This window comes from Variovorax sp. LARHSF232 (assembly GCF_052871435.1).
Genome location: NZ_JBIXJS010000012.1, coordinates 55951 through 110732, shown reverse-complemented (window position 1 = coordinate 110732; position 54782 = coordinate 55951). Strand labels below are relative to the sequence as shown.

The 54782-nt window shown below is 65.4% G+C and carries 58 protein-coding genes (2 of these 58 only partly in view); 27 read left to right on the top strand and 31 right to left on the bottom strand.

The genetic code is table 11. From position 1 onward, the window contains the following. Positions 1-297: the beginning of a methylmalonyl-CoA mutase gene (gene scpA, locus ACIPRI_RS23785; protein ID WP_446623968.1), read on the bottom strand. The gene continues 1860 nt to the left of window position 1, outside the view; the window shows 297 of its 2157 coding nt (coding positions 1-297); its start codon is at positions 295-297; the stop codon falls past the left edge of the window. 116 nt (positions 298-413) lie between these two features. On the opposite strand from scpA, the gene ACIPRI_RS23780 reads away from it, so the two are divergent. Further along, positions 414-1061, top strand: a complete 648-nt coding sequence (locus ACIPRI_RS23780) for a GntR family transcriptional regulator (RefSeq protein WP_446623967.1) — start codon at positions 414-416, stop codon at positions 1059-1061. Here the strand turns inward: ACIPRI_RS23780 and dusA are convergent, their stop codons facing one another. Genes dusA through ACIPRI_RS23765 form a run of 3 tightly spaced genes read right to left on the bottom strand, consistent with a single transcriptional unit; the run spans position 1062 to position 2971 of the window. Beyond that, a complete protein-coding gene (gene dusA, locus ACIPRI_RS23775; RefSeq protein ID WP_446623966.1) occupies positions 1062-2075 on the bottom strand; it encodes a tRNA dihydrouridine(20/20a) synthase DusA in 1014 nt (337 codons plus the stop codon). A 44-nt stretch (positions 2076-2119) separates the two neighbouring features. Then, a complete protein-coding gene (locus ACIPRI_RS23770; protein WP_446623965.1) occupies positions 2120-2701 on the bottom strand; it encodes a hypothetical protein in 582 nt (193 codons plus the stop codon). Positions 2702-2731: 30 nt separating this feature from the next. Next, positions 2732-2971 (bottom strand): hypothetical protein, encoded by a 240-nt coding sequence (locus ACIPRI_RS23765; protein ID WP_446623964.1) that lies wholly within the window; start codon positions 2969-2971, stop codon positions 2732-2734. A gap of 167 nt (positions 2972-3138) precedes the next feature. Here ACIPRI_RS23765 and ACIPRI_RS23760 point away from each other — a divergent pair, with 167 nt between their 5' ends. After that, positions 3139-3546 (top strand): hypothetical protein, encoded by a 408-nt coding sequence (locus tag ACIPRI_RS23760; protein WP_446623963.1) that lies wholly within the window; start codon positions 3139-3141, stop codon positions 3544-3546. 10 nt (positions 3547-3556) lie between these two features. Here the strand turns inward: ACIPRI_RS23760 and ybaL are convergent, their stop codons facing one another. From ybaL to phbB, 3 genes are all read right to left on the bottom strand, one after another. Further along, entirely contained in the window at positions 3557-5266 is a 1710-nt protein-coding gene (gene ybaL / locus ACIPRI_RS23755; RefSeq protein ID WP_446623962.1) for a YbaL family putative K(+) efflux transporter, read from the bottom strand. A gap of 31 nt (positions 5267-5297) precedes the next feature. Beyond that, entirely contained in the window at positions 5298-6659 is a 1362-nt protein-coding gene (locus ACIPRI_RS23750) for a dicarboxylate/amino acid:cation symporter (protein ID WP_446623961.1), read from the bottom strand. A 124-nt stretch (positions 6660-6783) separates the two neighbouring features. Further along, a complete protein-coding gene (phbB, locus tag ACIPRI_RS23745) occupies positions 6784-7521 on the bottom strand; it encodes an acetoacetyl-CoA reductase (RefSeq protein WP_446623960.1) in 738 nt (245 codons plus the stop codon). Between the two features lie 174 nt (positions 7522-7695). Between phbB and ACIPRI_RS23740 the strand changes: the two genes are divergently transcribed. Then, the gene (locus tag ACIPRI_RS23740; RefSeq protein WP_446623959.1) at positions 7696-8562 is read left to right on the top strand and encodes an endonuclease/exonuclease/phosphatase family protein; all 867 of its coding nucleotides are present in this window, start codon (positions 7696-7698) and stop codon (positions 8560-8562) included. A 35-nt stretch (positions 8563-8597) separates the two neighbouring features. Here the strand turns inward: ACIPRI_RS23740 and ACIPRI_RS23735 are convergent, their stop codons facing one another. Genes ACIPRI_RS23735 through phaC form a run of 3 tightly spaced genes read right to left on the bottom strand, consistent with a single transcriptional unit; the run spans position 8598 to position 11763 of the window. Continuing rightward, complete coding sequence (locus tag ACIPRI_RS23735) at positions 8598-8804, bottom strand: dodecin (RefSeq protein WP_446623958.1); 207 nt, start codon at positions 8802-8804, stop codon at positions 8598-8600. A 25-nt stretch (positions 8805-8829) separates the two neighbouring features. Further along, a complete protein-coding gene (locus tag ACIPRI_RS23730) occupies positions 8830-10008 on the bottom strand; it encodes an acetyl-CoA C-acetyltransferase (RefSeq protein ID WP_446623957.1) in 1179 nt (392 codons plus the stop codon). 45 nt (positions 10009-10053) lie between these two features. Beyond that, positions 10054-11763, bottom strand: a complete 1710-nt coding sequence (phaC, locus tag ACIPRI_RS23725; RefSeq protein WP_446623956.1) for a class I poly(R)-hydroxyalkanoic acid synthase — start codon at positions 11761-11763, stop codon at positions 10054-10056. A 110-nt stretch (positions 11764-11873) separates the two neighbouring features. Between phaC and ACIPRI_RS23720 the strand changes: the two genes are divergently transcribed. Continuing rightward, positions 11874-12173 carry a hypothetical protein gene (locus tag ACIPRI_RS23720; RefSeq protein WP_446623955.1) on the top strand — a complete coding sequence of 100 codons (300 nt, stop codon included), beginning with the start codon at positions 11874-11876 and terminating at the stop codon, positions 12171-12173. Here ACIPRI_RS23720 and pgeF read toward each other — a convergent pair. Then, positions 12102-12878, bottom strand: a complete 777-nt coding sequence (gene pgeF, locus ACIPRI_RS23715; protein WP_446623954.1) for a peptidoglycan editing factor PgeF — start codon at positions 12876-12878, stop codon at positions 12102-12104. The genes ACIPRI_RS23720 and pgeF overlap by 72 nt on opposite strands. Further along, complete coding sequence (maiA, locus tag ACIPRI_RS23710; protein ID WP_446623953.1) at positions 12875-13516, bottom strand: maleylacetoacetate isomerase; 642 nt, start codon at positions 13514-13516, stop codon at positions 12875-12877. The genes pgeF and maiA overlap by 4 nt, the downstream gene beginning before the upstream one ends. Positions 13517-13628: 112 nt before the next feature. On the opposite strand from maiA, the gene ACIPRI_RS23705 reads away from it, so the two are divergent. From ACIPRI_RS23705 to ACIPRI_RS23665, 9 genes are all read left to right on the top strand, one after another. Further along, positions 13629-14330, top strand: a complete 702-nt coding sequence (locus tag ACIPRI_RS23705; RefSeq protein ID WP_446623952.1) for a fumarylacetoacetate hydrolase family protein — start codon at positions 13629-13631, stop codon at positions 14328-14330. Beyond that, positions 14327-14875 carry an NUDIX hydrolase gene (locus tag ACIPRI_RS23700; protein WP_446623951.1) on the top strand — a complete coding sequence of 183 codons (549 nt, stop codon included), beginning with the start codon at positions 14327-14329 and terminating at the stop codon, positions 14873-14875. The genes ACIPRI_RS23705 and ACIPRI_RS23700 overlap by 4 nt, the downstream gene beginning before the upstream one ends. Positions 14876-14972: 97 nt before the next feature. Beyond that, positions 14973-15509: a murein hydrolase activator EnvC family protein gene (locus tag ACIPRI_RS23695; protein ID WP_446623950.1), complete on the top strand. Its 537-nt coding sequence runs from the start codon at positions 14973-14975 to the stop codon at positions 15507-15509. 52 nt (positions 15510-15561) lie between these two features. Beyond that, a complete protein-coding gene (locus ACIPRI_RS23690) occupies positions 15562-16317 on the top strand; it encodes a class I SAM-dependent methyltransferase (RefSeq protein ID WP_446623949.1) in 756 nt (251 codons plus the stop codon). A gap of 393 nt (positions 16318-16710) precedes the next feature. Further along, positions 16711-17364 (top strand): GIY-YIG nuclease family protein, encoded by a 654-nt coding sequence (locus tag ACIPRI_RS23685; protein WP_446623948.1) that lies wholly within the window; start codon positions 16711-16713, stop codon positions 17362-17364. Positions 17365-17369: 5 nt separating this feature from the next. Then, entirely contained in the window at positions 17370-17594 is a 225-nt protein-coding gene (locus ACIPRI_RS23680; RefSeq protein ID WP_446623947.1) for a hypothetical protein, read from the top strand. 2 nt (positions 17595-17596) lie between these two features. Next, entirely contained in the window at positions 17597-18187 is a 591-nt protein-coding gene (locus ACIPRI_RS23675) for a hypothetical protein (protein WP_446623946.1), read from the top strand. A 91-nt stretch (positions 18188-18278) separates the two neighbouring features. After that, on the top strand, positions 18279-18743 hold the full coding sequence (locus ACIPRI_RS23670) for a hypothetical protein (RefSeq protein WP_446623945.1): 465 nt from the start codon (positions 18279-18281) through the stop codon (positions 18741-18743). Continuing rightward, positions 18743-19501, top strand: a complete 759-nt coding sequence (locus ACIPRI_RS23665) for a 4-fold beta flower protein (RefSeq protein ID WP_446623944.1) — start codon at positions 18743-18745, stop codon at positions 19499-19501. Before ACIPRI_RS23670 ends, ACIPRI_RS23665 begins: the two co-directional genes overlap by 1 nt. Positions 19502-19702: 201 nt before the next feature. Here the strand turns inward: ACIPRI_RS23665 and ACIPRI_RS23660 are convergent, their stop codons facing one another. From ACIPRI_RS23660 to ACIPRI_RS23645, 4 genes are all read right to left on the bottom strand, one after another. Continuing rightward, positions 19703-20104, bottom strand: coding sequence for a hypothetical protein (locus ACIPRI_RS23660; RefSeq protein WP_446623943.1), 402 nt, complete (start codon positions 20102-20104; stop codon positions 19703-19705). Positions 20105-20113: 9 nt separating this feature from the next. Further along, positions 20114-20569: a M48 family metalloprotease gene (locus ACIPRI_RS23655; RefSeq protein WP_446623942.1), complete on the bottom strand. Its 456-nt coding sequence runs from the start codon at positions 20567-20569 to the stop codon at positions 20114-20116. A 244-nt stretch (positions 20570-20813) separates the two neighbouring features. Beyond that, positions 20814-21530: a lysozyme gene (locus ACIPRI_RS23650; RefSeq protein ID WP_446623941.1), complete on the bottom strand. Its 717-nt coding sequence runs from the start codon at positions 21528-21530 to the stop codon at positions 20814-20816. An 826-nt stretch (positions 21531-22356) separates the two neighbouring features. After that, positions 22357-23271, bottom strand: coding sequence for a LysR family transcriptional regulator (locus ACIPRI_RS23645; RefSeq protein ID WP_446623940.1), 915 nt, complete (start codon positions 23269-23271; stop codon positions 22357-22359). 106 nt (positions 23272-23377) lie between these two features. On the opposite strand from ACIPRI_RS23645, the gene ACIPRI_RS23640 reads away from it, so the two are divergent. Continuing rightward, positions 23378-24361, top strand: coding sequence for a Bug family tripartite tricarboxylate transporter substrate binding protein (locus ACIPRI_RS23640; protein ID WP_446623939.1), 984 nt, complete (start codon positions 23378-23380; stop codon positions 24359-24361). A gap of 15 nt (positions 24362-24376) precedes the next feature. After that, positions 24377-26257: an alkyl/aryl-sulfatase gene (locus tag ACIPRI_RS23635; RefSeq protein ID WP_446623938.1), complete on the top strand. Its 1881-nt coding sequence runs from the start codon at positions 24377-24379 to the stop codon at positions 26255-26257. Positions 26258-26273: 16 nt separating this feature from the next. On the opposite strand, the gene ACIPRI_RS23630 is transcribed toward ACIPRI_RS23635, so the two are convergent. Further along, on the bottom strand, positions 26274-27194 hold the full coding sequence (locus ACIPRI_RS23630; RefSeq protein ID WP_446623937.1) for a LytTR family DNA-binding domain-containing protein: 921 nt from the start codon (positions 27192-27194) through the stop codon (positions 26274-26276). Between the two features lie 167 nt (positions 27195-27361). Here ACIPRI_RS23630 and ACIPRI_RS23625 point away from each other — a divergent pair, with 167 nt between their 5' ends. After that, positions 27362-28573 (top strand): acyltransferase family protein, encoded by a 1212-nt coding sequence (locus tag ACIPRI_RS23625; RefSeq protein WP_446623936.1) that lies wholly within the window; start codon positions 27362-27364, stop codon positions 28571-28573. A gap of 4 nt (positions 28574-28577) precedes the next feature. Here ACIPRI_RS23625 and ACIPRI_RS23620 read toward each other — a convergent pair whose 3' ends face one another. From ACIPRI_RS23620 to ACIPRI_RS23585, 8 genes are all read right to left on the bottom strand, one after another. After that, the gene (locus tag ACIPRI_RS23620; protein ID WP_446623995.1) at positions 28578-29279 is read right to left on the bottom strand and encodes an ABC transporter ATP-binding protein; all 702 of its coding nucleotides are present in this window, start codon (positions 29277-29279) and stop codon (positions 28578-28580) included. An 89-nt stretch (positions 29280-29368) separates the two neighbouring features. Then, on the bottom strand, positions 29369-30118 hold the full coding sequence (locus tag ACIPRI_RS23615) for an ABC transporter ATP-binding protein (protein WP_446623935.1): 750 nt from the start codon (positions 30116-30118) through the stop codon (positions 29369-29371). An 85-nt stretch (positions 30119-30203) separates the two neighbouring features. Continuing rightward, on the bottom strand, positions 30204-31145 hold the full coding sequence (locus ACIPRI_RS23610; RefSeq protein WP_446623994.1) for a branched-chain amino acid ABC transporter permease: 942 nt from the start codon (positions 31143-31145) through the stop codon (positions 30204-30206). Between the two features lie 5 nt (positions 31146-31150). Continuing rightward, on the bottom strand, positions 31151-32023 hold the full coding sequence (locus ACIPRI_RS23605; protein WP_446623934.1) for a branched-chain amino acid ABC transporter permease: 873 nt from the start codon (positions 32021-32023) through the stop codon (positions 31151-31153). 163 nt (positions 32024-32186) lie between these two features. Beyond that, positions 32187-33353 carry an ABC transporter substrate-binding protein gene (locus ACIPRI_RS23600; protein ID WP_446623933.1) on the bottom strand — a complete coding sequence of 389 codons (1167 nt, stop codon included), beginning with the start codon at positions 33351-33353 and terminating at the stop codon, positions 32187-32189. A gap of 103 nt (positions 33354-33456) precedes the next feature. After that, complete coding sequence (locus tag ACIPRI_RS23595; RefSeq protein WP_446623932.1) at positions 33457-34284, bottom strand: alpha/beta fold hydrolase; 828 nt, start codon at positions 34282-34284, stop codon at positions 33457-33459. Beyond that, on the bottom strand, positions 34281-35837 hold the full coding sequence (locus ACIPRI_RS23590) for a benzoate-CoA ligase family protein (protein WP_446623931.1): 1557 nt from the start codon (positions 35835-35837) through the stop codon (positions 34281-34283). The genes ACIPRI_RS23595 and ACIPRI_RS23590 overlap by 4 nt, the downstream gene beginning before the upstream one ends. Then, positions 35834-36313, bottom strand: coding sequence for a 4-hydroxylaminobenzoate lyase (locus ACIPRI_RS23585; protein ID WP_446623930.1), 480 nt, complete (start codon positions 36311-36313; stop codon positions 35834-35836). Before ACIPRI_RS23585 ends, ACIPRI_RS23590 begins: the two co-directional genes overlap by 4 nt. A 183-nt stretch (positions 36314-36496) precedes the next feature. On the opposite strand from ACIPRI_RS23585, the gene ACIPRI_RS23580 reads away from it, so the two are divergent. The 6 genes from ACIPRI_RS23580 to ACIPRI_RS23555 all read left to right on the top strand — a co-directional run bounded on the left by ACIPRI_RS23580 (position 36497) and on the right by ACIPRI_RS23555 (position 44691). Then, complete coding sequence (locus ACIPRI_RS23580; protein ID WP_446623929.1) at positions 36497-37438, top strand: helix-turn-helix transcriptional regulator; 942 nt, start codon at positions 36497-36499, stop codon at positions 37436-37438. 107 nt (positions 37439-37545) lie between these two features. Next, positions 37546-39228 carry a 2,3-epoxybenzoyl-CoA dihydrolase gene (gene boxC / locus ACIPRI_RS23575; RefSeq protein WP_446623928.1) on the top strand — a complete coding sequence of 561 codons (1683 nt, stop codon included), beginning with the start codon at positions 37546-37548 and terminating at the stop codon, positions 39226-39228. A 20-nt stretch (positions 39229-39248) separates the two neighbouring features. Further along, positions 39249-40676 carry a benzoyl-CoA 2,3-epoxidase subunit BoxB gene (gene boxB, locus ACIPRI_RS23570; protein ID WP_446623927.1) on the top strand — a complete coding sequence of 476 codons (1428 nt, stop codon included), beginning with the start codon at positions 39249-39251 and terminating at the stop codon, positions 40674-40676. A 38-nt stretch (positions 40677-40714) separates the two neighbouring features. Then, positions 40715-42016, top strand: a complete 1302-nt coding sequence (boxA, locus tag ACIPRI_RS23565) for a benzoyl-CoA 2,3-epoxidase subunit BoxA (RefSeq protein ID WP_446623926.1) — start codon at positions 40715-40717, stop codon at positions 42014-42016. A gap of 28 nt (positions 42017-42044) precedes the next feature. Then, positions 42045-42485 carry a MaoC family dehydratase gene (locus ACIPRI_RS23560; RefSeq protein ID WP_446623925.1) on the top strand — a complete coding sequence of 147 codons (441 nt, stop codon included), beginning with the start codon at positions 42045-42047 and terminating at the stop codon, positions 42483-42485. A gap of 91 nt (positions 42486-42576) precedes the next feature. Further along, entirely contained in the window at positions 42577-44691 is a 2115-nt protein-coding gene (locus ACIPRI_RS23555) for a copper-transporting P-type ATPase (protein ID WP_446623924.1), read from the top strand. A 7-nt stretch (positions 44692-44698) separates the two neighbouring features. Here ACIPRI_RS23555 and psrA read toward each other — a convergent pair whose 3' ends face one another. The 4 genes from psrA to phnD are packed head-to-tail and all read right to left on the bottom strand — an operon-like array spanning position 44699 to position 48337. Further along, positions 44699-45784, bottom strand: coding sequence for an iron-containing alcohol dehydrogenase PsrA (gene psrA / locus ACIPRI_RS23550; protein ID WP_446623923.1), 1086 nt, complete (start codon positions 45782-45784; stop codon positions 44699-44701). A 44-nt stretch (positions 45785-45828) separates the two neighbouring features. Next, a complete protein-coding gene (gene phnE, locus ACIPRI_RS23545) occupies positions 45829-46644 on the bottom strand; it encodes a phosphonate ABC transporter, permease protein PhnE (protein WP_446623922.1) in 816 nt (271 codons plus the stop codon). Between the two features lie 2 nt (positions 46645-46646). Further along, complete coding sequence (gene phnC, locus ACIPRI_RS23540) at positions 46647-47459, bottom strand: phosphonate ABC transporter ATP-binding protein (RefSeq protein WP_446623921.1); 813 nt, start codon at positions 47457-47459, stop codon at positions 46647-46649. Then, the gene (gene phnD / locus ACIPRI_RS23535) at positions 47456-48337 is read right to left on the bottom strand and encodes a phosphonate ABC transporter substrate-binding protein (protein WP_446623920.1); all 882 of its coding nucleotides are present in this window, start codon (positions 48335-48337) and stop codon (positions 47456-47458) included. The genes phnC and phnD overlap by 4 nt, the downstream gene beginning before the upstream one ends. 179 nt (positions 48338-48516) lie before the next feature. On the opposite strand from phnD, the gene ACIPRI_RS23530 reads away from it, so the two are divergent. From ACIPRI_RS23530 to ACIPRI_RS23520, 3 genes are all read left to right on the top strand, one after another. Continuing rightward, on the top strand, positions 48517-49380 hold the full coding sequence (locus tag ACIPRI_RS23530; RefSeq protein WP_446623919.1) for a LysR substrate-binding domain-containing protein: 864 nt from the start codon (positions 48517-48519) through the stop codon (positions 49378-49380). 74 nt (positions 49381-49454) lie between these two features. Then, positions 49455-50360 (top strand): hypothetical protein, encoded by a 906-nt coding sequence (locus tag ACIPRI_RS23525; RefSeq protein ID WP_446623918.1) that lies wholly within the window; start codon positions 49455-49457, stop codon positions 50358-50360. A gap of 379 nt (positions 50361-50739) precedes the next feature. After that, entirely contained in the window at positions 50740-51750 is a 1011-nt protein-coding gene (locus ACIPRI_RS23520; protein WP_446623917.1) for an ABC transporter substrate-binding protein, read from the top strand. A gap of 284 nt (positions 51751-52034) precedes the next feature. Here the strand turns inward: ACIPRI_RS23520 and ACIPRI_RS23515 are convergent, their stop codons facing one another. Next, on the bottom strand, positions 52035-52514 hold the full coding sequence (locus tag ACIPRI_RS23515) for an SgcJ/EcaC family oxidoreductase (protein ID WP_446623916.1): 480 nt from the start codon (positions 52512-52514) through the stop codon (positions 52035-52037). 233 nt (positions 52515-52747) lie between these two features. Continuing rightward, complete coding sequence (locus tag ACIPRI_RS23510) at positions 52748-53629, bottom strand: LysR family transcriptional regulator (RefSeq protein WP_446623915.1); 882 nt, start codon at positions 53627-53629, stop codon at positions 52748-52750. Between the two features lie 122 nt (positions 53630-53751). Here ACIPRI_RS23510 and ACIPRI_RS23505 point away from each other — a divergent pair, with 122 nt between their 5' ends. Together ACIPRI_RS23505 and ACIPRI_RS23500 are read left to right on the top strand one after the other, a co-directional pair. After that, on the top strand, positions 53752-54138 hold the full coding sequence (locus tag ACIPRI_RS23505) for a cupin domain-containing protein (protein WP_446623914.1): 387 nt from the start codon (positions 53752-53754) through the stop codon (positions 54136-54138). A 257-nt stretch (positions 54139-54395) separates the two neighbouring features. Then, positions 54396-54782, top strand: the 5' portion of a protein-coding gene (locus tag ACIPRI_RS23500; RefSeq protein ID WP_446623993.1) for an MBL fold metallo-hydrolase. The gene runs 345 nt beyond the window's last position; 387 of the gene's 732 nt are visible here — the first part of the coding sequence; the start codon lies at positions 54396-54398; its stop codon lies beyond the right edge, outside the window.

Here is a 54782-nt window from a genome sequence, read left to right as displayed (position 1 = left end):
GCGGTAGAAGGCGTTGGATTCTTCGGCCGTGGAAAAGCCCGCGTACTGGCGGATGGTCCAGGGGCGCACCGCGTACATGGTGGCCTGCGGGCCGCGCAGGTAAGGCTCGAAGCCCGGCAAGGTGTCGGTGTATTTCAGGCCTTGCAGGTCGGCCGCGGTGTAGAGCGGCTTCACGGCGATGCCGTCGGGCGTGATCCAGTTGAGCGCCTCCACGTTGCCGCCGGGAGCGGATTTGGCGGCAGCCTTGGCCCAGGCTTGCAGGTCGGCGGGTTGGAATTTGGGATCGGTTGTGCTCATGAAGGGCTCTGGCTCGATAAGGGGATTTCCCGAAAAGGCTCAGGAATCGACATCGACGAGTTTAACATTCATAATTATTAATTCAAAGAGCTCGCCTTGAGGTACATTCCGCTCCCATGTCCGCCCTCACCCTGACTCCCCGCGCCCTCTATGAAGAAGTGGCCGAGCTGCTGCGCCAGCGCATCTTCAAGCGCGAGCTCGAGCCTGGCAGCTGGATCGACGAACTCAAGCTGGCGGAGGAATACGGCATCAGCCGCACGCCGCTGCGCGAGGCGCTGAAGGTGCTCGCGGCCGAGGGCCTGGTGACGATGAAGGTGCGCCGTGGCGCCTATGTGACCGAGGTGTCCGAGAAGGACCTGGCCGACGTCTATCACCTGTTGAGCCTGCTCGAGAGCGACGCCGCCGCCGTGGTGGCCGAGCGCGCCACGGATGCTCAATTGGGCGAGCTGGAAGCCTTGCACGCCGAGCTGGAAGCCGCGGCCAAGCCCGGACTGGCCAACCGCGATCAGTTCTTTGCCATCAACGAGCGCTTCCACATGCGCCTGCTGGCCCTGGCCGACAACCGCTGGCGCGACCAGATGGTGGCCGACCTGCGCAAGGTGATGAAGCTCAATCGCCATAACTCGTTGCTGAAGTCGGGCCGCATCGAGGAATCGCTGAAAGAGCATCGCGCGCTCATGACGGCGATCAAGGCGCACGATGCCGGCGCCGCCATGCAGCGCATGCGCATGCATTTCCAGAACGGCCTCGAGGCCGCCAACTGATCAGTCGGCCGCGACGGCTTCGGCCGTGTGTGCGCGCCGCATGACTTCGTGCGGCGCCAGTTCCTTGAGCCGGTGGTCGCTCCACACCTGGCGCCAGCGGCGCGCCCCAGGCAGGCCGTTGCGCAGGCCCAGCATGTGGCGGGCGATGTTCCACCAGTGGGTGCCGTGCTCGGCGGCCTCGCGCGCCATGTAGTCGCACATCTGCAGCTCGATGTCTTCGCGCGTGCGCTCAATCGATGCTTCGCCGAAGAACTCGGCGTCCCACCCTGCCAGCCACCAGGGGTTGTGATAGGCCTCGCGCCCGACCATCACGCCGTCGAGCAGGCGCAGTTGCTGATGCACCGACTCGTTGTCGGCAAAGCCGCCATTGATGGAAATGCACAGCTGCGGAAACTCGTGCTTGAGCCGGTGCACCAACTCGTAGCGCAGCGGCGGCACCTCGCGGTTCTGCTTGGGCGACAGGCCCTTCAGCCAGGCATTGCGCGCATGCACGATGAAGGTGTTGCAGCCCGCTTCGCTGACCTGGCCGACAAAGTCGCGCACGAATTCGTAGCGCTCGATCTTGTCGATGCCGATGCGGTGCTTCACCGTCACCGGCAGCGCCGTGGCGTCGACCATGGCCTTGACGCAATCGGCCACCAGTTTCGGCTCGTTCATCAGGCAGGCACCGAAGGCGCCGCGCTGCACCCGCTCGCTGGGGCAGCCGCAGTTCAGGTTGACCTCGTCGTAGCCCCACTCTTCGGCCAGCCGTGCGCAATGCGCCAGGTCGGCCGGCTCGCTGCCACCCAGCTGCAGCGCCAGCGGATGTTCTTCTGTATTGAAGCGCAGGTGCCGCGGCACGTCGCCGTGCAGCAGCGCACCGGTGGTCACCATCTCGGTGTAGAGCAAGGCGCGGCCGCTCAGCAGGCGATGCAGGTAGCGGCAATGCCGGTCGGTCCAGTCCATCATGGGGGCGACGGACATGCGACTGGCGTCGAAGTTCGGGGTGCTTGGGGTCGGGTTTCTGTCGGTCACTTGCGGGCGCAGTCAAGAGCGCTGCGCCGATTTTCGCCGACTTTCTAGAGGCGGCCCAATTGGCTGAGCGAGGTCCGCAGGCCGAAATAGTCCGTCGGCCCATTGCTTTCCGGCGGGTTGCCGGTAGCCGAAAGCCAGGCCGCGATGCTCGGCAGCCTTTTGCCGAAGTGCGACTGCAGCTCGCGCCAGTCGTCGCCCGGCTCATGCGCCAGCATCACCTCCAGCGCCTCCACGCCGAGGGTGCGCAGGCAGCTCACCATGGCCAGCCGACGGCCTTCCAGCAACTGCACGGGAACGTTGCGCCCCTGCCCCAGGATGTCCTCCAGGATGCGTCGATTCACCAGGAAGTCGGGCCAGCTGCGCTTGGCGCAAGCGTCGTTGAGCGCGCGAAAGACCCAGTGCATGTTGACGGCGAAGACGACCGCCACCTGCGCCGCCTGGCGCGTGCCGTGCTGCGCCTGCCCAGCTTGCAGCCGGACCGACCAGAAAATTGCCGCCAGCACGCCTGCAGCCTGCACCCAGGCAGCCCAGGCTGCCGCGTCCATGGGGCGGGCAAACCAGGCCGCCAGCGCCAGCAGCAGCGACAAAGCAAGCCCGGCGATGACCGCCTGATTCTTGAGAAGCATGGTTTCCCCTGGTCTTAACGGCCGCGGCCATCAGCTGCGGGGTCCGTCCTTGCCGAACATCTTTCGAATCACCGCCACGCCAGCGACCAAGGCGTTGGAATAGCTGTCGTGGGGCGTGCAAGCGGCGTCCAGCGCCACATAGGGCAGGACATCCTCCATGGGATGGTCTGTTCCCTCCATCAGCACCCAGTAGAACTCCCCCTCTTCGAGTTCATGAACAGTGAGCGCAATATTTCGCAGTGGCCGCCGCATGAATGAAAAACTATTCAATTTCAGATGAAGGCATCGTAGAAAGGCGACCAGCAGATCACCTAGCGACTATTTCACGAATTAACACAAATGTGTCCATTAGTATCAAAATAGCCCGCACCTGCCCGAAATGGCGTACAGCGTCATCCGAGCGAAATGGCCAATTCCAACCAGAGGCGGAGGCACACATGAAGAGGTTCAATCTGGACAGCCACATGACGGCGCTCATTGGCGGCGCCTTCTATCCGACGGGGCATTCGATGATCATGTTTCCCAGCATCGAGGACGCCAGCCGGGTCGGCCACCAACTGATCGAGGACGAGATCGTCAGCGGAGACGAGATCTACCTGATCCCGCCCGAAGAAATCCTGGCTCAGATCACGCCCACCACCAAGGGGCACGATTACCCGTTTCCTTCGGCGGGTACCGAGGGGAATGCCGTGGCCAACTACACCCGGCTGGCGCGGGAGGGCCACGCGGCACTCCTGGTCAAGACGCGCGACGAGACGGTGGCCGAAAAGGTGATGGCCGTGGTGCGCCAGGTGCCCTACTCGACGGCCGAGCGCTACCGGCGCCTGGTGATCGAGGACCTCTGAGCGAGCCGGCCTACTGCGCCGCCGCGCTGCCGGCGGTGCGGCGCAGCAAGTCGTGCGCCATGGCCTGCGCCAGCTCCTGCTCGCCCAGAAAGACCACGGCCGACAGCTCCTGCGTCAACAGCCGCGCCTGCGCCTCGTCGTGGCCGCGGACCACGACCTGGATCGACGGATTGAGCATGCGTGCCGTGTCGATCATCGGCCGCACGTCGATGAGGTCGGGCGTGGCGATGGCCAGCACGCGGGCGCGAGCGATGTGGGCCTGCACCAGCACCGAGGGCTCCGACGCATCGCCCCAGACGGCGGCCATGCCCTCCTCCCGAAGTTTTTCGACCAGCTCGCGGTTCTGGTCGGCCACCACGAAGGGCACGTCATTCGCGCTCAACATGGCAGCAATGCGCCGCCCCACGCGGCCGTAGCCGACCAGCACCACCTGGCGCGAGAGGTAGCGCGCATCGGTCGTCATCGGCAGCTCGGCCAGCGGGTCCACCCGCGCCTCGAGTTGCCGGGCCAGCGCCGAATGCGCAAGCAGCCAGCGCTGCAGCGGCGCGATCATGGCAAACCACAGCGGGTTGGTGGCAATGGAGATCAGCGCCCCAGCCAGCACCAGGTTGCGCCCCTCCACCGGCAGCAGGCCCAGCGAGACGCCCAGCCCGGCCAGGATGAAGGAGAACTCGCCGATCTGCGCCAGGCTGGCGCAGATGGTGAGCGCCGTCCCCAGGGGATAGCGAAAGAGCAGCACGATGCACAGGGCCGCCAGCGACTTGCCCACCACGATCACCAGCACCACCGCCAGCACCTGCAGCGGCCGCTCGATCAGCACCATCGGATCGAACAGCATGCCCACCGAGACGAAGAAGAGCACCGCGAAGGCGTCGCGCAGCGGCAGCGATTCCTCGGCCGCACGGTGGCTGAACTCCGACTCGCGCATCACCATGCCGGCGAAGAACGCCCCCAGCGCGAAGGACACGCCGAACAGCGCCGCGGAGGCAAAGGCGATGCTGACCGCGGCCGCCACCACGCACAGCGTGAAGAGTTCGCGCGAGCCGGTGCGCGTCACCTGCCACAAGAGCCAGGGAAACAAACGCCGCCCCACCACCAGCATCAAGAGAACGAAGCCGCCGACCTGCAGCAGCGTCAGACCCAGGGTCTGCCAGAGCGCAGGCTGCGTTGCCCCACTGGCCTGGCCGCTGCCGCCAAGCGCCTCGGCCAGCGGCGGCAGCAGGACCAGCACCAGCACCATGGCCAGGTCTTCCACCACCAGCCAGCCCACCGCGATGCGGCCCACGTAGCTATCGAGCAGGCCCAGGCTGTCGAGCGCGCGCAGCAGCACCACCGTGCTGGCCACCGACAGCGCCAGGCCGAACACCAGTGCCACGCCCGGTTGCCAGCCCCAGCCGATGGCCAGGGCGCCGCCCAGCAAAGTGGCCACGGCGATCTGCACCAGCGCGCCGGGCACGGCGATCTTGCGCACCGCCAGCAGGTCGTCCAGCGAGAAATGCAGGCCCACGCCGAACATCAGCAGCATCACGCCGATCTCGGCCAACTGAGCCGCGATGTGCGCATCGGCCACGAAGCCCGGCGTGAAAGGGCCGATGATCACCCCCGCCAACAGGTAGCCGACCAGCGCCGGCAAGCGCAGCCGCACCGCGAGGAAGCCGAGGATCAGCGCCAGGCCCAAGCCTGCCGCGATGGTGTTGATGAGGGAGGCGCCGTGGCTCATGCCTTCTTGTACAGCAAGAAGGCCGCCGGGTTCAGCTCGCCATGGTGCTGGTCTTGGCGTTGATCAGTTCTTCCGGCTCCTGCGCCTCGACCCAGGTCTCGTTGTTCAGGCCCGCCTGCAGCCGCTGCTCATCCAGTGCGCCAGTCCACTTGGCCACCACGAGGGTCGCCACGCCATTTCCCACCAGGTTGGTCAGCGCGCGCGCCTCCGACATGAAGCGGTCGATGCCCAGGATCAGCGCGAGGCCGGCCACCGGCACATCCCCCACGGCCGACAGCGTGGCCGCCAGCACGATGAAGCCGCTGCCGGTAACGCCGGCTGCTCCCTTGGAGGTGAGCAGCAGCACCGCCAGCAGGGTGAGCTCCTGCGTCAGGGTCATCGGCGTGTTGGTGGCTTGCGCGATGAACACCGCCGCCATGGTCAGGTAGATCGACGTGCCGTCCAGGTTGAAGGAATAGCCGGTGGGAATCACCAGGCCCACGCAGGTCTTGTCCGCGCCCAGGTTTTCCATCTTTTCCATCATGCGCGGCAGCACCGACTCGGACGAAGACGTGCCCAGCACGATCAGCAGTTCCTCCTTGATGTACTTGATGAACTTCCAGATCGAGAAGCCGTGCAGCCGCGAAATGAGCCCCAGCACCACGAAGACGAACAGCAGGCAGGTCAGGTAGAAGGTGCCCATCAGCTTGCCCAGCGAGAACAGCGAGCCGATACCGTACTTGCCGATGGTGAAGGCCATGGCACCGAAGGCGCCGATGGGCGCCAGCTTCATGATGTAGCCCACGATCACGAACAGCACGTGCGAGGACTTCTCGATCACGTCGAACACCAGCGTGCCGCGGCCGCCGAAGCGGTGCAGTGCAAAGCCGCTCAGCACGGCAATCAGCAGCACCTGCAGGATCTCGCCCTTGGCGAAGGCGTCGACCACCGTGTTGGGGATGACGTGCATCAGGAAGTCGACGGTGCCTTCCATCTTGCCCGGGCCGGTGTAGGCCGCCAGTGCCTTGGTGTCGAGCGTGCTCGGGTCCACGTTCATGCCCGCGCCCGGCTTGAGCAGGTTGACCAGCACCAGCCCCACCACCAGCGCGATGCTGCTGACGATCTCGAAGTACAGCAGCGCCAGACCGCCGGTCTTGCCCACCTTCTTCATGTCCTCCATGCCCGCGATGCCGACCACCACGGTGCAGAAGATGATGGGCGCGATCATCATCTTGATGAGCTTGATGAAGGCGTCGCCCAGCGGTTTCATCGATTCGCCCAGCGAGGGCATGAAGTGCCCCAGCAGCACGCCGATGACCACCGCGGTGATCACCTGCACGTAGAGTGAACGGTAAAGCGGCAGCTTGTGCGGGGCTGCGGATGCGGGTGCGGGCACGGTCGATGTGCTTTCCATGACTTGTCTCCGAAGGTCGCGAACTGTAGGCCGTCTGCGCGGCCATTTCATCCGTAGTACCCACACCCATGAAAATGAAAAGACCCGCCGAAGCGGGTCTGTATTCAGGGGTCGATGCGCATGCTCAGTGCATGTGCAGCCCGCCGTTCACCGGAAAGTCGGCACCGGTGGAGTAGCCGCCCTCTTCGCTGGCCAGCCAGGCGATGATGGAAGCGATCTCGCTGGGCTCGCCCAGGCGCTTGACCGGAATGGTGCCGACGATCTTGTCCAGCACTTCCTGGCGGATCGCCTTCACCATGTCAGTGCCGATGTAGCCCGGGCTCACGGTGTTGACCGTCACGCCCTTGGTCGCCAACTCTTGCGCCAGCGCCATGGTGAAGCCATGCATGCCGGCCTTGGCGGCCGAGTAGTTGGTCTGGCCGGCCTGTCCCTTGGCGCCATTGACCGAGCTGATGTTGACGATGCGGCCCCAGCCCTTTTCGACCATGTCGCCCACCACCTGCTTGGTGACGTTGAACATGCTGTTGAGGTTGGTCTCGATCACCGCGCTCCAGTCTTCCGGCGTCATCTTCAGGAACATGCGGTCCCGCGTGATGCCGGCGTTGTTCACCAGCACGTCGATGCTGCCGTGCTCGGCCTTGGATTTGGCGAAGGCCTCGACAGTCGACTGCCAGTCCCCCACGTTGCCCACGGATGCATGGAACTCGAAGCCAAGCGCCTTCTGCTCGGCCAGCCACTTGGCGAAGTCGCGGGTGGGCCCGCAACCCGCGATGACGGTGAAACCGTCCTTGTGCAGGCGCTGGCAGATGGCCGTACCGATGCCTCCCATGCCTCCGGTGACGTATGCGACTTTCTTGCTCATGATTGATCCTTTGTGTGTGCGTACCCCTCGTCGGGGTGATTCACTTTAGCCATATTCAATGACCAGTCTGTCTCAGGAAAGTACTGACCCTCATTTGCAACGGGATGTCACGCCGCGCATTGCGGCCCGACACCCCTTGCAAGAAGCGTCGCAGCAAGCGTAGCGTATTCGGCCATGAAACTCATCACCTGGAACACGCAGTGGTGCCGCGGCGTCGACGGCACCGTGAGCCCGCAGCGCATCGTTGAGGCGGCGCGCGCCATGGCCGACTTCGACGTGCTGTGCCTTCAGGAGATTGCCAGCGGCTTCGACGCCATGCCCGGCGCGCCGGGCGACCAGCCGGCGCAGCTGCAGGCCTTGCTGCCGGGCTTCTCGCTGTTCTTCGGCGCGGCGGTCGACGAGTTCGACGCGCAAGGCCGGCGCATGCGTTTCGGCAACCTGATCGCCACCCGGCTGCCGGTGGCGCGGGTGCAGCACCATCCGCTGCCCTGGCCGCCCGACCCGGCGGCCACCAGCATGCCGCGCATATGCACCAGCCTGACGCTGGCCTGCCCCGAACTGGGCACCTTGCGGGTGATGACGACGCACCTGGAGTACTACTCGGCCAGCCAGCGCATGGCCCAGGCCGCCGCGCTGCGCGCGCTGCACATCGAGGCTTGCGCGCAGGCAGCGTCGCCGCCGCTGCCGCTGCCCGACGACGTCGGCACGCCGTTCCAGCCCAAGCCGCACACGGCCCAGGCGATGCTTTGCGGCGACTTCAACATGGCGGCCAGCGACCCGGCCTATGCCGCCCTGCTGCAACCCTTCGAGCTGGCGGGCAGTGCACCGCAACGCCTGCACGACGCCTGGCGGGTGGCGCATGGCGACAGCACGCCGCATCCGCCCACTTTTCGCCTGTACGACCACACCTACGGGCCCGTGCCCATGGCCTGCGACTTCGTGTTCCTGAGCGACGCGCTGGCGCCGCGCCTGCGCCGCATCGAGGTCGACCTGGCGACCCAGGCGTCGGACCACCAGCCCGTGCTGGTCGAGCTGGCCTGATCTGGCTGCAGGCGGTTGCAGCCGGCCGCGGCCCGCTATTCGAGGGTGAAGCCCACCTTCACCGTGACCTGCCAGTGGGCGATCTTGCCGTCCTGCACATGGCCGCGCGTCTCGGTCACCTCGAACCACTGGATGTTGCGCACGGTCTCGCTGGCCTTGGCGATGGCGCGCTGCACCGCATCGTCGCTGCTGGTGGCGGAGGAGCCGGTCAGCTCCAGGAGTTTGTAGACATGGTTGCTCATGCGTGTCTCCTTGGGATGCGGCGAATCAGCGCTCGATGGTCAGCGCCACGCCCATGCCGCCGCCGATGCACAGCGAGGCGATGCCCTTCTTGGCGTTCTGGCGCTGCATCTCGTGCAGCAAGGTCACCAGGATGCGGCAGCCCGAGGCGCCGATCGGATGGCCGATGGCAATGGCGCCGCCATTCACGTTGACCTTGTTGGTGTCCCAGCCCATCTCCTTGTTGACGGCGCAGGCCTGGGCGGCAAAGGCTTCGTTGATCTCGAGCACGTCCAGATCGGCCGCCTTCCAGCCGGCGCGCTGCAGCGCCTTGGTGGAGGCCGGCACCGGGCCCATGCCCATGAAGGCCGGATCCAGACCGGTGGAGGCAAAGCTGGCGATGCGGCCCAGGGGCTTGAGGCCCAGCGAGTCGGCTCGCTTGGCCGTCATGACCACCACGGCCGCGGCGCCGTCGTTCAGGCCCGAGGCATTGCCGGCCGTCACGCCGCCGGCCTTGTCGAAGGCGGGGCGCAGGCCGGCCAGGACGTCTGCCGTGGTCTTGCGGTTGATGAACTCGTCCTGGTCGAACACCACCGGGTCGCCCTTGCGCTGCGGGATGCCGACGCCGACGATCTCGTCCTTGAACTTGCCTGCATCCTGCGCCGCCGCCGCCTTGGTCTGGCTGGCCAGGGCCAGTTCGTCCTGCATGGCGCGGTCGATGCCGTACTTCTTGGCCACGTTCTCGGCCGTGATGCCCATGTGGTACTGGTTGTACACGTCCCACAGGCCGTCGATGATCATCGTGTCCTGCAGCTTCCAGTCGCCCATGCGCTGGCCGTTGCGCGAGTTGGGCAGCACGTGCGGCGCCAGGCTCATGCTTTCCTGGCCGCCGGCCACCACAATGTCGCTGTCGCCGTAAGCCACGGCCTGCGCCGCCAGCATCACCGCCTTGAGGCCGGAGCCGCAAACCGCGTTGATGGTGAGGGCCGGCGTCTCTTTCACGAGGCCGCTCTTGATCAGCGCCTGGCGCGCCGGGTTCTGGCCGGCGCCCGCGGCGAGCACCTGGCCCATGATGACTTCGCCGACCTGGTCATTGGCCAGCTTGGCACGCGCCAGCACTTCCTTGATGACGATGGCGCCCAGCTCCGAAGCCGGGATGCTGGCCAGCGATCCGCCGAACTTGCCGACTGCCGTGCGCGCGGCCGAAACGATGACGATGTCTTCCATGGTGAACTCCTGGTGAACTTGAACGAAGGATGGGGTGGGTGAACTTCAGGCCTTGGCCTTGACGTAACTTCCTGGCGCTGGCTCCAGCGCCTTGTACTTGACGCCACGGCCATAGCTCTTGGGCGCGGCGATCTGTTTGCCGGCATGCGATTGCAGCCAGTGCGACCAATCGGTCCACCAGCTGCCCGGATGCTCGACCGCGCCCGCCAGCCACTCGCCATGCGTCTTCGGCAGCTTGCCGTCGGCGCGAATCCAGTGGCTGCGCTTCTTCTTGACTGGCGGATTGATCACGCCGGCGATGTGGCCCGAGGCCCCCATCACGAAGCGCTTCTTGCCTCCCAGCAACTGGGTGGAGGCGTAGGCGCCGCCGATCGGCACGATGTGGTCTTCACGCGAGCCGTAGATGTAGGCCGGAACCTTGATGGCGGAGAGGTCGACCTGCTCGCCGCACACGGTGAGCGCGCCGGGCTCGGCCAGCTTGTTCTCGAGGTAGGTGTTGCGCAGGTACCAGGCGTAGAAGGGGCCCGGCAGGTTGGTGGCGTCGCAGTTCCAGTACAGCAGGTCGAAGGGCGGCGGCGTCTCGCCCTTGAGGTAGTTGCCCACCACGTAATTCCACACCAGGTCATTGGGCCGCAAGAAGCTGAAGGTGGAGGCCAGGTCGCCGCCCGCCATCAGGCCGCCCTGCCCCATGGTCAGCTCGCGGTACTGCACCATGGCCTCGTCGATGAACACATCGAGGATGCCGGTGTCCCGGAAGTCCAGCAGGGTCGTGAGGAAGGTCACCGAGGCCGCCGGGTCTTCGCCGCGCGCCGCCAGCACCGCCAGCGCGGTGGCCAGGATGGTGCCGCCCACGCAAAAGCCCAGCACGTTGATCTGCTCGCTGCCGGATATCTCCTGCACCGTGTGAATGGCCTTGATGGCGGCGTTCTCGATGTAGTCGTCCCAGGTGGCCTCGCGCAGCGATTCGTCGGGGTTGCGCCAACTCACCACGAACACCCGGTGCCCCTGCTCCACCGCATAGCGGATCAGCGAGTTGTCCGGCTGCAGATCGAGGATGTAGAACTTGTTGATGCAGGGCGGCACCAGCAGGAAGGGCCGCTCGTACACCTTGGCGCCAGCCGGCTTGTATTCGAGCAGCTGGAACAGCTCGTTCTCGAACACCACCGCGCCCTCGGTGCTGGCCACGTTGCGGCCCACTTCGAAGGCGCGCTCGTCGGTCATGCTCAAGTGGCCCTGGCGGATGTCGTTGACCAGGTTCTGCAGGCCGCGGGCAATGCTTTCGCCCTTCGTCTCGATGGCCTTCTGCTGCGCCTCGGCATTGAAGGCCAGGTAATTGCTGGGCGCGCTGGCGGCCATCCATTGCTCGACCGCAAAGCGCAGGCGGGCCCGGGCCTTTTCTTCACCCTGGGCGGCCTCGGCCAGCTCCATCATGGTGCGGGCGTTGAGCAGGTAGACCGCGGCGCTGAAGGAAGCCACCGGGTTGCTGCCCCAGGCCTTGCCAGCAAAGCGGCGGTCACCCAGCGAATGGGCCGCAAAACCCTGCTGCCAGAGCTCGGCCGCCTGCGAAACGTACTGTTGCTGCAGGGCCTGCAGCCGTTCGGGATCGAAGTTGATCTGGGGAATCTGCCAGGAAGCCCCGTGGCCGTCGCCCTTGCCGCCACTGCCCAAGGCCTGGATCGAAGCCAGTGCCTGCGTCCATCCCTGCGCAAACGGCTCGAACGTGGATTCGGTCGTTGCGGCGCCCTGTTGCTTCATCGGTGTCTCCAGTCCCTGTGAGATTCGGATCCGTGCTTTGACTTTGAGTATGCTGCATTCGACGACCCCCCACAACGCGCCGCCGAAAGGCGCAGCGTCTTCATCGACTTATGCATCTTGTGATCATCGCCTGGCTTTATGTGGCCTTGATGATGGCCGTGGCCGAGGCCACCAACTCCACCGGCACCGTGCTGGGCGCCATCTTCACCTTCCTGCTGTACGGCCTGCTGCCGCTGGGCCTGGTGGTCTACATCATGGGCACGGCGGCCCGGCGCCGGGCCCGGCAGGCGCGCGAGCAAGCCGCGCGCGACGCCGCCATGCAGGCGGCCCAGGGAGATTCAGGCCTCGCGCCAGACCAGGGCGGCGAAGCGCCCGCCGACCCGCTCGCGCCGGTAGGAAAAGAACCTTGAGGGATTGGCCACGGTGCACCAGGCCCGGCTGCCGTCGTTGCCATGCACCTGCCGGACGCCCAGCAGGGCCAGGCGGCGCCGTGCCAGGCCAGGAAGATCGGCCAGCCACTTGCCGGGCGCACCCGCCAGCTTGAAGTAGTGGCCGGCCTCGCCGTCCGCGGCCTCGAACTCGGCCTTGACCTCCGCGCCGACTTCGAAGACCTCGGGGCCAATGCAAGGGCCCAGCCAGGCCATCAGTTCGTCATGCCGGCCCTGGTCGTCGTCAAAGCTCTGCACGGCGCGCGCCAGCACGCCGCCCGCCAGCCCGCGCCAGCCGGCATGGGCGGCCGCCACGCGGCGGCCCTGCATGTCGGTGAAAAGCACCGGCAGGCAGTCGGCCACCATCACCGTGCAGGCGATGCCGGCGTGCGCGGTGCAGGCGGCATCGGCCGTGGTGCCGTCGGCGGTGCCGGCGTCCAGCACGGCCAGGCCCGTGCCATGCACTTGCGTGAGGAACACGGGATGCGCGCCGGTTGCATCCGCCAGGCGCTGACGGTTGGCCGCCACGTCGGCCGGCACGTCGCCCACATGCTCGCCCAGGTTCAGGCTCGCATAGGGCCCGCTCGAAACCCCGCCGGCCCGGGTGGTGCACAGCGCGCGCACCCCGGGCGGCGCCGGCCAGTCGGGCACGATCCAGTCGGGGTCGAGCAGCAGCGGCGTGCTCACGCTTCAGCGTCCGGGCAGCGCGAGGGCTGCGTGCTCTGGAAGGCTTCCAGCTGCATGCACGCCTCATACGCCGCCATGGTGCGCGGCAGGCCGCTGAAGTCGCAGTTGAAGCGCTGGCCATTGAAGATCTGCGGCACCAGGCAGCAGTCGGCCAGGGTCGGCGTGTTGCCGTAGCAATAGAACGAGGGCGGCAACTGGGCCAATTGGCGCTCGAAGGCTTCCAGCCCTTCGCGCACCCAGTGGCGGTACCAGGCGTTCTTGGCGTCTTCATCCAGCTTGAGCTCGCGCACCAGGTACTTCAGCACCCGCAGGTTGTTCAGCGGGTGGATCTCGCAGGCGATGGATTCGGCCAGCGCGCGCACCCGGGCGCGGCCCAGGGCGTCGGTTGGCAGCAGCGCCGGCTCGGGGTGCGTCTCGTCCAGGTACTCGATGATGGCCATCGACTGCGACAGGCGCGAACCGTCGTCCAGCTCCAGCAGCGGCACCAGCGTGTCGGCCGACTTCTCGGCATAGGGCGGCTTCTTGTGGTCGCCGCGCGCGATGTGCACGGCTTCGTAGTCATAGGGCAAGCCCTTGAGGGCCAGCGCGATGCGCACGCGGTACGAGGCGGAAGAACGAAAATAGTTGTACAGCTTCATGGTGCGCAAAGCATAGCGGCGGGGCGCCGACCGCTACAAGCATGGGGCCTGCGCGTCTGGCACACTGGCGCGTTCGATTGATTCCAGAGCGATTTACGAAGGATGTAGCGAGATGGCTTCCGAGTTTGTTTTTGCCCCTGCCCCCCTGGTGACCATCCCCGTCGTGGGCGAGCCGGCACGTTTTCCGGTGCACCGCATCTATTGCGTGGGCCGCAACTATGAAGAGCACGCCAAGGAGATGGGCTTCACCGGCCGCGAGCCGCCCTTCTTCTTCCTGAAGCCGGCCGACGCCGCCGTGGTGGTCGACGATGGCCAGACCGGCACCGTGGCCTACCCTTCGCTCACCAAGAACCTGCACCACGAGATCGAGCTGGTGGTGGCCATCGGCAAGGCCGGCAAGAACATCTTGGCCGCGGATGCGCAGCAGTACATCTACGGTTACGCCGTCGGCCTGGACATGACCCGGCGCGACCTGCAGAACGACATGAAGAAGCAGGGCCGCCCCTGGTGCATCGGCAAGGCTTTCGAGCAGTCGGCGCCCATCGGCCCGATCGTGCCGGCGGCCCGCGCGGGCGACGTGGCCAATGCCGAGATCTCGCTGCAGGTCAACGGCACCGACCGCCAGCGCAGCACCGTGAGCAAGCTGATCTGGAACATCGGCGAGACCATCGAGCACCTGTCCGCCGCCTGGGAGCTGCAGCCCGGCGACCTGATCTTCACCGGCACGCCCGAAGGCGTGGCCGCGGTGGTGGCCGGCGACACGTTGGTTGGCGAAGTGGCGGGCCTGCCCAAGCTCAGCATCAAGATCGCGTGATCAGAGTTCCGATCAAGCACTGCAGGAACTGCGGCACGGCCGTGGTGTACCGCATTCCGGACGACGGCGACACGCGCGAGCGCGCCGTCTGCCCGGCCTGCGACACCATCCACTACGAGAACCCGACCAACGTGGTCGGCACCATCCCGGTGATGGGCGAGCGGGTGCTGCTGTGCAAGCGCAACATCGAGCCGCGCTGGGGCAAGTGGACCCTGCCCGCCGGCTTCATGGAGCTCAACGAAAGCGTATCCGAAGGCGCGGCACGCGAGACGGTTGAAGAGTCTGGCGCCAACTTCGAGATCGGCGAGCTCTTTGCCGTGATGAGCGTGGTGCGGGTGGGCCAGGTGCACCTGTTCTACCGCGCCCAGCTCATCAACGAAGACTTTGCGCCCGGCCACGAAACCATCGAGGCGCGCATGTTCACCGAGGAAGAGATTCCCTGGGACGAGATCGCCTTTCGCACCGTGCGCGAGGCGCTGCGCCTTTACTTCGAAGACCGCAAGAAGGGCCGCTTCGGCCACATCCACACGGTGGACATCGTCTAGCAGCAGTAGAAGAACCAATGCGGGGCCGGTTCCGGCCTACACGCATCGTCACGATTTGCTGGGAACATCGCTCATCGACTGCATTCCAATCTGCGCCATGCAATCAACCGCACGCCCCTCTTCCTTGATGTTGCTTAGCAGCAGCAGCAGCCTCCATCGCGCTTTCGCCGGCATCGCCCTGTGCGCCGCCGTAGTGCTTGCCGCCTGTACCACGACCCCGATCACCACGGCACCCGGCCCGTCGGCCACGCCACCGCCTGTGCAAAGCCGCTTCGTCCGCCCGGCCGGCGGCACGCTGCTCGCCAAGTTCGACGGCAAGAACAACAAGGGCATCGACATCGCCGGCAAGCAGGGCGACCCGGTGATGGCTGCGGCCGCAGGCAGGGTGGTGTATGTGGGCGACGAGCTGCGCAACTACGGCAACCTGATCATCGTGGACCACGGCAACAACTACCTCACCGCCTACGCGCACAACCAGGTCGTGCTGGTGCAGGAGAAGCAGAGCGTGTCGCAGGGCCAGAAGATCGCGGAGATGGGCAAGAACCCGGCCGGTACGCCGATGCTGCATTTCGAGATCCGCAAGCAGGGTGTTGCGGTGGATCCGGAGCCGTACCTGCAGGGCAAGTTGAAGTAGGTCACCTGCTTTTTGCAGTGGAGCCTCAGACGCGGCCTTCGGCCGCTATGGGATGATGCAACGAAAGCTAGCGCAGCCCTCGGATGCGGACAAGCTTCTCGATCAGAACCGCCGGTTCTATGACTCACTGTGGTCCGGGGCTGAGCTCGTCAAGCCTCACCGCTTCAACACCTGGCCACTTGTGCGATCCCTGCTGCCTGAAGGCGGGCGACGGTTGGAGGTTGGGCCCGGCCTGCGGCCGCGCTTGCCGATCGAGAGCACGCATTTCGTGGACATCAGTGCCCCAGCGCTTGCGGTGCTTCGCGAACGCGGTGGACGGGTTGCACTTGGCGAGGTGACGTCCCTGCCGTTCACCGACGGCACATTCGATCTCGTTTGCGCCCTGGACATCATCGAGCATGTCGACGATGGGGCCGCCGCACTGGCAGAGTTGGTGCGAGTGACGAAGTCAGGTGCGGTTCTCTTGATCTCGACGCCACTGCACCCCTCTCATTGGACGGCGTTCGACGATTTCGTAGGCCACAAGCGACGCTACGACCCGCCATGCCTTCTTGAACTACTGGCGCGGAACAAGCTGGTGGTGGAGCGGAGCGCGGTGTTCGGAATGAAGCCGCGCTCGCCGCGCCTGGTCGACATCGGCGTGTGGTGGCTCTCGAATCATCGCGATCTGGCGATGAACACCTACAACCGGACCCTCATGCCACTCGCGTTGCGATTCCAGAAGGAGTTGCAACTCGCTCCTGGGATGATCGCCACGGACGAGGTGGATGAGATCCTGCTTGTGTGCCGGAGAAGTTGCACCGGCTAGCACCTGTCGGTGGAACGCTTCGTAAATGCACGAGATGTTCTTGCACGAGATGTTCTCGATCAGAATATCAGCTTCCCTCTGTAGGAGGGGGCGGCTAGGCCATTCCCCCTGCTCTTTTCCCCTCGCGGCGATCCGCGCAGTTTCCGTACACCGTCTAGGCGTGTCTTGCTCCCGAAGTCACGGGCAGCGCGCACGGAGGCAGGCGAGTAGCGGCGCGGCAGGAGGTGTACGGCTAGGCGATCCGGACGGCGACCACACTGCCCTACAGAGGCCGCAGCCGCGCCCAATCGCTGCCGCGTCTCCTTCGGCTCCCTGCTGTCCGCGAGCGCGGCGACTTCGCGACCGCAGGATTGTCCAACGGCACAATGCCTTGGGCAACACCGAAAGAACCCAATGGATGAAACGAACGCGCGGACAGAACTTGAGACGGTCTATGTGCTTACCAATCCGGCGATGCCAGGCATCGTCAAGATTGGGATGACGCGGGCTTCGGATGTTGCCCAACGCATCTCCGAACTGGGTAGGAGCACGGCTGTCCCCCTCCCCTTTGACTGCGTCTTTGCCTGCAATGTTCCGGACGCAAGAAAGGTGGAGCAGGCGCTGCACGTTGCGTTTGCGCCAGACCGCATCAATCCTTCGCGCGAGTTTTTCAGAACCAAGGCAGGTCAAGTCGTGGCCGTTCTTGCGCTGCTTCACCAAGGCCAGGTAGTGACGGCGCAGGTGGAGGCCCAGGCCGAGGCCAAGACGGACCCTGAAGCACTTGAATCCGCAGTCAGAGACAAGAGGAAGATGCGTCCAAGGATCGACTACTTGGAGATTGGCCTAAAGGTGGGCGACGTCATTACGTTCAGGGACGGAGTCACGACTGCAACAATTGCCGGGCCTCATACGGTGAACTACTTAGGTGAGGAATCCTCGTTGCAGCGCGTCTCGCTCAAGCTCATGCCTGAGATCGTTGGCCGGGGTGTGGCGTCGAAGTTTTACTGGTCCTTCAATGGCCGCCTCCTGGCGGACCTATACGAAGAATTTCACGGCGACGAGGAGTGAGAAAGATGACTCCAGAACAACAGGATGCGTGGTGGCAGCGGCGAACCGGCAAGGATGCCGAAACGGTTGAGCGCGGGGGCACGTTCTACTTGCCCGACAACACGGATGGTCCCTACACCGGGCCACCACCGAGCCGCCGCCAGTACTCGTCACCTGTTTGGAAGGTGCTGTTCGCCCTTGCGATGCTGCTGCTTTTCATCGTCGTGCGCGCGGTGGCAGAGCGCAGCTAGACATGGCAACGTACCCGTTTGCGCCGCGCACGAATCCCGATGGAACACCACGGCCAGAAACCGATGAGGAATATCGCGAGCGCGTCATTGCTTGTCTTGAGCATCTCGATCCGATGGATCGCAACGAGCGCGCAGAGCGCCACGTTTGGCTGGGGAAGCATCACGTTCAGGTCGGCGCCTACTGGGAACGCTCGGAGACGACCGGGGTGATGCAGGAAGCCCGCAGCAGCTACGTCCAAGGCAATTTCATCGCGACGTTGGTTCTGGCGCTTGCCTACGTCGAGCACGTCATCAACGACGCCCTCCCGCCGCTGCCACCCGACAAATGGGCTCCGAAGATGGCCACGGCGATCAAGCAAGCGCGTGATGCCGGTCTGTTTACCGAGGACCTGCTGGACGGGGCCGCTGTGCTGAATGACTTCCGCAACCCATTCATGCACCGTCGTGATGAGAACGACCCGGACACAATTGGTCAACGCGTTCGGAGCCGCAAGTCTCATCCGAGGACGATTCTGGAACACGACGCGCGCGACGCACTGCAGGTCATGTACGGATTTTTCCGCCACTCGTTCGACCCGCCGCTGGCACCATGATCGGCGACCCGCCGCCCACACCCGCAAAGCGAGTGCGGACGGATTTCCTTGGCCGTCCAAAATTCAAGAATGCCGCATATTGGAGCGCTACATGGCAACTGGCCCGAATCTTCCTGCTCGACCCACAGCCGTGCCTGCCCAAACGACGGGCGGCGCCGCTCCGGCTGTGCCGCCCGTCCCCGCAGTGCCGCCGTTGACCAACCCGCTCGGCTTCATCCAATCAAGCCTCGCCGGCGTAACTGTCGACGACCTGCTCAAGAACAAGCCGGCACTCACGATGTTGCTGCACGACCATAACCGGCTCAACAATGAGAACGGCTCCTTAAATAATGCGCTCAATACCGCAAACACATACGTGAGGGGTTACGAAGACACAAAAAACAGGGCGAAGACCGGAGCGATTTTTCAGGCGGCTGCAGCCATACCTATTGGTTTTTCAATCAATATTCTGACCGGCGGCAACGATGCTTTAGTAACGACTGGGTGGGCGGTTTTTGCGATTGGCGTCCTCTTCCAATGCATCGGCTTGTACTATGCGTTTTGGGGAGATAACTGATGTCCGTCAGGTACATATTCAATACCAGCGGGAATTACGTTGCATTCGTTCAGGACAATCACCTCTTCGATCCCAACTCTAAATGGCTCGGGTTTATTGAAGACGGCGATGACGTGTACAGCGCGAAGGACGGCTCGCATATGGGCACGCTGTCGACCGACGATAGGCTTCTTGTGAATACCCAGGTTCGGGGGCACACCCGCCTTCGCCCGCTGCGACCGTTGACCCCTCTTCGACCGATACGGCCAATGCGGCGGCTCCGAATGTCAGGGCTGCCGCGAAGGTTTCGAGACTACTTTGAAACCGAAACACCAAAACCCGCGGCATCAAAACTACTCGAATCAATAGCGGGTTTGCTGAACTCCGGTCAAATTCAGCCAGAGACCGCCGCTGACCTCTTGGCGAAAATTGGCACTCGCAGCTTTTCCGAAACACTGAGCACGGACAACCTACTTGGAAGCCAATTGAAGACTCCAAGCGGTATTTTTCTCGGGAATGTGAACCGCAACATATATGATGCCGACTCACTCGTCAATTCATATGGCACGTACGGCAGTCGATTTTCCGCTGAATCTATTTTCAACAAGTATTCACAGTACGGTAGTCCCTACGGCACTGAGTCGCCTTACAACAGATTCTCCACAACTCCGCCCATGTTTGTGAAAGACGGCGAGTCGTTGGGTTACCTAACAGTCAATCAATACCTGACACCCCGACTCGATCCTGATGAGTTCATAACTTGGCTCGGAAACGGCTAAAGCCTAAATCGGGCAAGTCAACTCAGGCGGGCCGCAGGGCCTTGCGTCAAGCCCATGTTCGCGCGGGACTTTCGGAGGGGAGTTCAGCGCGGCACATAGCAAAGCCCATTGCCGCCTGTGGCCAGGTTCGAGGGATTAACGTCTGATGTTGGCGCGCGAGGTTCGCGGCAGGCTTGGGCACCACTGACCATGCCACGGCAATTAAAAGTTTGCGCGATAGTATCGAATCGCTGCGTCTAATTTTTCCCCGGCATCACTCGAACAGCTAAGAATAAGTTCATTCGCAGGCGCGCGCTCAATCCACGTTTTGTCAGAATAGTTTTGAACGCGATTCGTTACGCATCCCATTGCCTCGCATTTAATTAGCAAAATCCCTCCAATTGTACTGCTACTCATATCATTTAAATCAAATTCGCTACTGCCGGAGATAGTGTTGTAAATTCGGTATAACGAATCTTCTCTCTGAACATTGGCAACCATGCTGCATGTTCTCAGGCCGGTTTGTATCACTCGCAGCGCCTGCTCTTTAGAGGGTTTTACGGGCTGGCCGTCGGCTAATGTCAGAAAATAAAGCCCAAACAACGCTATTAGTATTTTAGACATGGTTGACTCCTAGCGCAATTCCTGACCTCGAACCGGGGCATTTGTATTATCTTGAATTCTTCGACCGGATGGCTCTTTGAAAATGTCAGTGGCAATTCGATTTTTTTGTCCCGGAGCAGGCGTCTCCTTTGGTTGCCGTCCGAGGCAGTCATCGAATCCTTGCTTGGCAGCTTTTACGCTAGTCTCACGCGACGGATAACCACCGCCGCCTGATTCCGTGCGGATGCGACTTAACAAATTCTGAAGCCTGGAGAAATCACCCGAAAGACGCGCTACCGCGCATCCAGCCGACACGTCGGCTTCGGTCTCTTTTTCCTCTTCAGACATCTTTCGCTCAAAGTGTCTATTATAAAAATGTCCAAGCTCGTGACCAAATAATGCGATAGCCTGATCACGATCATCTCCTATGACCTCCCTGAACCAATCGGGATCATATAAAATGTACTCGCCATCCGGGACGCGCATTTGCCCCCGAGCGAGCCAAGCCTTTGCCTTACTGACATACGTGCACGGTATCGCTGGAATTTTCCTTTGAAAAGCGATAGAGCGAGAGACCTCTATAACTATTGACTGCGCGTCGGATGGCCTGGGAATAGCTTGCCTGGTCTTTTGCAGGGCATTGAATTCACGCACACAAATGGCGGCTGGATCTGCGTGAGCAAACACAGGGAATAACAGAATTATGAGCACGGCAAAACCGCATCTCATTTTAGCGCCCAATTTCACCGACGTCGACGTCAATAAATCGATCGGTAGGCGGCGCGACGCCGCTAGAGACACATTCGCCTCGGGAGAATTTGCCTTGCAAATCCCCCTGCAGTTGGTCAAGAAACAACGCCGACTCGCAATTGCGGCGGTCTTGGAGGCCTTTGAAGACTTGGCCTTTGGCCTTGACCCACCGCAAAAACTCAACACTTGCCAGCTTATATTCCCCCATATTCACCAATTCAAGCAGCGTTGATTTGGCGAACTTGGCCTTACCCACATTAAATGCAAAGGAGGACAGGGCGCTGAATTGCTCTTCTGTCAGATCTTTGGCCACCAATTTATGAACAAATAATCGTGCAGACCTTGTGTCAAACTCCAACATATTTTGCCCGTCGGACTGGGACAAGGGGCGCCGGAACTGGCCAAGATCCACTTGGTCACAAGGCTTCAAAGCGATCAAATGCCCATAGCCGATCGTGCAATAGCCCACAGGATCGTTATATGGAGAGGGACGCCACCCTTCAAAATCCATTATGAGACCGAATGCCAGTGGCGTTAATGGGCGTGGCGGGCTACTCGGTGCAGCGCCTTGTTGCAGTTCTAAATCTTCGATCTGGCTGCGAGGGATTAGGTCTTGCGTAGCGCCAGTAGTACTGAAAATTAGCAGACATACGAATAGGCCACACTCCTGCGACCGCCCCATAAGGATGCGAATCATGCGGCCTCCTCCAGTTTTCGTGACGATTAGGAATCTGCGTGAACTCTATGCTAACTTAAGTGTTCCTTCGAGTTCAAATTTTCTGGTTTGCGCACGCCCGTCTTGACAGTCCTGCGGGGGGCGGCCCACCTCAGCCGAGCTGCCCTGCCATGCCGCCCCCATCACCAAACATCGCCTGCCCCCGGCACGCCCAACGGACCATGACGGGGTGAGCACGCTCGGCAGGTATCGACCAAGTCTGCGTGTTTGCTAGCTCATGATGCGTTATCGCGAGCTCCATCTACCTCACCCAGCTGAGGCCATCTGTTGGAGAACACGGCTGCCGAGTCCCGCTTCGAGAAGGGCCTGCGCAGTCCTTCCGCTGCGATTGGACCGGGTCCGGACGTGGAGTGCGTCCGGACCCGGTCCAATCGCAGCGGGTGGATTCCGGGTGGGATTCCGCAGCGGCGTGCGTCAAGCCCATTGCCGCCACAGGTCATAGGTTAGGAGGGATAAGGTCCAAGTGACCGGCACGACTGCGAGGCGCGTTGGTTTGCCATCGCGCTGTACGCTTGCCGCGGTGTAAGGCAGTCAACGTAGAAGCGACTTGGCGACATGCGGAATCTTCGCATTCGAGTTCACCCGCACGTCCAAGCCCACGGGGCGCATATATGACGGGACGCACTCCGCGCAGCTTTGCGAGGACCGCTGTACCACCTGAGAAGACGACTGGGCGCGCACGTTGAATTTCTTTCATCAGTAGTCTGTAACAGACGTACGCTCACTCGAGAGCGATTGCGGCTTCTGGAGCCGACTGCCCGCATCTCAGACCTGTTGGCAAGAGACATCAACGCTTCGAAGGCGCTCCCATCATCTCCTGCACCAGCCCCGAAAAAGCCAACGCCGCCGGCGACAACGTCCGGTTGGCCGGCATCACCAGGCTGTAGTGCGTCTGCATCCCGCTCATCTTCTTGAGCGGCAATCGCACCAGCGATGATTGGCCGCCGGTCGCCGGCACCGTGAAGTCAGGCGCCAGCACAACGGCTTGCGCCGTTGCCGCCAGGTGAAACAACGTGCCGAGGTCGTCGCACACCACGTTGAACACCGCGCGGTCGCTGCGCTTGACCTGCTTGTCGAAGTGCGCGTTGACGCCCGCTGGCAGTTGCGGGCTGCCCACCGGAAAGTCCATCGCCTGGTCCAGCGTCACGCTGTTGCTGCTGCCCTTCTCCAGCAAGGGATGGCCTGCGGCCACGAAGAAGGACACCGGCACATTGGGCAGGCGCTTCATCGCCAAGCCAGGCTGCTTCTTCAAGTCGCGCGTATCGGCGATGAAGAGGTCGATCTCGCGCCGATGCAGGCGCTCGGCCAGCACGTTGGCATCGGCCAGGTCGACCTGCACCGCCAACTGCGGATGCCGCTGCATCAGCTGCGACAGCACCGGACGCCCCAGCATGCTGGCGGCGAAGGGACCCATGCCGACGTTCAGGTTGCCGATCGCCAGGCCTTGCAGCAAGGCCACATCGCGCTTGACCAGGTCGGCATCGGCCACCAGTTCGCGGGCGCGCGCCAGCACCAGTTCGCCGGCCGCGGTAAAGCGCACCTGCCCGTAGACGCGGTCGACCAGGCGGGCACCCAGGTCTTCCTCCAGGCTGTCGACGCTGCGCGACAGCGCCGGCTGCGACAGGTGCACCGCATCGGCCGCACGGCCGAAGCTGCCCTGCTCTGCCAAGGCCACCAAGTGGGCCAGTTGCCTCAACTGCATTTTGCGAAAAACTTAAAAAGATTCAGCATATTTTGCATTGGAACTTATTTCGGAGGATGCCCAGAATGAAGGCACAAAGAACCGATTCCACCCCAGGAGACACCCCATGAAGTTGACCACCGCCTGGCGCCAGGCCACCGTACTGCTTGCAGGCCTGGCGCTCACGGCCATTGCCGGCGCGCAGGACTACCCCAAGAAGCCGATCACCCTGGTCGTGCCCTACGCCGCCGGCGGCGGCACCGACGTGGTGGCCCGCTCCCTGGCCGAGCAGATGAGCAAGCAGCTGGGGCAGCCGGTCGTGGTCGACAACAAGCCGGGCGCCAGCGGCATCCTGGGCACCAGCTTCGCCGCCAAGGCACAGCCGGACGGCTACACGGTGCTGGTGGGCCTGACGCAGTCGCTGCTGACCAATCAGTTCCTCTACACCAAGCTGCCCTACGACCCGCGCCGCGAGCTGAGCCTGGTGACGCAGATCGCCAGCGCACCGTTGGTGCTGCTGGTGCCGGCCGGCTCCAACGTGCACAGCGTGGCCGATCTGCAGCGCAGCTTGCGCAGCAGCGCCCATGGTGGCAACTGCGGCTCCTGGGGTGCGGGCTCCTACCCGCATCTGGCTTGCTCCTACATGGCTTCGACCTGGAAGGTGGAGCTGGCCCACGTGGCCTACAAGGGCGAGGCGCCCTTGCTGCAAGACCTGGCGGGCGGCTCGCTCAGCTTCACCATCGGCAGCATCGCCGCCGCCAGGCCCTACCTGGACAGCGGCAAGCTGCGCGCGGTGGCCGTCGCCGGCGAGCAGCGCCTGTCTGCCCTGCCGGACGTGCCGACCTTCAAGGAATCGGGCTTTGCCGACGCCGAGTTCCGCACGCTGGGCTGGCTGGCACTGGCCGTGCCGCTCGCCACGCCCACGGCGGTGGTGGCGCGCCTCCAGGAAGCGGCCCAGCAAGCCATCAAGACGCCGGAGCTCGCCAAGCGCTTCGAAGCACTGGGCATGCAGGGCATGGGCACGAGCCCCGAGCAGTTCCGAAGCAACTACCTGGCCGACTGGCCGGTGTGGGAGCGCCTGGTCAAGGTCTCGGGCGCCAAGCTGGATTGAGGCGACGCAAAGCAAATGAAGAGCAACAACGCATTGGCAGAACTGCCCGAAGTGTTCGCGGACGAAGACGACGCCACCCGCGGCTTCATCGCCACCTGGCCCAACGCCGAGATCCGCGGCGCCGACGGCCGCGTGGTCTGGACCATGGCCGGCTACGAGTTCCTGCAAGAGGACGAACCGGCCGATACGGTGCACCCCGGCCTGTGGAAGCAGGCCCAGCGCAACCTGCAGCACGGCCTGTTCGAGGTGTGCCCGCGCATCTACCAGGTGCGTGGCTTCGACCTGGCCAACATGACGGTGATCGAGGGCGACAAGGGCGTGATCATCATCGACCCGCTGACCTGCGCCGAGACCGCGCAAGCAGCGCTCAAGCTGTACCGAGAGCAGCGCGGGGACCGGTCAGTGACGGCCGTGATCTACAGCCACAGCCATGCCGACCACTTCGGCGGCGTGCGCGGCGTGATCGACGAAGAGCACGCCATTCGCCACAACATCCCGATCATCGCGCCCTCGGGTTTCCTGTGGCACACGGTGGCGGAGAACATGATCGCGGGCAATGCCATGTCGAGGCGCTCGCAGTTCCAGTTCGGCCCCACCCTGCCGCGCGGCGTCTGCGGACAGGTCGACTGCGGCCTTGGCAAGAACATGCCCAACGGCACCATCACGCTGATCCCGCCGACCCGCACCATCGAGAAAGACCGCGAGCGCCACGTGATCGACGGCGTGGAGATCGTCTTTGCACTGGCACCGGAAAGCGAGGCGCCGGCGGAGATGTACTTCTTCTTCCCGGGCCTGAAGGCGCTGAACCTGGCCGAGCTGGGCCAGCACACCATGCACAACCTCTGCCCGCTGCGCGGCGCGCAGGTGCGCGACGCGCGGCTGTGGTCGCGCTACCTGGACGAAGCGCTGCACGAGTTCGCACCGCATTCCGACGTGGTTTTCGCCCAGCACAACTGGCCGACCTGGGCCCGCGAAAAGCTCAGCCGCTTCATCGCCGAGCAGCGCGACCTTTACAAGTACGTGCACGACCAGACCGTGCGCCTGATGAACAAGGGCCAGACCGCGCTGGAGATCGCCGAGGAGCTGCGCCTGCCCGCGGAGCTGGCCGGCGTGACCCACGCGCAGGGCTACTACGGCTCCCTGGTGCACAACGTGAAGGCGGTGGTGCAGCTCTACCTGGGCTGGTACGACGGCAATCCGTCGCGCCTGCACACCCTGCCGCCGGTCGAGGCCGGCTCGCGCTACGTGGCCTACATGGGCGGCGCGGAAGCTCTGCTGGCACGCGCCAGCGCCGACTTCGCGGCCGGCGAACATCGCTGGGTGGCCGAGGTCATGAGCCACCTGGTCTTTGCCGACCCGGCGAACCAGGCTGCGCGGCAGCTGTGCGCCAATGCGCTGGAGCAGCTGGGCTTTGCCGCTGAATCGGCCACCTGGCGCAATGCCTACCTGCTGGCCGCGCGGGAACTGCGCCAGGGTGTGCCGCGCGCCAAGCGGCGCAGCATGAGCTACGACCTGCTCAAGGCCGTGCCGATGGAAATGTTCCTCGACTGCTTGGCGATCCGCCTGGTGGCCGCGCGCGCCGCCGGCCGCACGATGCAGATCGCCTGGCACCTGCACGACGCCGGCGAGCACTGGCTGCTGAGCCTGGGCAATGCCGCCCTCACCTACCGCCGTATCGATACGGCGAACGCCGGTGCCGCAGCCGCTGATGCGTCCATCGCCGTGTCACGCGAGCGCCTGGCGCAACTGCTGGGCCATGAGTCGGGCATTGCCGCGGCCGTCGCCAGTGGCCTCGAGCAAGGCGATATCAAGGTCAGGGGCAATGCGCGCTGCGTGGCCGAGCTGATGGGCATGCTTGACGAGTTCGACCCGATGTTCAACGTGGTCGAGCCTTGAGCCCCGCTGCCACGGCTCAAGCCGCCGCCGCCGTAGCCTGCAGCGCCCCCCGGTAGCGCCGGCTGCACGGCACATGCGTGCCGTCGCGCATGTGCAGGCGCGCGTCGCCGCCATCCAGCGGCTCGATCTCGGCGATGCGGTCCAGGTGCACCGCGAAGCTGCGGTGCACCCGCACATGGCGCGCCGGGTCGAGCTGGGCCAGCAGGTCCGTGAGGGTGGCGCGCAGCAGGTAGTCATGGCCGTTCACGTGCAGGCCCACGTAGTTGCCCTGGGCCTGCAGCCAGTCGATGTCGGCGGCGTTGATGAGGAATTCGCGGCGCAGCTTTCGCACCAAAAAGCGTTCCGGGCGGGCTGATGCAGCAGCTGGCGGCTGCTCCGGCGGTTCCTGGGCCGGTGCCGCGGCTTCCCCGCGCGCATCTTCCGGCGTGTCCAGCACCCTCGCCTCGCCCTGCAGGCGCAGCATGAAAAGCCGATAGGCGCGCACGCCCAGCACGATCAACAGGTAGGCCCGCACATCCTTCATGTATTCGTAGGGCCACTGGACCAGCCAGTTGCCGAAGCTGTACGGGCCCACGCCCGCCACCGCATAGGCCGCCTTGCGCAGCAGCACCATGCCCGCCACGTGGGCCAGGCTGAAGACCACGCTGCCCAGCAGGTGCCAGGGCAGGTGCCGGCCCAGGCTGTCGAATTCCAGCGGGAAGCGCCGCTCGAAGACCATCACCGCCGGCACCAGTGCGAGCAGGGCCAGGTGGCTGCTCAGCTCCCAGCTCAGCACCTGCCAGAAGGCCACGTCGCGGCCGCTGCTGCGCACGTCCATGGCGGCCACAACCACACTGGAGACGATCTGCAGCAACGCCACGCCCACCCAGAACGCGATCTCGGTGCGGCGCCGGAAGGGCTGGTAGCGCTCGAAGAGATTGGGCGAAGGCGGCGGCATGGTCGGCATTCTCGCCACGAAACCCAGGATCGGGCTGGCGGGACGAAGTTTTGATCCCTGCCGGCCACCGCTCGTCACAGGCTGCCCCGGATTCGACCCATGACCCGCCCGCCACGCTGGCGGCGGGCGGAGCATGGCCGGCATCGAGTCCATTTCCGGAGCACGCCATGCAGCCCCATCCACAACGCCGCCACGACATCGACGCCCTGCGCGCCCTGGCCTTCGCCCTGCTGATCCTCTACCACCTGGGCATGTACTACGTGGCCGGCTGGCCCTGGCACCTGAAGAGCCCGCACGCCGCCGAGTGGCTGCGCTGGCCCATGCAGTTCGTCAACATCTGGCGCATGGACCTGGTGTTCCTGGTCTCCGGCATCGCTTTCGGCTTTTTGAGCAAGGGCGCAAGCTCGCCCTGGCGCCTGATCGCCCAGCGCGCCTGGCGGCTGTTGCTGCCGCTGGTGTTCGGTATGTACGTGGTGGTGTCCTTCCAGGCCTATGCCGAGGCGCTGGACAAGGGGGCCATTGCACCCGGGTTCGGCGCCTTCATGCTGCGCTACGCGGCTGGCGGCCCCTGGCCCAAGGGCGCTTTTGCGGGCTCGGATTTCGGCATCACCTGGATGCACCTGTGGTACCTGCCCTACCTCTTCGTCTATTCGGCGCTGCTGGCCCTGCTGCTGCCCCTGATGCGCTGGCCGGCCGGCCAGCGCCTTCGCGCCGCCTTCAACGCCTTGCGCGGCTGGAAGCTGCTGCTGCTTCCGGCCCTGCCGCTGGTGCTCTACACGCTGGTGCTGGGCCCGCGTTTTCCGGCCACGCACGACCTGCTGCACGACGGCTACCTGCATCCGCTGTACTTCACCGTGTTCCTGTACGGCTACTGGATGGGCACGGATGCCGGCATCTGGCGCGAACTGGCCCGGCTTCGTCACCAGGCGCTGGTGCTGGCGCTGCTGCTGGCCGCCTTGTTCTTCCTGCTGCGCGCCTTCGTGCCGGCCGACTGGGCATGGCTGCCACGGCTGGCACGGGCGCTCTACCTGTGGATCGCCCTGGCGGCCATCCTGGGCCTGGCGCACCGGCACCTGAACCGGCCGTGGCGCTGGCTGCGCTGGGCCAACGAATCGGTCTATCCCTGGTACATGCTGCACCAGACCCTGATCGTCGCCGGTGCCTTTTTCCTGGCCCGCTGGCCAGCTGACACGTTGGGCCCGGTGCTGGAGCCGGCTCTGCTGCTGGTGATCACCGTGGGCGGCTGCTGGCTGCTGACCGACGGGCTGATCCGCCGGCTGCGCTGGCTGCGCCCGCTGTTCGGGCTCAAGCCGGCGCCGCGCAAGCCCCAACCCAAGCGGCCGGGTCCGGCGCCGGCCTACCTGGGCTCGGGAGAGTGATGTGTCAAACGCCCAGCAGCGCCGCCACCGGCGCCGGCTCCGCCAGCATGGCGGCGGAGTCGGAGGCCAGCACGATGCGGCCCTTTTCCATCACCACCGCCTGGTCGGTGTGGCCCAGCACCTTGCGCCAGTCGCGGTCGACGATCAGGGTGGAGATGCCGGTGGCGCGAATCTGCGCGATCACGCGCCAGATCTCGGCCACCACCAGCGGCGCCAGGCCTTCGGTGGCTTCGTCCAGGATCAAGAGGCGCGGGTTGGTCATCAGCGCACGGCCGATCGACAGCATCTGCTGCTCGCCGCCCGACAGTTGCTGGCCGCCGTGCGACAGCCGTTCCGCCAGGCGCGGGAAGGTGCTCATCACCCGGTCGAACGTCCATTCGCGCCGGCCGTCGGGCCCGGCACGCTCGCTCATCACCAGGTTCTCGCGCACCGACAGGTTGGGGAAGATGCCGCGGCCTTCGGGCACATAGCCGATGCCCAGCCGCGCCATCTTTTCCGGCGCCCAGCCGGTGACGTCGCGCCCTTCGAACAAGACGCGGCCCGAGGCGGGGCGCACATAGCCCATCAGGCTGCGGATCAGCGTGGTCTTGCCCATGCCGTTGCGCCCGAGCAGGCCGACCGAGGTGGAGGCCGGCAGCTGCACGTCGACGCCGCGCAGGATGTGGCTGTCGCCGTAGTAGGTGTTGAGGCCTTCGATCTTGAGCATCGTCATTGCCCGCCCGGCCGCCCGAAGGGCAATGAGCGCCCCCTCGGGGGGCAGCGATACACGAAGTGATGAGCGTGGGGGTGCTTCATTCAGTGGTCTTCTTCGCCGAGGTAGGCGGTGCGCACTTCGGGGTTGACGCGGATCGAGGCCGGATCGCCCGAGGCGATGACGGTGCCGTTCACCATCACCGTGATGCGGTCGGCAATGCGGAACACCGCGTCCATGTCGTGCTCCACCAGCAAGATGGCGTGGCTCGTCTTGAGCCGCGCCAGCAGTTGCAGCATGCGGTCGGTTTCTTCTGCACCCATGCCGGCCAGCGGCTCGTCCAGCAGCAGCACGCGCGGCCGTGTCGCCAGGCACATCGCCACTTCCAACTGGCGCTTGGCGCCGTGGCTCAGGGTACCCGCGATGCGGTCCGCCACGTCACTGAGGCCGGCCGCTTCCAGCGCCTCGCGCGCCGCGGCGTTGCTGGCATCGCAGTGGCGCGAAGACTGCCAGATGGCCCAGGGCCGCGGCGTCGCCGCCTGCGCCGCCAGGCGGCAGTTCTCGTGCACCGTGAACTCCGGAAAGATGGTGGTGCGCTGGTAGCTGCGCCCCACCCCGTTGCGTGCGCGCAGCGCCTGCGAGCGCTTGGTGATCTCGTGGCCGTCGAGCGCGATGCGGCCGTCCGACACGTCGATCTCGCCCGACAGCATGTTGATCAGCGTGGACTTGCCGGCGCCATTGGTGCCGATCACCGCGTGCACCTCGCCCAGGCGCAGGTCCAGCGTGACGGCATTCACCGCCACCAGCCCGCCGAAGCGGCGCGTGAGGGTATCGACCGAAAGAAGTGCCGTCATCTCACTACCCCCACGCTTGTCACTTCGTGTACTTCGCTGCCCCCCGAGGGGGCGCGAGCTTGCTCGGGGCGGCCCAGCGCTGCGCTCATACAGATGCCTTGGGAGAAATGCGATGCGCCAAGCCGATCAGGCCCTTGGGCAGCAGCGCCACGAAGGCGATGATGGCCAGGCCCAGGGTCAGCTGCCAATGGTCTGCCAGCGGTCCGACGAAGGCATGGGTGCCCAGCACCTCCTTGAGCAGCGTGAAGGCCACGGCGCCGATCACCGCGCCGCGCAGATGGCCCAGGCCGCCCAGGATGATCATCAGGAGCACCTCGCCCGAGTTGTGCCAGGCCAGCAGCTCGGGGTTGACCACGCCGTCGCGCGACGCCACCAGAAAGCCCGCGAGGCCGGCCAGCGCGCCGGCGAGGACGAAGGCCGCCAGCTTGTAGCCGTACACCGGAAAACCGGCCGCGCGCATGCGCTGCTCGTTCACGCGGATACCCGCCAGCGCCGCGCCAAAGCGCGAGCGGCCGATCAGCATCAGCAGGCCATAGGTGAACACCAGCGACGCCAGCACCACGTAGAAGGTCACCATGCGGTTTTCCATGTCCAGCGCACCGAGCACCGGCCGGATGTACATGTAGATGCCGTCGCTGCCGCCGCCCAGGGCCGTGTCGTGAAAGACGAAGAAGGCCATCTGGGCAAAGGCCAAAGTGACCATGATGAAGTAGACGCCGCGGGTGCGCAGGCTCAACGCGCCCACCACCAGCGCATAGGCGGCGGCGCAGCCCATGGCCAGCGGCAGCAGCAGCGCGATCGAGCCGCCCTCCTTGCCCGAGGCCAGCACGGTGGCATAGGCGCCGATGCCGTAGAAGGCCGCGTGGCCCAGGCTCACCAGGCCGGTCATGCCCACCAGCAGCTCGAGGCTGAGGGCGAAGATCGACAGGATCATGATCTTCACCACGAAATCCGACACGTACGGGCTCAGGGTCGGCGCCAGCAAGGCCAGCAGGATGGCGACGCCCAGCGGCAAGAAGGAAGACATCTTCTTCATGCCTTGCGCCCCATCAGGCCCTCGGGCCGCCAGATCAGGATGATGGCCATCAGCACGTACACGCCCATGCCTGCCACCTCGGAGAAGAAGACCTTGCCGAAGGTATCGACAAAGCCCACCAGCAGCGAAGCCACCAGGGCCCCGGTGATGGAGCCGATGCCGCCGATCACCACCACCACGAAGCAGATGATGAGCACGCTCGCGCCCATGTTCGGGTAGACCGAGGACATCGGCGCGGCGATCATGCCGGCCAGCGCCGCCAGCGCCACGCCGGCCGCGAACACGATGCGGTACAGGCGCCGGATATCGATGCCCAGGCCGCGCACCATGTCGCGGTTGCTGGCACCGGCGCGGATCATCATGCCCAGGCGCGTGCGGTTCACCACCAGATAGAGGCCGATGGCCAGCACGATGCAGGCGGCCGACGCGAAGAGGCGATACCAGGGATAGCTCATCAGGTCGCCCAGTGCAAAGCTGCCGTCCAGCCAGGCCGGCACCTTGACGCCGTGCACGTCATTGCCCACCAGGATCGAGCGCAGTTCCTCGAACACCAGGATGAGGCCGTAGGTCATCAGCACCTGCTGCAGGTGATCGCGCTGGTAGAGGTAACTGAAGAAGGCCCATTCGAGCAGGTAGCCGAAGATGGACGCCAGCACCACGCCGGCCAGCAGCATGACGATGAAGCTGTCGCCGAACAGCGGCGACAGCGCGAACGCCATGTAGGCGCCGATCATGTAGAAGCTGCCGTGCGCCAGGTTGATGACGCCCATGATCCCGAAGATCAGCGTCAGGCCCGATGCCACCAGAAAAAGCAGCAAGCCGTACTGAACCGAGTTCAGGCATTGAACGAGAAAGGTACCGAAGTCCACCGTGTGGTCTCAAAAATGATGGGGGGCCCCTCGGCCGCTCCGCAAAGCGGGGCAGGCCCCTTCGGGAAACACCGCGGAACTGGCTATGCCAGGCCGCTGGTGTTGCCCCTTTGAGGGGGGATCCGAGCTACACGAAGTGAGCGAGATTCGGGGGTGGGCTAATTCACATCCTGCAGCCACGGGCCGGGTCCGCGAGACCCTTGATGGCAACGTTCACCACCTTGTTCTCCTTGCCGTCCACCTTGCGCAGGTAGATGTCCTGCACCGGGTTGTGCGACTTGCCGATGGTGAAGGGACCGCGCGGGCTGTCGATCTTGGCCTTCTCGATGGCGCTGGCGAATTCCGCCTTCTTGCTGATGTCGCCCTTGGTCGCGGTGAGGCCGGCGGCCAGCATCTGCGCCGCGTCGTAGCCCTGCACCGCGTACACGTCGGGCTGCAGCTTGAAGGTCTTGGCGTAGGCGGCGCGGAAGGCGTTGTCGCGCGGGGTGTTCAGGCCGTCCGCGTAGTGCAGCGTGGTCAGCATGCCCTGGGCGGCATCGCCCTGCGCTTCCAGCGTGCCGTCGGTCAGGAAGCCGGGGCCGTAGAGCGGGATGTTCTTGGAAAGGCCCGCACCCGCGTAGTCCTTGACGAACTTCACCGCGCCGCCGCCGGCGAAGAAGGAATACACCGCATCCGGCTTGGCCGCCGCGATCTCGGTCAGGAGGGCCTGGAACTCCACGTTCGGGAAGGGCACGGTGAGGCTCTTCACCACCTTGCCGCCGCCCTTCTCGAAACCTTCCTTGAAGCCGGCCACCGACTCGTCGCCGGCCGCGTACTTCCAGGTGAGGGTCATCGCGGTCTTCTTGCCCTGCTTGGCCGCCACTTCGCCCATGGCGTAGGCCGGCTGCCAGTTGGAGAAGGAGCTGCGGAAGATGTTGGGCGCGCACATCGGGCCGGTCACCGCGTCGGCGCCGGCGTTGGGCACGATCAGCACGGTGCCGCTTTCCTTGGCCGCCTTGGCCATGGCCATGGCCACGCCGGAGTGCACGGTGCCGACGATCACGTCGACGTTGTCGCGCTTGATCAGCTTGTTGACGTTGTCGGTGGCCTTGGCCGGGTCGGACTCGTCGTCCACCTTCACATATTCGATCTCGCGGCCGCCCAGCTTGCCGCCCAGTTCTTCCACGCGCAGCTTGAAGCCGTTTTCGATGGCCACGCCCAGCGCGGAATAGGTGCCACTGTAGGGCAGCATCAGGCCGACCTTGAGCTTGCCCTGCTGGGCCTGCGCGACGGTGGCGATGCAGGCCAGCGACATGACTGCCAGCGTGGTGCGTGCAAAACGGGTGCTCATGGAAGACTCCTTGCTTTTGGAAAATTGGACGGTTGCAACCGAAGGCGAAATGTAGTGCAGCGGAAAGGGGCTGAAGCCCGAGTCCAAATACTTTATCTCTAAACTATTCATCACGATTGCGCGTTTCCCCTGAGTGCGCGACCACGAAAGAAACGGCCGCCACTATCGCCGCTTCGGGTTGATCGCGATGCGGGGAATGCCCGCAGCCCGGCAGCTCGGCGAGCTGGGTCTGCGGCAGCCGCTCGGCAATGGCCCGGATCTGACGCAGCGTCCCGTACTCGTCATCGATGCCTTGCATCGCAAGAATCGGGCAAGTGATGCCATCGAGTTCCGCCTCGATGTTCCATTGGCCGAAGGGCGGATGCAGCCAGATGCGGTTCCAGCCCCAGAAGGCCGAATCGGCGCTGTCGTGGTAGCGGCCCAGGCGCTGCGGAAAGTCGGTTTCCAGATAGGCGGCGCGCGCTTTCTCGATGTTCAGCGTCGTCACGTCCTCGACAAAGAGATGCGGCGCCAGCACCACCAGCCCGGCCACCCGATCCGGAAAGCGGGCCGCGTACAGGAGCGAGATGGAACCACCGTCGCTGTGGCCGAACAGCCAGGGGCGCTCGGCCGCCAGGCCGATGGCCTCGAAGAAGGCCGGCAATACCTCGTGCGCCTGGCGATGCATGAAGTCGACGTCCCAGACTTCGTCTTCGGCGCGCGGCGTGGAGCGACCGTAGCCGGGGCGCGAGAAGACGAGGCCGCGAAAGCCGCCGCGCTCGCACAGCTCGCGCGGAAAGTCCTTCCACATCGCCACCGAGCCCAGGCCCTCGTGCAGGAAGACCAGCAGCGGTGCGCCCGTGCGCTCGGGGGCGATGCGCTGGTATTCGATGCTGACCGTGCGGCCACGCCACGCGATGGAGGCGAACTCGCTGGAGAGCGTGGGAGTCATGCCGCCCGTTCCCGCTCGAGATCGCGCAGCTTGAAGCGCTGGATCTTTCCGGTGGCGGTCTTGGGCAACTCGTCCAGAAACTCGATGACGCGCGGGTACTTGTAGGGTGCCAGCCGCTCCTTGACGAAGGACTTGAGCGCTTCCTCGCTCACCGACTGGCCAGCCTTGCGCACCACGAAGGCCTTGGTCTTGGTCAGGCCGTCGGCGTCTTGCGTGCCGATCACCGCGGCCTCGAGCACGGCCGGGTGCTGCATCAGCGTGGCCTCCACCTCGAAGGGCGAGACGTAGATGCCGCTCACCTTGAGCATGTCGTCGCTGCGGCCGGCGTAGGTGTAGTAGCCGTCGGCGTCGCGCGAGTACTTGTCGCCGCTCTTGGTCCAGCCGTTCCTGAAGGTGTCGGCGGTCTTCTCCGGATTGGCCCAGTACATGACGGCGGTGCTGGGGCCCTTGATGTACAGGTCGCCCACCTCGCCCACCGGCACCGGCTGGCCGTCTTCACCGCGCAGCTCGATCTCGTAGCCGGGCACCGGCTTGCCGGTGGTGCCGTAGCGGATGTCGTCGGGCCGGTTGGAGATGAAGATGTGCAGCATCTCGGTGGAGCCGATGCCGTCGACGATGTCGCAGCCGAAATGCGCCTTGAAGCGCTGCGCCAGTTCGCCCGGCAGCGCCTCGCCGGCCGAGGAGCACATGCGCAGCGCCACCGCATCGCGCGAAGGCAGCGCGGGCGAGGCCAGCATGCCGGCGAAACCGGTGGGCGCGCCGAAGAACACCGTCGGCTTCACGGCGCCGGTCCAGCGCTTGAACACCGCATCGGGCGTCGGCCGCTCGGCCATCAGCACCACGGTGGCGCCGACCGACAGCGGGAAGGTCAGCGCATTGCCCAGGCCATAGGCGAAATAGAGCTTGGCGGCCGAGAAGCAGACGTCGTCTTCACTCAAGCCCAGCACCGGCTTGCCGTAGAGCTCGGCCGTCCACCAGGGACTGCCATGCACATGCACCGTGCCCTTGGGCCGGCCGGTGGAGCCGGAGGAATAGAGCCAGAAGGCGGCGTCCTGCGGCGTGGTGGCGGCGGCAGCCTCCATCGGCGCGCGGGCCGCGATGGCGGCTTCCAGATCCAGCATGCCGGCCGGCAGCTCGCCGACGGGCTGCGAGATGAAGGCCGTGCGAAGCGGGTGCGGGCCCTTCTGCATCGCCGCCTGCAGGGTGGGCAGCAGCGCGCCCGACACCAGCGCCGCCTTGGCTTCGCTGTGATTCAGCATATAGGCGTAGTCCTCGCTGGTGAGCAAGGTGTTCACCGCCACCGGCACCACGCCGGCATAGAGGCTGCCCAGGAAAGCCACCGGCCAGTCGCTGCTGTCGAGCATCAGCAGCAGCACGCGGTCTTCGCGCTGCACGCCGCTGGCCAGGAGGGCAGACGCCAGCTTGCGCGAGCGCTCTTCCAGCTGGCCGTAGCTGAGCGTGCCGCGATCGTCGATGTAGGCCGTCTTGCCGGCGCGCCCGCGGTTGAGCGCGAACAGGTGCTCGGCGAAGTTGAAGCTGTCGGGCAGGCTCATCGTGCGGCTTCCTTGGTGAATTCGATCTGCCCCTCGGGCAGCAGGTACAGGACGAGCGCCCTGCCCTGCGCCACCGTCGGGTAGTGCGCGGTGCCGGGGCCATAGACGCACCAGCCGGCAGGCCGGCCATCGAAGGTCGCCTCGCCCGCGATGGGCATGATCAGGTCGATTTCGCCGTTCGGGTGGCGATGGTGCGGGCCGGCGATGTCCTGCATGTCGACCACGTCGACCGAGAAGCGGTGCAGCGCGTCTTCTGCCTTGAACACGCGGCCGTAGCGAATGCCGCCGCCCTCGCGCTCGCACAGCCAGCCCTGTTGAACGCCGTCGATGCAGGCCTTCTTGAGCTGCAGGTAGCCGTCACTGCTGGCGCAGTATTCGGTGTTGAGCCAGTAGTCGAGCTCGTCGTCGAGCGGCCGGTCGGCGATCTGCGCGGTCAGCCGCTCGATCAGGCCGTGGAAATCTTGCTTGGACATCATGGGGCGCCTCGTGGTCCGTTTCTTTTTCCGTATGCTTGCGGCATTCGACTGCGTGCAGTATCTTGCCTGTGCACGAACCATAGACATCGACATCCAGAGTGTCAAGCAATATAGTGCATGATCGGTGTTAACCCCGATCAACCCGGAGCCATCAACCCAGACTCGGGTCCAACGAAAGCGCCCATGAATGAAAGAACCGACGACGCGCTGCTCACTGCCCCGACCGAGGGCAGCGAGCTGCCCGACGACGCCAAGAACCCTTTGCTGGTGACGCTGGGCGACCGGGTGCGCAACCTTCGCGCGCGCCGCGGCCTGACGCGCAAGGCGGTGGCGCAGGCGGCGGCCGTGTCCGAGCGCCACCTGGCCAACCTGGAATACGGCATCGGCAATGCCTCCATCCTGGTGCTGCAGCAGGTGGCCGGCGCCCTGCAATGCTCGCTGGCCGAGCTGGTGGGCGACGTCACCACCAGCTCGCCCGAATGGCTCCTGATCCGCGAGCTGCTCGAGGGCCGCGGCGAGGCCGACCTGCGGCGCGCCCGCGTCGCCATCGGCGAGCTGCTGGGCACCGCCGCCAACGACCCGGCGCGCGCCCGCCGCATTGCCCTGATCGGCTTGCGCGGCGCCGGCAAGTCCACCCTGGGCCAGATGCTGGCCGACGACCTGGACGTGCCCTTTGTCGAGCTCTCCCGCGAGATCGAGAAGTTCGCCGGCTGCAGCGTGCGCGAGATCCATGATCTGTACGGCACCAACGCCTACCGCCGCTACGAGCGCCGCGCGCTGGAAGAAACCGTGCAGATCTACGGCGAGGTGGTGATCGCCACGCCGGGCGGCATCGTCTCGGACCCGGCCACCTTCAACGAGCTGCTGGCCCACTGCACCACCGTCTGGCTGCAGGCCGCGCCCGAAGAGCACATGGGCCGGGTGCGGGCCCAGGGCGACACCCGCCCGATGGCCGCCAGCCGGGAAGCCATGGACGACCTGCGCCGCATCCTGAACGGTCGCGCCGCCTTCTATTCGAAAGCCGACATCACGGTCGACACCTCGGGCCGCGACCTGCCCGCCAGCTTCGAGCTGCTGCGCAGCAGCGTGCGCGAGAACATGGCCCGCGCCGGCACCGCTGCCTGAATTTGTAAAAGAACACTCTGAAGAGTTGACGCCGGCATCAACATGCATAATGATGCATATTCATCGCAGCAGCGATTGCATTATTTTTCTCATCAGGAGACCCGGCCATGACTGAAAGCAGCGCGTCAACCCCCCATGCGGTCGCCCGCGTCGACTACCGCGTCGAACCGGCGCAGTACCGCCACTGGAAACTGAATGTCGAAGGCAGCGTGGCCCGTCTGTCGCTCGACATCGCGGAAGACGCCGGCATCCGGCCGGGCTACAAGCTCAAGCTCAACAGCTACGACCTGGGCGTGGACATCGAGCTCGCCGACGCGCTCAACCGCGTGCGCTTCGAGCATCCGCAAGTGCGCTCGGTGGTCGTCACCAGCGGCAAGGACCGCATCTTCTGCTCGGGCGCCAACATCTTCATGCTGGGCGTCTCCAGCCACGCCTGGAAGGTCAACTTCTGCAAGTTCACCAACGAGACGCGCAACGGCATCGAGGATTCATCCAGGCACTCGGGCCTGAAGTTCCTGGCGGCCGTGAACGGCGCCTGCGCCGGCGGTGGCTACGAGCTGGCCCTGGCGTGCGACGAGATCCTGCTGGTGGACGACCGCTCCTCTTCCGTCTCGCTGCCCGAGGTGCCCCTGCTGGGCGTGCTGCCCGGCACCGGCGGCCTGACCCGCGTGACCGACAAGCGCCATGTGCGCCATGACCTGGCCGACATCTTCTGCACCAGCGTGGAAGGCGTCAGGGGCCAGCGCGCCGTGGACTGGCGCCTGGTGGATGCGATCGCCAAGCCGGCGCAGTTCGGCGCTGCCGTGCAGGAGCGTGCTGCCCAGCTCGGCGGCAAGAGCGACCGTCCCGCCAACGGCAAGGGCGTACAGCTCACCCGCATCGAGCGCGAAGACGGCGCCGACAGCCTGCGCTACGAACACGTCAGCGTGCAGATCGACCGCGCCCGCCGCACCGCCACGCTGACCTTGAAGGCGCCCACCGGCACGCAGCCCACCGACATCGCCGGCATCGAGGCCGCCGGCGCGGCCTGGTGGCCGCTCGCGCTGTGCCGCCAGCTGGACGACGCCATCCTCAATCTGCGCACCAACGAGCTGGACATCGGCACCTGGCTGCTCAAGACCGAGGGCGATGCCCAGGCCGTGCTGGCCAGCGACGCAACGATGCTGGCCCACAAGGACCACTGGCTGGTGCGCGAAACCATCGGCGCCCTGCGCCGCACGCTGGCGCGCCTGGATGTTTCTTCGCGCAGCTTGTTTGCGCTGATCGAAGCCGGTTCCTGCTTTGCCGGCACCCTGGCCGAACTGGCCTTTGCCGCCGACCGCGCCTACATGCTGGCCCTGCCCGACGCGCCCGAGCGCGCGCCGAAGCTCACGCTCAGCGAGATGAACTTCGGCTTCTTCCCGATGGTGAATGACCAGAGCCGGCTGCAGCGCCGCTTCTACGAGGAAGTGGAGCCGTTGGAAGCCGCCCGCGGCGCCATCGGCAAGGCCCTCGATGCCGACGCCGCCCTGGCCCTCGGCCTGGTCACCGCTGCGCCGGACGACATCGACTGGGAAGACGAGATCCGCATCGCCATCGAGGAGCGCGCCGCCATGTCGCCCGACGCCCTCACCGGCCTGGAAGCCAACCTGCGCTTTGCATCGAAGGAAAACATGGCCACCCGCATCTTCGGGCGCCTCACGGCCTGGCAGAACTGGATCTTCAACCGCCCCAACGCCGTCGGCGAGAAGGGTGCCCTCAAGGTCTATGGCACCGGCCAGAAGGCCGGCTTCGACTTGAACCGCGTCTGAACAACCACCGAGGAATCACGATGAGCTCGATCAACTACAGCGAGAAGATCCCCAACAACGTCAACCTCGGCGAAGACCGCACCCTGCAGCGGGCGCTGGAAGGCTGGCAGCCGAACTTCATCAACTGGTGGGACGACGTCGGCCCCGATGGCTCAACCAATTACGACGTGTACCTGCGCACGGCCGTCAGCGTCGATCCGCAGGGCTGGGCCCAGTTCGGCCACGTGAAGATGCGCGACTACCGCTGGGGCATCTTCCTGAACCCGGGCGATGCCAACCGCGAGATCCACTTCGGCGACCACAAGGGCGAGAAGGCCTGGCAAGACGTGCCTGGCGAGCACCGCGCCAACCTGCGCCGCATCATCGTGACGCAGGGCGACACCGAGCCCGCATCGGTGGAGCAGCAGCGCCACCTGGGCCTGACGGCGCCCAGCATGTACGACATGCGCAACCTGTTCCAGATCAACGTGGAAGAAGGCCGGCATCTGTGGGCCATGGTGTATCTCCTGCACAAGCACTTCGGCCGCGACGGCCGCGAAGAGGCCGAGGCGCTGTTGCAGCGCACCTCGGGCGATGAGAACAACCCGCGCATCCTGGGCGCCTTCAACGAGAAGACGCCGGACTGGCTGGCCTTCTTCATGTTCACCTACTTCACCGACCGCGACGGCAAGTTCCAGCTGTCGGCGTTGGCGGAATCCGCCTTCGATCCGCTGGCACGCACCACCAAGTTCATGCTGACCGAAGAGGCCCACCACATGTTCGTGGGCGAATCGGGCGTGTCGCGTGTGCTGGCGCGCACCGCGCAGGTGATGAACGAGCTGAAGACCGACGATCCGCAGAAGATTCGCGCGGCCGGTGCCATCGACCTTGGCACGATCCAGCGCTACCTGAACTTCCATTACAGCGTGACCATCGACCTGTTCGGCGCCGACCAGTCGAGCAACGCCGCCATCTTCTACAGCTCGGGCCTGAAGGGCCGCTATGAAGAAGGCAAGCGCGACGACGACCACATCCTGAAGGGCAACACCTACAAGGTGCTGGAAGTGCAGAACGGCCAGCTGGTCGAGAAAGAAGTACCGATGCTCAACGCCCTGAACGAGGTGCTGCGCGACGACTTCATCAAGGATTCGGTGGCCGGCGTCGGCCGCTGGAACAAGGTGCTGGAAAAGGCCAGCATCCCGACCCGCCTGGTGGTGCCGCATAAAGCCTTCAACCGCCAGATCGGCGCGCTGGCCGGCATCAAGATGTCGCCCGAAGGCCGCGTGGTGAACGAGGCGGAATGGACTGCCAAGAAGGCTGAATGGCTGCCCACGCCCGAAGACTTTGCCTTCGTGGCATCGTTGATGGGCCGCGTGGTCGAGCCGGGCAAGTTCGCCGGCTGGATCGCGCCGCCGGTGATGGGCATCAACCGCCAGCCCGTGGACTTCGAATACATCCGCTTCGGCTGATCGAACCGCGCGCTTCAGGGAGGCCCAAGGAGACAAACATGGACATGGCCGTCGTCAACGTGAGGGTGATCAAGCAGCACTTGATCGACCCCGAGATCTGCATCCGCTGCAACACCTGCGAGGCCACCTGCCCCGTCAACGCCATCACGCACGACGACCGCAACTACGTGGTGCGCGCCGATGTGTGCAACAGCTGCATGGCCTGCATCTCGCCCTGCCCCACCGGCAGCATCGACAACTGGCGCACCATGCCGGTGGCCAAGGCCTATTCCATCGAAGAGCAGTTGACCTGGGACGAACTGCCAGCCGAACTGACGCAGGAGCAGCTGGAAGCCGAAGGCGCCGGCGCACCGGTCGAGCTGCCGCCGCAACAGGCCCAGGCGGCCAGCACGGCCAGCGCGAACGAGCAGATCACCGAGCCCGAGCCCGGCACGGTGGCCTTCAACTCCGCCCAGTACGGCGCCACCACCCCACCCTGGTCGGCCGCGCACGCCTACACCAACCTCTACCCGCCCAAGAGCCCGACCACGGCCACCGTGGTGGGCAACTTCAACTGCACCGAGACTGGCTTCGAGAACCAGACCCACCACATCGTGCTGGACATGGGCGCCATGCCCTTCCCGGTGCTGGAAGGCCAGTCGATCGGCATCATCCCGCCCGGCGTGGACAGCAACGGCAAGCCGCACTTCGCGCGCCAGTACTCCATTGCCAGCCCGCGCAACGGCGAGCGGCCGGGCTACAACAACATCTCGCTGACGGTGAAGCGCGTCACCTCCGACCACCAGGGCCGTCCGGTGAAGGGCGTGGCGTCCAACTACGTGTGCGACCTGCAGGTGGGCGACAAGGTGCAGGTGATCGGGCCCTTCGGCTCGAGCTTCCTGATGCCCAACCACCCGAAGTCGCACATCGTGATGATCTGCACCGGCACCGGCAGCGCGCCCATGCGCGCCATGACCGAATGGCGCCGGCGCCTGCGCAAGAGCGGCAAGTTCGAGGGCGGCAAGCTGATGCTGTTCTTCGGCGCGCGCACCCAGCAGGAGCTGCCCTACTTCGGCCCGCTGCAAACCTTGCCCAAGGATTTCATCGACATCAACTTCGCCTTCTCGCGCACGCCGAGCCAGCCCAAGCGCTACGTGCAGGACGCCATGCGCGAGCGCGCGGCCGACCTGGTCGCGCTGCTCAAGGACGGCCAGAGCCACTTCTATGTGTGCGGCCTGAAGAGCATGGAAGAAGGCGTGGTGCTGGCGCTGCGCGATGTGGCCGTGGATGCCGGGCTGGACTGGGACCAGGTGGGCGCCGCGCTCAAGCGCGAGGGGCGTCTGCATCTCGAGACGTACTAGTCCCTAATCCGCAAAAAAACGAGTCCTCGTGAAATTCGCCGAGTTCCATCCCGGGCAGGTCATCGAGGCCGGCCCGTATGTACTTGGCGAAGAAGAGATCCTGGCCTTTGCAACGCGCTATGACCCGCAGTGGTTCCACACCGATCCCGATGCGGCGGCGGAAGGACTGTTCGGCGGGCTGATTGCCAGCGGCTGGCAAACCTGCGCGATTGCGATGCGGCTGGTCGCCGACGCGGCGCTGGCCGGATCGGAGTCCTTTGCATCGCCTGGGCTTCGTTATGTGAAGTGGCCCAATCCGGTGAGGCCTGGGGATGCGCTGCGCCTTCGGGCCGAGGTGCTGTCCGCGCGCCGGTCGGACAGCAAGAAGACCCTGGGGATCCTGGAATGGCAGTGGGTGCTGTTCAACCAGCACGACGCGGTGGTGCTGGACCTGGTGGCGACGAGCCTGTTTCGCCTCAATGACCATTGAGGCGTGAGGCGCGCGAGCAACGCGCCCCTTGACCTTCCCATCATGGAAGGGTCGAAACTACGCCACAAGAGCGAACAGGAAAGAAGGCACCATGCAAGAGTACACCTGCCCGATGCACCCGCAGGTGCGCCAGATGGGGCCGGGCCATTGCCCCATCTGCGGCATGGCGCTGGAGCCCGTGGTGGCGACGGCCGAGATGGGCGAGAGCCCCGAGCTGCGCGACATGACCCGGCGCATGTGGATCGGCGCCGCGCTGACCCTGCCGGTCTTCGTACTGGAGATGGGTGGACACCTGTTCAACATCCACCATCTCATCGCCCAGCAAAACTCGAACTGGGTGCAGCTCCTTTTCGCGACGCCGGTCGTTCTGTGGGCTGGGTGGCCCTTCTTCACCCGCGCGGCCGCGTCCGTGGAGCACCGCAGCCTGAACATGTTTTCGCTCATTGCGCTGGGGACGGGCGCGGCGTGGCTCTACAGCATCGTCGGCACGCTGGCGCCGGGTCTTTTCCCTGCCGCGCTTCACACGCAAGACGGCGCGGTGGCGGTCTATTTCGAAGCCGCCGCGGTCATCACGGTCCTCGTGCTGCTGGGCCAGGTGCTCGAGTTGCGTGCGCGCGAAAAGACCTCGGGGGCCATCAAGGCGCTGCTCGGCCTGGCGCCGAAAACGGCGGCCAAGGTCAAGGCCGACGGCTCCGACGAGACGGTGCAGGTCGACGCCATCCAGGTCGGGGACCTGCTGCGCGTGCGGCCGGGCGAGAAGGTGCCGGTCGACGGCGAACTCACCGAGGGCAAAGGCAACGTCGACGAGTCGATGGTGACAGGCGAACCGATTCCGGTGGCCAAGGCGGCCGGCTCCAAGCTGACCGCGGGCACGCTGAACCAGACGGGCGGCTTCGTGATGCGCGCCGAGAAGGTGGGCGCGGACACCCTGCTCTCGCAAATCGTCCACATGGTCGCGGCGGCGCAGCGCAGCCGCGCACCCATCCAGCGCATGGCCGACCAGGTGGCGGGCTGGTTCGTGCCGGTCGTCATCCTCGTGGCCGCGCTGACCTTCGTGGCGTGGCTCGCCTGGGGTCCCTCGCCGGCGTTCAGCTACGCGCTCATCGCTGCCGTGGCCGTGCTCATCATCGCCTGCCCCTGTGCGCTGGGCCTGGCCACGCCGATGTCCATCATGGTGGGTGTCGGCAAGGGCGCACTGCACGGCGTGCTCATCCGCGACGCAGAGGCGCTCGAGCGCATGGAGAAGGTCGATACGCTGGTGCTCGACAAGACCGGCACGCTCACCGAGGGCCGGCCGAGGGTCGTGCACATCGAGCCCGCCAACGGATTTGGCCGCGAGGACGTCCTGACGAAGCTCGCCAGCGTGGAGCGGGCCAGCGAGCACCCCCTGGCCCTGGCCATCGTGAATGACGCGCTGGAGCGCAAGCTCGCGTTGTCGCCGGTCAGCGATTTCGACTCGCCGGTCGGAAAGGGTGTGGTCGGCACCGTGGACGGCGCCCAGGTGGTGTCGGGCAGCAGCAAGTTCCTGGCCGAGCATGGCATCGAGGTCTCGAGCCTGGATGCGTCGGCGGAAGAACAACGCTCGAAGGCAGCCACGGTCATCTTCGTCGGCGTGGGCGGCCAGTTGGCCGGCTTCGTCGCCATTGCCGACCCCATCAAGGCCACGACGCCGCAGGCGCTTGCGAGCCTGAAGGCCGCCGGCATCCGCATCGTGATGCTCACGGGCGATGGCAAGACCACCGCCGAGGCGGTCGGCCGGGAGCTGGGCATCGACGACGTGGTGTCCGAGGTGTTCCCCGAAGACAAGGCCGCCGTGGTCAAGCGCTTGCGCGACGAGGGCCGCATCGTCGCCATGGGCGGCGACGGCGTCAACGATGCGCCTGCCCTGAGCGCGGCTGACGTCGGCATCGCGATGGGAACCGGCACCGACGTCGCGATGGAAAGCGCGGGCATCACGCTGCTCAAGGGCGACCTCATGGGCATCGTCCGCGCCAGGACCCTGTCTCGCGCCGTCATGCGCAACATCCGGCAGAACCTCTTCCTGAGCTTCGCCTACAACGTGGCCGGCATCCCGCTGGCAGCCGGCGTGCTCTACCCCTTCCTCGGCCTGCTGCTCTCGCCCGTCGTTGCGGCCGCGGCGATGGCGCTGTCGTCGGTGAGCGTCATCGCCAACTCGCTTCGGCTGCGCGCGGTGAAGGTGGATTGACCACCCATTAGCAACCAGCGCCGATGAAGTTCCTGCCGCGGGGGCCGGTCAGCGCGTGCGCGATCATCTGTTGCGCCTGCTCGTCGCTCACGCCGTAGTCGGCAAAGCGGGTCTTCACGCCCAGCGACTCGATGAAGGCCGCCAGCCGCCGCGGCGCGTCGTCCAGCCGGCCCAGTGCGCGCTCCAGCACGCCGTCCCGGTCCGTCCGCCGGCCGATGGCACGCTCCAGCACCATCGGCAGCGGGAAAGAGCAGGCAATGCCGTGCGGGAGGCCGTAGCGCAAGGTCATCTCGTAGGAGATCGAATGCGCGAGCGCGGTGCGGGTGTTGGAGAAGGCCATGCCGGCCTTCAGCGCCGCCAGCGCCATCCGCCCGCGCAGCGCCAGGTCGCCGGGCCGCTCGATCAGCCGCGGCAAGGCATCCAGGATCTCGTGCACGGCGGCGACCGCGAAGGTGTCGGACACCGGATTCGCATTCACGTTCCAGATCGACTCCAGCGCATGCGACAGCGCATCCAGGCCGCTTTGCAGCGTGACGGGCGCTGGCAGCGACAGCATCAGCTCTGGATCGATCAGCGCCACCGTGGGCCAGGTTTCCTTCAGGTGCAGCGAATGCTTGAGTTGCCGCCCGCGGTCCCAGAGCGTGGCCCAGGGCGTGACTTCGCTGCCGGTGCCGGCCGTCGTTGGCACGGCGATCAGCGTCTTCACCCGCGCCGGCACAAAGGGCTTGCCGCTCGCCAGGGCCGTCACCAGGTCGTCGAAGCGGCCGCTTTCCGTGCCGACCATCAGCGCCTTGGCGGTGTCGATGGCGCTGCCGCCGCCGACCGCGACGATCACCTCGACGTCGCGCTGCGTGTGCCAGAAGGCCTCGTACTGCGCGTGCAGCTCGGCCACGTCGGGGTTCGGCCGGATGTCGTCGATCACGCCGTCCAGCCGGTCGCCCAGCAGCCCGAGGATGCGGCCCACCAGGCCGAGCATGTGCGCCTCCGGAAAGGTCACCAGCAGGGCGCGGCGCTCGCCCACCAGTTTCGGCAGGGACGACAGGGCCCCTGCCCCGTAGATGCTGCGAACGGGGTTGAAGTACTCGTGAGACATGGCGGACCTCTAGCGCGGTGGCGCCACGACGCGGGTGGTGCTCATCAGCGGCTCCCCTTCTGGATCCAGGCGCGCAGCCGGGTGGAGGCGTAGTCGGCCGCCATCACCATCGCAATGATCACCAGGATGCAGGTGGCGGTGTCCTGGTACTGGAACAGCTTCATGCTGCCCACCAGCTCGAAGCCGATGCCGCCGGCGCCCACCATGCCGAGCACGGTGGCCTGGCGCAGGTTGGTTTCGAAGCGGTAGAGAATGACCGCGATCCAGGCCGTGATCACCTGCGGCAGCACGCCGAAAATGATGATCTGCACCGGCCCGGCACCGGTGGCGCGCAAGGCCTCGATCGGGCCCTGGTCGATCTCCTCGATCGACTCGGAAAAGAACTTGCCCAGCATGCCCGCGCCATGCACCGCCAGCGCCAACACCCCGGGAAAGGGCCCAAGGCCCACGGCCGCCACGAACACCAGCGCCAGGATGATTTCGTTGATGCCGCGGGTGACGTTGAAGATCTGGCGCGTGAAGTGGAACACCGCCATGTTGGGCGTGAGGTTGCGCGCCGCGAAGAAGCACACCGGCACGGCCAGCACGATGGCCAGCAGCGTGCCCCAGATCGCGATCTGCACGGTCTCGATGGCGGGCACGATGAGTTTGTCGAGAAAGCCCAGGTTGGGCGGCACCATGCGCGACAGGAAGTCGCCGATCCACGGCAGCCCCTTGCGCAGCTCGCTGAAGCTGACCTGGCTGCCCCGGGCTGCCCACCAAAGCACCGCGATGAGCGCGGCGCCGATGCCGATGCGCGGCCACCAGCCGAGCGGGCCACTGGGCCGCGCGACCAGCAACGAATAGGGTCCGAAATTCATGGTCACGCCTCCTCGAGTGCAAATTGATGCAGCGCCGGTTCGGCCATGCCGGCCGATGGCGAACTGCGTCGGGCATCGCCCTCGTCCAGCCCCGGATAGATGCGCTGCAGCGCGGCATCGCTCAACTCGTCAGGCCGGCCTTCGAACACGACCCGCCCGGCCGACACGCCGACGATGCGTTCGCCGAACTCGCGCGCGTAGTCGATCTGGTGCAGGTTGCACACCACCGTGATGCCAAGCTCGCGGCTGGCCTGCTTCAGGTAGCTGAGCACGGTGCGCGATGTCTTCGGGTCGAGACTGGCCACCGGCTCGTCCGCCAGGATGATCTTGGGCTGCTGGGCCAGCGCGCGCGCAATGCCCACGCGCTGCTTCTGGCCGCCCGAGAGCGTGTCGGTGCGCAGTTCCGCCTTGTCTTCCAGCTCCACACGGCGCAGGCACTCGCGGGCAATCGCGATGTCCTTGCACGGAAAGACCTGCAGCCACGACAGCAGCGAAGGCATCGCGCCCAGGCGCCCTGTCAGCACGTTCTTCTGCACCGACAGGCGCGGCACCACGTTGTAGTGCTGGAAGATCATCGCCACCTGGCAGCGCAGCTTGCGCAGGCTGGCCGAGTCGCCGGCGACGCGCTGCCCGTCGATGAAGATGTCTCCGCTGGTCGGCTCGGCCAGCCGGTTGATGCAGCGAAGCAGCGTCGACTTGCCGGCGCCCGAGGGGCCGAGCACGACGAGGAATTCGCCGGGGGCGACGTCGAGGTCGATGCCCTTGAGCGCCTCGAACTCGCCGTAGCGCTTGATCAGGCCACGGATCTTGATCACTTCATCTTCCTCAGGTCGAGGTTGAGGGTTTTGGCCGTCTCACGAATGATGCTGTAGGCGGCGTCGTTGGTCGGGTGGAAACCGTTGAGCAGGCCCTGGTCGGACCAGGGGATGTCCTTCACTTCAAGGAAGGCAGCCTGCACGCGCTTCTTCAGGGCCGGGTCGAGGTCCTTGCGCCACACGGTGGGCGACTCGGGAATCGGGTCGGAGGTCCACACCACGACCAGGTCTTCGCGCTTGGCCAGGCCCTTGGCGATGGCCGCGTCGAGGATGCGATCGGCAATGGCCACCGCGTCGATCTTCTTGTTCTGCACCGCCACCGCGTTGGAATCGTGCGAGCCCGAGAAGATGACGCGGCCGAAGTCCTTGTCCGGGTTGAAGCCGGCCTTGATGAGGCCGGCCTTCGGGAACAGGTGGCCCGAAGTGGAGCTCGGGTCCACGAAGGCGAAGGTCTTGCCTTTCAGGTCGGCCACGGTCGTGATGCCGCTGTCCTTGCGCGCCACGATGAGCGAGTGGTAGGAGGTGCGCCCGGCCTTCTTGGTCTCGGCCACGGCAAAGGCCTCGATGTCGGCCACCGTGGTGCCCAGCACGTAGGAGAAGGGACCGAGGTAGGCGACGTCGAGGCGCTTGGAGCGCAGGGCCTCGATCACGCCGTTGTAGTCGGCCGCCACGAAGGGCTTGACCGGCATGCCGAGCGCCTTGGACAGCATGTCCATCATCACCTGGCTGTTGGCGATCATGGCACGCGAGTCTTCGGAAGGAATGAGCCCCACCGTCAGCACGTCGGCCGCCTGTGCGGCGCCCGGCGTCAGGGCGACCCACGGCGCGCTCAGCAGCGCCGGGGCGGAGGCTAGGAGGGATCGCCTGGTGAAGTTCATGGTGTCTGTCTCCTGGAGAGATATGAAAGTCGGCCTCGATGTTCGTCGCCGGCCGCAAAAAGCCCGTGACGCCTGGCCGCACTTTCCTACCCGGGTTGCTATTTGGCAAATCCAAATATCTGCACCGATGTATTGATTCACTCTATATTTCGACCGGGATAACACGGAGCGTTTTCGTCATGCGCCTGACACAGTTACGGTCCTTCCATGCGGTGGCCACGAGCGGCAGCTTTACCCGCGCGGCGCAGGCCTTGCACGTGAGCCAGCCCACGGTCACCACGCAGGTCCGCCAGCTCGAAGACCTCTACCAGGTCGAGCTTTTCCATCGCACCGGGCGGCGCGTGCGCCCGACCGAGATCGGCGAGCGCCTGCTGCAGCTGTCGCGCCAGATCTTCGGGCTGGAGACCGAGGCGGTGCAGTTGCTGCGCGACGCCGGCGAGCTGCGCTCGGGCCACCTGCGCGTGGCGGCAGTGGGGCCGTCGCACGTGACGAAGATGCTGGTGGCCTTCAACCAGCGCTACCCCGGCGTGCAGGTCACCGTCAGCACCGGCAACTCGCAGGACGTGCTCGACCGCCTGCTCGACTACAGCGCCGACGTGGGGGTGCTGGCGCAGGTGTTCAAGGACAAGCGCTTTGTCTCGGTGCCCTACAGCGAACACCCGGTGGTGATCTTCTGCTCGGCAACGCACCGCTTCGCGCGCCGGCGCAGCATTCGCACCGCCGAGCTGCAGGGCGAGCGGCTGATCCTGCGCGAGCCCGGCTCCACCACCCGCAAGGCGATCGAATCGGCGCTCAAGGCCGCCAAGGTGGAACCACAGGTGGTGATGGAAGTGGCCAGCCGCGAGATCATTCGCGAGGCCGTGGTGCAGGGCGTGGGCGTGGCGGCCGTGTCCGAGGTCGAGTACGTGCCGGGACCCGGATTGCACGCGGTGCGCATCAGCGATGCGCAGGTGCGCACCTTTGCGCATGTCGTGTGCCTGGCGGAGCGCCGCGAGATGCGGATGATCCGGACCTTCTTCGAGGCGATCGGGATGGAGGGCTGAATTGGGCGCCCAGCGACCTTGGTTCGCAGACCGCCTTGTTCCACAATCAGGGGCCGAAGAGAACGAGGTGCCTCATGAACGAACCCTCCGACACTGCGGAAACTGGGCCGAAGAAGGAGCGGCGCGAGCTGTTGCACCGTATCTGGGCCGTTGCGGCGGTCAGCGTGGCGTCCGGCAGCGCGACGTTCATCGCCTGTGGCGGAGGCTCCGGCGGCCAGACCACATCGGCCGCTGCGACTGGCGCTGTACCCGGCCCTGCCCCGGCGCCTGGTGCTGATCCCGCGATGCCGGCAGATCCTTCGTCACCACCGCCCCCACCTCCACCCGCACCCGGAACGGCGCCGGCCCTCGGCGCCCACGCGCTCAGCTTCAACCGTGATGAAGTGTCGACCCCGGCGCTGGTCGCTTCCGGCCTGTCCACGAGCACGAGCGGAAGCACCCTGCTGGCCTGCGTCGGGCGGGGTTTGTTTTCTGCCGACATCCCGACGGACAGCGCGGGCAATGTCTTCGTCCAGCTCGGCGTGTCCCACACCTACGCCCTTTGGCCAAAGTCAGGCACGGCCTTGTTTGCCTGCGAGAAGGCCCAGGGCATGGCCGGTCACGTGGTCAGCGTGGTGAAACCCATCATCACCGATGAAACGACCATGAGCGTCGTCGAGGTCACCGGTGGCGGCCTCGTGCGCGACGTGCAGTGGCGCGAGGTGCTGTCGGGCCAGCCCCTGACCAGCGCCAGCGTCACCACCACCGGTCCCGCCGTGCTCGTCGCATGGTGGTGGGGTGATGCAGGCGTCGAGGAGAACAAGACGGCCGTCGCCGACAACGGCTTCACGGTGATCGATTCGATACTCGAATCGGGCTCGCTGGTGCAGTGCGCCGTCGCCGTCCGGCAGGTGGGCGCAGCCGGCAGCTACAACGTGACCTGGACCGCAACGCCGCAGCAAGGCGCGCAGCTCTGGCTCGTTGCCGTGCAAGCCGCCTGAGGCGACCTCGGCCGTTTGGAAAGGCAAGATTCTTGCGCCTTAGTCAAAATTGCTGACCGCGCCCGGTGCAGCCCTCAGGGACTGGGGAGGCGATATGGCATGCTCCGGCCGGCCCGCAGTCGGCCACGAGCGGCCGGTGACGAGTGGCAGGTATCGGGAAACGAAAGGTGAAGTGAGCACCGCCGGCCGACACTAGACTCGACGACGCCATCCTCGCGGAGAGCCATCTTGAGGCCTTGACGGTGCTAATCTCGGCCGATGTCAGTGCCGTATATGCTGGGGCCTCCGAGCTGCTTCACACGCTGTCAGCGGGCTTCGCCTGCTTCCGCACTCGGGTGAACTCAAACGTTCGGCCCTGCGGAAGGATCTATTCTGTCGCATGATGGACCGACGTTCTTTCATCGGTAGCCTGGCGTTCGGAGCTCTTGCGGGCCCCGGCATTGTCTGTGGCCAACCGGGACGGAAGCTCTACCGGGTCGGGATCCTGGGTACTTCGTTTCACACGGCCTCCGAGCTGGCCGGGCCCCGGCCCAAGAGTCCCTTCGTAGGTGCGCTCCTCAGTGGACTGCGTGAGCTCGGCTACGTCTATGGGGAGCACTTCGTCACCGAGACCCGTGCGGCCGAGGGCAAGGTCGAACGGTTCCCCAACCTCGCTGCCGAACTCGTCGGTCTCAAGGTCGACGTGATCGTCGGCCCCGGACCCGCGCTGCCTGCGCTCAAGCAGGCGACGTCGACGATTCCCGTCGTGATGGTTGCCGCTGCGGCCCCCGTGACGCAGGGGCTCGTCCCGAGCCTCGCACGGCCGGGCGGGAACTTCACCGGGTTGAGCCTTCAGCTGACGGAGACGACCGGAAAGCGGCTCGAGCTCCTCAAGGAGCTGGCTCCAGGTCCGGCGCCGGTTGCGATCCTCTGGGATCGGCTGGCGGCGGCTGGCGAGGGGGCCTGGGAGCAGGCTCAATCGGCTGCTCGCCAGCGGGACTGGGCGGTGGTCTCCTTCGACATCCGGAAGTTCGCCGGAAAGATCGAGGTCGCGCTCAAAGCGGCGAGTGAAGCGGGGGCTGGCGCGCTCCTCGTGCAGCCGAGCGCGCTCATGGATCAGAACGCGGCGAAGATCGCTGAACTGGCTGTCCGCCACCGGCTCCCCGCCATCTACGGATGGCGATGGTATGTCGACGCTGGCGGGCTGATGTCCTACGGTGCGGACGTCATTGACATGTGGCGGCGTGCGGCCGTCTTCGTCGACAAGATCTTGAAGGGGGCCAAGCCGGCCGACCTCCCCGTGGAGCAGCCGACGAGGTTCGACCTGGTGGTCAACGTCCAGGCCGCGAAGGCGATCGGGCTGACGATCCCGCCGTCGCTGCTCTGGCGCGCGAACGACGTGCTGCGGTAGGCTCCCCACAAGGCCAGCGGGGACCATGCTGGCTTCGAACTTCACGCTCCAGCGGACCACGGGCTCGCGCAGCTCGCCCATGGCCGCTGAGCTTGCGCGTTACGGCTGAACGGCTGCTGTCAGGCAGCGAATTTACGGCTTTGAATGTCGGCTCGGGGCCCCATACCGGCTGTGTACGCCGTGGCCCAAAGCGGGCGTCGCGGCCGGGGTCAATCTGCGCAACCGACGCTACTTTCACTACTGGCGAGCCCTGCACGCGCGCAGCGCGGTGCTTCTACCAGCATTTACTTCTCCGGCATAGCCGAAGAATGATGGCTAGTGATCAGCCACCGACTACCGTCCCATTTGTAGGTGTACGTGTACCGCGCCTTGACGACAGCGCCCGTCTTGGCAAAGGTAAAGGTATACAGACCAGCATCCACGGCCGTGGTGCAACCGAGCTCTATGGTTCTGGAGTCGATGCGACCGAACGGCTTGTCTTGAAGAAAGTGCTCGAAGTAGTCTTGCTTTTGCGCCGCATTGAGACGCGGTGTGTTGGATACAGTGGCAAGCAAAACGGATTTATCCGCGTAGTTTGCAACCACCTTGCGCGGGTCGCCGGTTTGCAATGACTGGTTCCAGCGGTCAAACAGCGCGGCAACCTCCTGCTCGCTGGTTGCCTTGCAGGTTTCAGTTCTTGCAGATGTGGAACCCAGTGGATTCGAGGCGCAACCCCCGAGCAGGGTGCCCGCGGCCAAAAGCGAAAACACGGCAGCTTTCTTCACGGACGCTCCTTTCCGGTCTGCAACTCGACCGTACCAACATAGGGTGGATGCCTAACGCATGCCGATATACCCCCAAAATGGGCAAGTCGGCAAGGTGCCTCCGATCCTCCGGCTAGCGACCCTGGATGAACGCCCCCTCCAGAATGAGTCAGGTCGAGAAGCTGGAGAGATGACCTCGGAGGTCTGCTTATAGCCCGGATTCTGCCCGAGCTACCGCCGCTCCAACGCCTCGGTCACAGGGTGCTTAGCGCCTCCAGCGCGACCCTCACGCGCGGCGGCAGCAGCCGCTGTGAAGGATAGACAGCGCTGATCGGCATCGCACCGGGTCGCAGCGAAGGCAGGACTTCGACGAGCCGGCCGTCACCGAGTTCGTCCATCACCATGTAGTTGGGAAGTTGCGCCAATCCGAGGCCGAGCAGGGCCGTATGGACCATGGCCTCGCCGTCGTTCAGACGCAGTTCGCTGCGCGGGTGCATCGTCACCGCATGGCCTCGCTGCACGAACTGCCAGGGCCGGTCGCGCCCGCTCGTGGGCATGCGAAACACGATCGCGCGGTGCTGCGCCAAGGCCCTCAGGGAACTCGGATTGCCCTGCTGCTCCAAATATGCCGGGCTCGCGACCAGCAGCAGGGTCTGGCTCGCGAAGCGGCGCGCCACCAGCGACGAATCCTGGAGTGCGCCGACGCGGATCGCGAGGTCGATGCCGTCCTTGATCAGGTCGACATAGCCGTCCTGCAGCCGCAGGTCCAGCTCCAGCCCCGGATGCTGCTGCTTCAGTCGCGCCAACAGCGGCAGGATCACGCGACGGCCGAAGACGATCGGCATGTCGACGCGCAGGGTGCCTGTCACTGCAGCACGTGTCCCGGCGGCATCGGCGTGTAGGTCCTCGATTTCGGCCAGCACGCGCTGGCAGCGGTGGTAGAGCCGCTCGCCGTCGGGAGTTAACGTGACCTGTCGCGTGGTCCGGTGAAACAGCTTGACCCCGAGCGATTGCTCGAGCCGCATCACCGCTTTGGCAAGGGTGGAGGGAGCGCTGCCCGATTCGCGCGCGGCCGCGGCGAAGCTGCCGTGCTTCGCGGTCTCGGTGAAGGCGAGGAATTGCTGAAGTCCCTGCATGAGCGATTCCATCCGATTGAAGCACCACTGTCCTCAATGTTATGGCATTGCTCCGCATTCACATCGGGCTCGCCGTTTCGGACACTGAGTGCGCCAACCAGCCCACACAAGGAGCCACCACCATGAACGCCTTTTCCTGCACCGTGCTCGAGCATTCGCGCCTGCCGCTCGCCGAACTGCCCGGCATCGCTCACCGGACTCTCGCGGGCCACGAGCACGGGCTCAGCCAATTGTCGATATGGAGGCAGACGCTGGCGCCCGGTGCCGCCACACCGCCGCATCACCACGACACCGAGGAAGTGGTGCTCTGTCACGCGGGCCAGGGCGAGGTGCATCTCGATGGTCGAGTGCATCGCTTCGGCCCGAACAGCAGCGTGCTGCTTCCGCGCGACGTGCAGCACCAGATCTTCAATACCGGGGATGAGCCGATGGAAATCACCGGCGTGTTCCCGAGCGCTCCGGTTGCCGTGTTCGACCCCGAGGGGCATCCAGTCCCGCTACCCTGGTAGGGAACGCTCGGCCCGCGGGCCAAACGGTAGGGGCCGCAACTTCAGACCAGCTGTAGCCCCGTTGTACGACGATCCCTTCGATTGCAAGCCGGCGACGAACTTCCGCTTCCTGGCGCCGCATTCTGCTGAAGACCCCGGTTCCCCCGCACGCCATCATTCAGGGCACAGCTCCCTCTGGCGCCGGATTGTCAAACTGGAGTACCGTGGCGCTCTGGCGACGTATCTGGTCGTCGCTCCGTAACGCGCAGGAGACACGCATGACCACAAATTCACAGTCGGGCACCAACGTGCAGGAAATTGCGACGGGCATATTCCGCATCAATACGCCAGTACCGCTGCCCGACGGCAGCCTGTTCAGCTTCAACCAGTACCTTGTGGTCGACGACGAGCCGCTGTTGTTCCACTCCGGGCCGCGCCAGCTTTTCCCGCTGGTGAGCGAAGCCATCGCGAGTGTGATGCCGGTCGAGCGCCTCCGCTACATCGGGTTGTCCCATGTCGAGGCGGACGAGTGCGGCGCATTGAACTTGTTTCTCGCAGCAGCGCCCCAAGCAGTGCCGTTGTGCGGCAGCATTGCAGCCATGGTCTCGATGAGTGACCTGGCGGACCGTCCACCGCGCGCGCTGGCCGACGGCGAGGAGCTCCCG

Coding starts and splice junctions, on each gene's coding strand:
- ACIPRI_RS23780 (WP_446623967.1), top strand. CDS start 414: ATGTCCGCCCTCACCCTGACTCCCCGCGCCCTCTATGAAGAAGTGGCC.
- ACIPRI_RS23770 (WP_446623965.1), bottom strand. CDS start 2,701: ATGCTTCTCAAGAATCAGGCGGTCATCGCCGGGCTTGCTTTGTCGCTG.
- ACIPRI_RS23760 (WP_446623963.1), top strand. CDS start 3,139: ATGAAGAGGTTCAATCTGGACAGCCACATGACGGCGCTCATTGGCGGC.
- ybaL (WP_446623962.1), bottom strand. CDS start 5,266: ATGAGCCACGGCGCCTCCCTCATCAACACCATCGCGGCAGGCTTGGGC.
- ACIPRI_RS23750 (WP_446623961.1), bottom strand. CDS start 6,659: ATGGAAAGCACATCGACCGTGCCCGCACCCGCATCCGCAGCCCCGCAC.
- phbB (WP_446623960.1), bottom strand. CDS start 7,521: ATGAGCAAGAAAGTCGCATACGTCACCGGAGGCATGGGAGGCATCGGT.
- ACIPRI_RS23740 (WP_446623959.1), top strand. CDS start 7,696: ATGAAACTCATCACCTGGAACACGCAGTGGTGCCGCGGCGTCGACGGC.
- ACIPRI_RS23735 (WP_446623958.1), bottom strand. CDS start 8,804: ATGAGCAACCATGTCTACAAACTCCTGGAGCTGACCGGCTCCTCCGCC.
- ACIPRI_RS23730 (WP_446623957.1), bottom strand. CDS start 10,008: ATGGAAGACATCGTCATCGTTTCGGCCGCGCGCACGGCAGTCGGCAAG.
- phaC (WP_446623956.1), bottom strand. CDS start 11,763: ATGAAGCAACAGGGCGCCGCAACGACCGAATCCACGTTCGAGCCGTTT.
- ACIPRI_RS23720 (WP_446623955.1), top strand. CDS start 11,874: ATGCATCTTGTGATCATCGCCTGGCTTTATGTGGCCTTGATGATGGCC.
- maiA (WP_446623953.1), bottom strand. CDS start 13,516: ATGAAGCTGTACAACTATTTTCGTTCTTCCGCCTCGTACCGCGTGCGC.
- ACIPRI_RS23705 (WP_446623952.1), top strand. CDS start 13,629: ATGGCTTCCGAGTTTGTTTTTGCCCCTGCCCCCCTGGTGACCATCCCC.
- ACIPRI_RS23695 (WP_446623950.1), top strand. CDS start 14,973: ATGCAATCAACCGCACGCCCCTCTTCCTTGATGTTGCTTAGCAGCAGC.
- ACIPRI_RS23690 (WP_446623949.1), top strand. CDS start 15,562: ATGATGCAACGAAAGCTAGCGCAGCCCTCGGATGCGGACAAGCTTCTC.
- ACIPRI_RS23685 (WP_446623948.1), top strand. CDS start 16,711: ATGGATGAAACGAACGCGCGGACAGAACTTGAGACGGTCTATGTGCTT.
- ACIPRI_RS23680 (WP_446623947.1), top strand. CDS start 17,370: ATGACTCCAGAACAACAGGATGCGTGGTGGCAGCGGCGAACCGGCAAG.
- ACIPRI_RS23675 (WP_446623946.1), top strand. CDS start 17,597: ATGGCAACGTACCCGTTTGCGCCGCGCACGAATCCCGATGGAACACCA.
- ACIPRI_RS23670 (WP_446623945.1), top strand. CDS start 18,279: ATGGCAACTGGCCCGAATCTTCCTGCTCGACCCACAGCCGTGCCTGCC.
- ACIPRI_RS23665 (WP_446623944.1), top strand. CDS start 18,743: ATGTCCGTCAGGTACATATTCAATACCAGCGGGAATTACGTTGCATTC.
- ACIPRI_RS23660 (WP_446623943.1), bottom strand. CDS start 20,104: ATGTCTAAAATACTAATAGCGTTGTTTGGGCTTTATTTTCTGACATTA.
- ACIPRI_RS23655 (WP_446623942.1), bottom strand. CDS start 20,569: ATGCGCGTCCCGGATGGCGAGTACATTTTATATGATCCCGATTGGTTC.
- ACIPRI_RS23650 (WP_446623941.1), bottom strand. CDS start 21,530: ATGATTCGCATCCTTATGGGGCGGTCGCAGGAGTGTGGCCTATTCGTA.
- ACIPRI_RS23645 (WP_446623940.1), bottom strand. CDS start 23,271: ATGCAGTTGAGGCAACTGGCCCACTTGGTGGCCTTGGCAGAGCAGGGC.
- ACIPRI_RS23640 (WP_446623939.1), top strand. CDS start 23,378: ATGAAGTTGACCACCGCCTGGCGCCAGGCCACCGTACTGCTTGCAGGC.
- ACIPRI_RS23635 (WP_446623938.1), top strand. CDS start 24,377: ATGAAGAGCAACAACGCATTGGCAGAACTGCCCGAAGTGTTCGCGGAC.
- ACIPRI_RS23630 (WP_446623937.1), bottom strand. CDS start 27,194: ATGCCGCCGCCTTCGCCCAATCTCTTCGAGCGCTACCAGCCCTTCCGG.
- ACIPRI_RS23625 (WP_446623936.1), top strand. CDS start 27,362: ATGCAGCCCCATCCACAACGCCGCCACGACATCGACGCCCTGCGCGCC.
- ACIPRI_RS23620 (WP_446623995.1), bottom strand. CDS start 29,279: ATGCTCAAGATCGAAGGCCTCAACACCTACTACGGCGACAGCCACATC.
- ACIPRI_RS23615 (WP_446623935.1), bottom strand. CDS start 30,118: ATGACGGCACTTCTTTCGGTCGATACCCTCACGCGCCGCTTCGGCGGG.
- ACIPRI_RS23610 (WP_446623994.1), bottom strand. CDS start 31,145: ATGTCTTCCTTCTTGCCGCTGGGCGTCGCCATCCTGCTGGCCTTGCTG.
- ACIPRI_RS23600 (WP_446623933.1), bottom strand. CDS start 33,353: ATGAGCACCCGTTTTGCACGCACCACGCTGGCAGTCATGTCGCTGGCC.
- ACIPRI_RS23595 (WP_446623932.1), bottom strand. CDS start 34,284: ATGACTCCCACGCTCTCCAGCGAGTTCGCCTCCATCGCGTGGCGTGGC.
- ACIPRI_RS23590 (WP_446623931.1), bottom strand. CDS start 35,837: ATGAGCCTGCCCGACAGCTTCAACTTCGCCGAGCACCTGTTCGCGCTC.
- ACIPRI_RS23585 (WP_446623930.1), bottom strand. CDS start 36,313: ATGATGTCCAAGCAAGATTTCCACGGCCTGATCGAGCGGCTGACCGCG.
- ACIPRI_RS23580 (WP_446623929.1), top strand. CDS start 36,497: ATGAATGAAAGAACCGACGACGCGCTGCTCACTGCCCCGACCGAGGGC.
- boxC (WP_446623928.1), top strand. CDS start 37,546: ATGACTGAAAGCAGCGCGTCAACCCCCCATGCGGTCGCCCGCGTCGAC.
- boxB (WP_446623927.1), top strand. CDS start 39,249: ATGAGCTCGATCAACTACAGCGAGAAGATCCCCAACAACGTCAACCTC.
- boxA (WP_446623926.1), top strand. CDS start 40,715: ATGGACATGGCCGTCGTCAACGTGAGGGTGATCAAGCAGCACTTGATC.
- ACIPRI_RS23555 (WP_446623924.1), top strand. CDS start 42,577: ATGCAAGAGTACACCTGCCCGATGCACCCGCAGGTGCGCCAGATGGGG.
- psrA (WP_446623923.1), bottom strand. CDS start 45,784: ATGTCTCACGAGTACTTCAACCCCGTTCGCAGCATCTACGGGGCAGGG.
- phnE (WP_446623922.1), bottom strand. CDS start 46,644: ATGAATTTCGGACCCTATTCGTTGCTGGTCGCGCGGCCCAGTGGCCCG.
- phnD (WP_446623920.1), bottom strand. CDS start 48,337: ATGAACTTCACCAGGCGATCCCTCCTAGCCTCCGCCCCGGCGCTGCTG.
- ACIPRI_RS23530 (WP_446623919.1), top strand. CDS start 48,517: ATGCGCCTGACACAGTTACGGTCCTTCCATGCGGTGGCCACGAGCGGC.
- ACIPRI_RS23525 (WP_446623918.1), top strand. CDS start 49,455: ATGAACGAACCCTCCGACACTGCGGAAACTGGGCCGAAGAAGGAGCGG.
- ACIPRI_RS23520 (WP_446623917.1), top strand. CDS start 50,740: ATGATGGACCGACGTTCTTTCATCGGTAGCCTGGCGTTCGGAGCTCTT.
- ACIPRI_RS23510 (WP_446623915.1), bottom strand. CDS start 53,629: ATGCAGGGACTTCAGCAATTCCTCGCCTTCACCGAGACCGCGAAGCAC.
- ACIPRI_RS23505 (WP_446623914.1), top strand. CDS start 53,752: ATGAACGCCTTTTCCTGCACCGTGCTCGAGCATTCGCGCCTGCCGCTC.